This window comes from Candidatus Hydrogenedentota bacterium, from assembly GCA_035450225.1.
Lineage (GTDB): Bacteria > Hydrogenedentota > Hydrogenedentia > Hydrogenedentales > SLHB01 > DSVR01.
The window spans coordinates 57,672-115,342 of the sequence record DAOTMJ010000007.1 but is presented as its reverse complement, the minus strand read 5'-3'; the positions used below and the strand labels follow the sequence as shown (position 1 = coordinate 115,342).

Here is a 57,671-nt window from a genome sequence, read left to right as displayed (position 1 = left end):
GGACAGCCGCGCCGCCGCCGGGCGGTACGGCGACCGAACCGGCCGTCAACGCCGGATTGGTCAGTTGAACGACGACCAAACAACCCACGGCCACCAACGCGTTCAATGTCGCCAACGTGCATCCTCCCTTGCCTGTTTTGATTCGACTTTACCACACAAGGGCCGTTTTTCGCGAACCTTGCGCGTTCAACGGTGTCGAATGAAGCGAAAAGACGATAAAACCCGCCCGGCGGGAACACGAAAGGAAACGCCCATGAACACGATTCAACAAACCACGATAGGCGCCGCCGCCCTGTTGTTGCTGGCGGCGTGCGCGGTATTTGCCGAAGCGCCCACGGAAGGCGGCCTGTATGCCATGGACCGCGACAACCGCCCGCTCGGCGCGTGCCCGTTGCAGCACACGAATGTCGCGGCGGACATTGCCGGATTCATCGCCCGCGTGACCGTCACGCAACAATTCGGGAACACGTTCACGACGCCCATCGAAGCCGTCTACACGTTTCCGCTTCCGGAAAACGCGGCAGTGGATCGCATGACGATGCATATCGGCGATCGGGTCATCAAGGGCATTGTAAAACCACGGGGGGAAGCGCGGCGCATGTACGACGCGGCACGCCAGGCGGGCAAGACGGCAAGCCTGCTCGATCAGGATCGCCCGAACATTTTCACACAGTCCGTGGCGAACATTCTCCCGGGCGACCGGATCGAAATCGAGATATCCTATGTCGAAAGGCTGCCGTTCCGCGACGGACAATACACGTTCGCCTATCCGATGGTCGTCGGGCCGCGCTACATCCCCGGCTCGTCGGCCCCGAATTCCCTCAAAGGCCGCGTCGCCGGAACAACCCAGGTTCCCGATGCGTCGAGGATTACGCCACCCGTTACGCCGGAAGGGACGCGCGCCGGACACGACATTTCCGTGAAGGTCAACATTGACGCGGGTCTGCCCATCCAGGACGTCCAGTCCGAACTACATGAAGTGGACATCGAACGTCCCGCGCCGCAACAGGCCGTCGTGCAATTGCGTGCCCGCAAAGACATCCCCAACCGCGATTTCATTCTTCGATACGCAGTGTCCGCGCCGGACGTCCGCGACGCGGTCCTCGCGCACAGCAGCGTGCGCGGCGGATTCTTCATGCTTTTCCTTCAGCCGCCGGAACGCGTCGCGCCGGAACAGGCCACGCCGAAGGAAATGATCTTCGTCATTGATTGCAGCGGTTCGATGAGCGGCTTTCCCATCGAAAAGGCCAAGGAAACGATGAAACGCTGCATCGAACAGATGAATCCGCACGACACGTTCAACCTGATTTCGTTCGCGGGCGGCACGGGCTACTGTTTTCCGAACGTCGTGCCAAACACGGATGGGAACCGCGCAGCGGCGTTACGCTACCTTGAACGACTCCAGGGCGGCGGCGGCACCGAGATGATGCCCGCGATCCTCGCCGCGCTCGGCGGACCGCGCGATCCCGAACGCCTCCGCACCGTTTGTTTCATGACCGATGGCTTTATCGGAAACGACATGGAAATCCTCGGCGCGATAAAGGACAACGCGAATCAGGCGCGCGTGTTCGCGTTCGGCATCGGCAACGGCGTCAACCGCTTCCTCATCGAAGGCATGGCCCGCACGGGACGCGGCGCCGCCGAGATCGTAACGCTCGAATCGAAATCCGACGAGGCCGTCCGGCGTTTCCATGAGCGCATTCACAGCCCCGTCCTGACCGACATCACCGTCAATCTGAACGGTGCGCCCCTGTACGATATCCATCCGTCGCCGGACGCGATCCCCGACCTGTTCGCCGCCGAACCCCTCGTGCTGTGCGGGCGGTACGACGGACCGGCGCACGGAACCGTCGTACTGCGCGGCCGGACGTCCGCCGGTCCCTTCGAACGCGCGATATCCCTTGAATTGCCCCGCGAGGCGCCGGAACACGACATGCTCGCGCCGCTGTGGGCGCGGGCGCACGTGGATGCGCTCATGAACGACGACTGGCGCGGCATGCAGCAGGGCCGCCCCCGTCCGGACATCGAGCAGGCGATTACGGATCTCGGCGTCACGTTTTGCATTATGACGCCATTCACGAGTTTCGTCGCCGTCGAGGAAAAAATCGTCAACCAGGGCGGACAAACGCAGCGCGTGGACGTGCCCGTCGAAATGACTGACGGCGTCAGTTACGAAGGCGTGTTCGGGGAACGGGACGCGCGCGCATGCGGCAAGGGTTTAGGATATGCGCCACGCGCCGCGTATGCGCCCGCCAAAAGCGGGATTGACTCGGATGCCGTCTGCGAAGCGCTGCCCGGCTCGGTTCCGGCAATGACGAGCGGCAGTCGTGCAAACCGGCAAGCGGCCAGACAGGAAACGGCGGCTGCCGGAACGGCATCGTACACCCATCCGAAACTCGACTCGGCGCTGACTTCCCTCGAAAGCAAAGTCGTCAACGGCTCGTATCGGCAAGGCGCCGTCAAGGTGGAATACGGCTATGTGAACGTCGTGATTCGCGTAAGCGATCTCACGCCGGAAAACGTCGCGAGACTCGAACAACTCGGCGTCCGCGTTGTTTCGCAAACAGTTTCAGGCAAACGCATCCTGGCCCGCGTGCGCATTCAGGACCTCCTGGCGGTCTGCAACCTCGATTTTGTCACGCGCGTCGAACCGCCCGCGACGTGACGCCAACGCAATCCGCCGCGCCGGTTCCGCTTGCCTGCAAACGGAACCGGCGCGGTTTTTGTTCCGGCGGCGCGCGATGATTATAATGGCCGCCGGAACGAGAAACGGCACGGGCCGGAGGTGAAAACATGCAGAAGTACATTTGCGATATCTGCCTTTGGGTTTACGATCCGGAGGAGGGCCATCCGGATTCAGGCATCGAGCCGGGCACCAAGTGGGAAGACATCCCGGACGACTGGGTCTGCCCGATTTGCGGCGTGGGAAAAGAAAAATTCTCGCCCTTCAACGGATAGATTCGCCTCACTTTTGGCTTGGGATGGCGCGGCGGTAGAGGTCGAAGAAGGTATACGGGTCGCAGAACAGCCAGCGGTGTTCGGGGTATTTTGTTTCCAGGCGATCGCGAACGGCGGCGAGCGTTGAGGGCTTTTGCAGAATCATGCGATAGATCAGGAATTGCGGTTTCCCGGACCGTGCGAAATGCGCCATTTGCGCGGCGGTCTTGTCGAGGTCGTTCAGGTCCGGATAGATGTCGGAAACATGCCGCACGAAAGGCGTTTTTCCCACAACGGATTTCTTGAATCCCAACTGCATGCCGACGCCGTCGGGCGAAAAACGCGTGTACGCTTCCTGGATGCGAAGCGGCATGTTGCCGTGGAACCCGTTGATCACGAAACCGGTAATCGAATAATCAAACCGTTTGAAATAGGCCTTGTTGTGCCGTGTCCAGAGTTCCAGCGCATCGGGCAACCCGCTGCCGAGCCGGTCGCCGGCGAGTAGATTCGGGTTCAGATAACCCGCGCCGGAATCGCCCGCGATAAACCAGTCGTTCGGCGATTTTGTGCGGTAAACATAGTCGAACACGTACGGCGCGCGGTCGGCGAGGTTGGGATTGAAGGCCCATGCGATCGGCATCGAACCCCGGGCGGGATCGTCCCACACGTTCGGAATGCTGCTCGAAAGCCATGCCGCCGAATCGTAATCGCCCATATAGACGAGCACATAGGTCTTGGGTTCGAGCGGTTGCGGCGCAGGGCGCGGATTCTGTTTGTACCGCTTTTTCAAGGGGAAATGGCCGTAGGCCGAGGCATTCGCCATGCCCACAAGCCCCAGCGCGTCGGCGTCCATGATGGCATTGTACGACGACAGGATCGCGGCATAGGTCCATTCGGCGGGGACGGGTTCGTGCTGGCTGCCCGCCGGGCCGAAGTTCGTGTATTTCAGGTTCCATGGGACGAATCCGCCCACGGTGGCCATCTTTTTTCCGCCGTTCAATCGGTGGAGCGAGGCGAGTAGGCCGCGCAACGTGGCGCAGTCCGTGCCCGGTTTCTGCCCAGGATCGTCAACGGGCGCCTCGTCGTCCCACGGACTCAGATCGAAGAAGAACGCCCTGCGCGCAATATAGTAATCCGCATTTACGAGGCCGGCGTTGGCGAGGTCGGGATAATGAAAGCCCGGCTTGCCGGGTTCCTGGGAATATCCGTCAATATAGTACGCCATCAGGGCGTCGTTGCAGAGGCCCTTGTCGAGAAACTCGCGCTGCGCCCAGCGGTACGCGTCGCATTTTTTGCTGCCCGTCTCCGATCCGTCAAACAGGCCTACAAGCGACATTTTGACCGGCAGTTTTGGGCCGGCGTCTACAAGACGTTTGTACAGTTCACCATCCGCGCGGACCGGCAGCCAGCCTTTGACGCCGCAAACCGTCGAGGCGACATTGGCCGTCGCGGGCACTTCCTGATCCCACAATACGACGCCGCCCGACGCTTCCGGAAAACGGTCGAACAACGCATCGAGGGTTTCGATACGTTCCACGGGACGATCCGACAGCCACGATTCCCGCATGCGCGACAGCCAGTAGTCGTCCACATTGATGGGGCCGTTGGGTCCCATCCCGCCAAGAAAACGGAGGAGCAGGCGCGGTTCTTCGCGGTTGACGAGACCCTGTAGCGCACCCGCGAACTTCAGCGCATCGTACTTGAGAACCGTGTCGCCGCCCATGCCGGCCAGGCACTTTTCCATATCGAGAACGATCAACGGCTGCGCGGCCACGAAACCCATGGCGATACATACGGACAACAACATGGTTTCAGGTTCCTCTCTCGTTTTTTTTCGTTTACCAGTCCGCGACGCTGCCGTCCGAATGGAACAGGCGCGGCGTTTCCCACTCGGTCCAGGGCATGGCGCGCACGGCGTCTTCGTCCACCTCGATGCCGAGGCCGGGGGCGTCGGGCACGGACAGGTAGCCGCCCTTGTCGGAAAACGGATTCCGGATATAACCTTCGCCGAGATGGCCGTGCTCCTGGATGAGAAAGTTCGGCGTGCACATCGCGAACTGGATGCAGGCCGCGAGTGCTATCGGGCCCAATGGACAATGTGGCGCGACGGCCATGTAGTGGGTTTCGGCCATTGCGGCGATTTTGCGCGCCTCGGTAATCCCGCCCGCATGGCACAGATCCGGCTGCAGGATGGCCGCGGCCTCTTTTTCGATGACTTCCCGGAATCCATGGCGGCCGTACAGCCGCTCGCCGGTCGCGATGGGAATCGGGGTCGCCCGCGCCACGCGGACGAGCGCGTCCACATTCTCGCACTGGACCGGTTCCTCGATGAAATACGGACGGTAGGGCTTCAGCGCATCCGCCAGCGCAATCGCCATGGCGGGCGACACGCGCCCGTGGAAATCCAGCGCAATGTCGGCATCGCCCGCGCCCTCGCGAGCCGCCGCCATGCGCGCCTCGACCTTTTTGATCGTATCGAGACCGTCCACGATTTCCATCTCGTCGCAGGGACAGAATTTCATCGCCGAGAATCCCGACTCGACGCATGCCCGCGCGCTGTCGCGAACGGCTTCCGGCGTGTCGCCGCCGCATCCGCCGTACACGCGCACCTTGTCGCGGCACGCCCCGCCGAGCAACTGGTAAACGGGCAGGCCCGCCGACTTTCCGAAAATGTCCCACAGGGCTTGGTCAATGCCGCTGATTGCGCTCATCATGACCGGTCCGCCCCGATAGAATCCCGCGCGGTACATGCCCTGCCACAGGTATTCGATGCGCCGGGGATCCTCGCCGATTAGAATCGGGCGCTGTTGATGCACCGCGGCCACCTGGGTCGCGGCGTGGCCTTCAAGGCTGGCCTCGCCCCAGCCGGTAATACCCTCGTCCGTTTGAATCTTGCAAAAAACCCACCGCGGCGGCGCGGGAAACGCCTCGACGGACACGATTTTCACGGCTTCTCCCCCTTTGTTTCGTCCAGTCCGGCGCAAAGCGCCTTGTACACGCTCGTGCGCGCCGTGATGTAAAGCGTTCCGCCGCCGGGATCGCCGAACGCGCAATTGGACGGTTGTTCCGGCACGGCCACGGTCGCGGCCAATTGACCATCCGGATTGTACACGCGAACGCCGTCTTTCGCGGTTACCCACAACCGCCCACGGCCATCCACTTTCATGCCGTCGGGCGTGGGTACGTTGGCGAAGAACCGGCCGTTGATCAGGCGGCCGTCCTCCGAGACGTCGAAGGCCTCGATGAAATCGTCCGCGGAATCGCCGATGTACAGCGTTTTCTCATCCGGTGAAAACGCGAGGCCGTTGGGCGACCGGAAATAAACGGAAAGCAGCGTCAGGGTTCCGTCCGGCGCAATCGAGTACACTCCGCAGAACGGCAGTTCGCGGTCTTCCGGCTTGACGCCATAGGGCGGGTCGGTGAAGAAGAGGCGTCCATCGGAGCGAATGGCGAGATCGTTCGGACTGTTCAGGCGCCGTCCCAGGTAGCGATCGGCCAGCGTTACGACGTTTCCGTCCTTTTCGGTGCGCGAGACGCGGCGGTTGCCATGTTCGCAGGCAATCAGCCGGCCCTCGCGATCGGCGCCGAGACCGTTGGAATTTCCGCTGGGTTTGCGAAACACCGATTGGTCTGCGCGGAAAATCGTGTCGGCAGGAATGTCGCTGAATATCAGGCCTGTCTCCGCGGTCCACAGCGGCCCTTCGGTAAACTGGAATCCCGTGGCGATTTTTTCAACGCTTCCGGAAACGATGGCATCGCCGGATGCCGCCAGCACGGCGGTCAGCCAAAGCGCGTGAAACATGGCATTCTCCTTGGGGTTGCCAAGCGGCTATAATGATCCGCGTCGCCATTATACGCATACCGGAGTGTCGAATGAACAGTTGCCATGCCGAAAAACGCCTCAACGGCACGACGGCTCGCCCCGCATCAGCCATGTTAACGATTCTTTGCCTTTGGATTCTTTTCACGGGAACGGCGTTCGCCTTCGACGTGACCGGCGCGGTCGTTGGCCCGGAAGGAAAACCCGTGCCGGGCGCGCGGGTATGGCTGTGGCAGGATTACACGGCGCGTCATGTGGATACGGATGCGGGCGGTGCATTCGCATTCGGCGGCGTGGCGCCGCGCCCCGCCGTCCTTGTGGCCTACCAGGAGGGCTTCTCGCTCGGCGGCCACACGGCGGCCGTCATCGGCTCCGGTTCGGTAACTCTCGCGCTAGGCGAAGCGGCCTCGCTGGCAATACGTGTCAAGAACGAATCGTTCGAACCGGTGGCGGGCGCCTTTATCCGCCATCTCCGTGTGTCCGACGCCTTCGACGTGCCGGTGTCCGGCTTGGGCACGGACGGATTTCCCCCGATGCGCAGCGACGCCGAGGGTCGCTTGGCGATTCCGGCGCTTCTCAAGGGCGGCCACGTCCAATTCGTGGTGGGGCATCGCGACTACGCCGATTCGCATGTGGCGTATCTGCCCGTTTCGGACAAGGAACAGACGATTATCCTCAATTCGGGCGTGAAACTGCGGGGACGCGTCACGGCGGACAACGGCGCCGGCGTGGCGCGTGCATGCGTGACCGTTCTGCGCACGGGCGCCGGCGCGCAGCGTGTCGCCGCGGAAGCACTGACCGATCCCGACGGTTATTACCATGTCACGGTCCTCCCCGGCGATTACTTTGTCGCGGTGGCGCATCACGCCTATGCCCCGCCGCGATCGGCGGGCATTTCGGCCGGCGCGGACGAAAAACAAAACGTCGTGAATATCGTACTTGAAGCGCCGCGCCTGTTGTCCGGGGTAATCCAGTATCCCGATGGAAAACCGTGTCCGGGAACGCCGGTTTCGTATTGGATCGAAAACGAACTGTGCGCCGAAACCTTGACGAGGCAGGACGGGCGTTTCGAAGTGGGCGCGCCGCCCGTCGAAGGCCGCCTGCGCATCATGCCGCCGGACGGCTATGAAACCGAGCACCGGGGCGATATTCGGATTGCGGCCGAGAATCCATTGAAACTCGAACTGGCGCCGGTCCGGTTGAAGGCATTGCCGATCATCGAAGGCGCGATCACGGGGCCCGAAGGACAACCCGAATCGCGCGTGCTCATCGCCACGCGGGGAATGGATCCGCCGCTTTGGGCCTTGCCGGACACCGAAGGACGGTTCCGCATTGTCCTGCGGCAGGCGCCGCCCGACCGCACCGTCCCGTTTCGCGCCGAGCACGCCGATCGTTTCTGGCGCGTGGATTTCAACGCAACCTTGGATGACCCCAAACCGTTGCAGGCAACACTCAAACCCTTCGACGCCGATCCCCGGCGCGCCGAAACCTTGCCGGGAGACAACCCCTTCACGGACATGCTGGATCGTCCGGCGCCGCCCATCGCATGCGATACCTGGTTCAATTCGGAACCCCTGACGCTCGAATCGCTCAAGGGCCGCGTGATCGTCCTGTTGTTTTGGGGCGGATTCGACGAACGATCCGCGGGACGCAACACCATCGAGGAACTGCGTGCAATCCACGTGTTGCTCAAGGACGATGCGGAGGTGGCCCTTGTCGGCATCCATGACGGCGGCAAGGAACCCGCCGAAGTGCGGCGATATGTCGAGGAATACCGGATCGAATTCCCCGTGGGCCGCGACGCCGAACCGTTCCGGACCTTCGGCGCCTACGATATCCATTACATCCCCCAAATCGTGCTGATTGACAAGCACGGCATTCTCCGCCATGTAAACGTCGGAGACCGACTGCTCGAACTCATCAAGTCATTGCGCCGGGAAGGATAAACAAGGCCCGCCGATCTTCCGCGGGATTACATCGTGAGCGCTTTGATATAGTCCGCGGCCTTGCGGCGGCGATCGAAATGTTCGACGACGTAGGCGCGGCCGTTCGCGCCGAGCGAACCGGCCAGCGCGGGATCCGCGCGAAGGCGGCGGACGGCTTCGGCGAACGCTTCCGGATCTTCGGGAGCGACGGGAATGCCGCCCCCCGCTTGCTGGAGAATGTCGAGGGCCTGTCCTTCGGCGCCGAGGATGACGGGGCGCGCGCACGCCATGATCTCGAAGATTTTGGACGGAATGTTGATGCGAAAGTAATCGCCTTTGCGCAAGGGCACGAAACACGCGTCGGCGGCGGCGTAGAACGCAGGCATGAGATCCTTGTCCTGCAGGGGGAGGAATTCGACATTGCGCAGTCCGCGGGTTTTCGCCCACTCCACCATGCGGGGCTTGTCGGCCCCATCGCCCACGAACACGAAGCGCACATCCTCGAGATCCGCGAGGCGCTCGGCGGCTTCAAGCAGCGTGAACAATCCCTGCGACACGCCGTGCGCGCCGATATACATCGCGATGAAGCGATCCTGCCAGCCATACTGCGCGCGGATGTCATTCTCGCGCGGGGCGGGCACGAAGAAATCGGATCGGATGCCGTTTTCGATGGTGACGATTGTGTTCGCGTCGAATCCGCGGTCCGCCAGCGCCTTCGCCGAGGCGGGCGCGACGGCGACGATCCGTTTCGCGCGCCGGTAGAGGAACGCCTCGATGCTTTTCAGGAGCGCAATGGCGAGGGGATTTCGGATCATGCCGACATCAATCGCCTGCTGCGGCAGCAGGTCGCGCACTTCAAAGACAAACGCGGCGCGCTTGATCACGCTGAGCAGCCAGCCCAAAGGCCCCACGAAGAACGGTCCCGACGAGGCAATGACGACATCCGGGCGCCGGCATTTGCACACGCCGCAGATCAGGCCCGAAACAAGGAAAGTGAGCGAAGCCAGCGCCCGCCGCCATACCGCGCGGTTCGGCGTCGCGTAGATCCACGCGCGGTGAACAACGTAGCCGTCCTTTTCCTCGCGCACGTACCATTTCCCGCGATAGGCCTCGTGGACGACGCCGGCGGGATAGTTCGGCATGCCGGTGCATACTTCGACCGCATGACCGGCCTCGGCCCAGAAGCGGGCATGTTCCGAGTTGCGCGTGGCCGCCGCGCCGAATTCCGGCGGAAAATATTGGGTTAGAATCAGGATCTTCACGTCGTTTCAAAACGCTTTCACGATGACATGCCTGCCTCGCCGCAGGCACGGCCGTGCCTTGAATCATAATGGAAACGACGCAAAAAACGAAACGATCAAAGCACTAAGGCGGTGGAAATAAATAAAGGTAGCAACTCGCTTCATGCAGAACGCGAATTCATTGCATGTTTCAATCGCGATTGTAATTTGCCCATACCATAAGCTGCGACCTTTATTCCTTTCCGGCTACTAAGACTAATCGGACGAGTTCAGGTCTTTTTCCCTGTCTCCAGTCTTTTGAAACCCTTATGCAACGCATGATTTATGCGCCATGCGACACGTCCCGCATGAACTAACTGGTGTTCCCAGATTCGCAGCACAACCCATCTTCCCCTTTTGAGAACGTTCAAAACCTCACGATCCCTTGCCACATTGCGTGCCATTTTCGAATTCCAAAAGGCCTGGTTTGTTGAAGGGGCACGATAGCACTTCGGGCAGCGATGCCAGAAGCATCCGTCCACAAATACCGCTACCCGTTCTTTCCAAAAAACAAAATCCGGTTTCCCGAAAACATTTTGGCTTCTTTTCCATCCTGTAATTTTGTACTGTCGAAGTATTTCAATCAAACGAAGTTCGGTTCTTTTGTTTCCGCGGGAGCGAATGCGGGACATGATATCCGAACGTTTTTCTTTTGCCCAAATATCCACGAATAACGATTCTTGCAAGCGGCACGGGAATGCCGGTTGTTTCTATTTCCACGAAATCCTATTCCCACTGCCTGACACGATGTTCGAGGTGCCACTCCAAAGCATCTTTGTGAACGTGAAAATCCTGTGTCGTTGCCTCGGAAATGGATTTGCCATGAAACTGCCGGAGAAAGTCGTTTTCCGGCATTTCCAGAATCCGGTTGGGAATGTAGACTTGGCGACGGGAAGAAATCCCAAACAAACCCCGGTCAAAAGCCCAATGCAAGGTTTGAATCAGGGCAATACCGTTGCGTATGTCATCGGTGCCGCCTTCGCTTATTGGAACCACATGCGCCGATTCAACCTCGTGCATCTGCGTTGGGGTCATAAGATTGATCCCTGTCACACAGCATTTATACCCGTATTCCATCCTGATCCGGTCCCTAAATGCGGCGCTCCGGGCTATGCGCGTGTGACGGGCTTCAACGCGTTGGATTCTTGGGGCAAGCAATGTAAACTCGGAACGCGAAAGCGTCTCGATGTTTGAATGGGCAACTTGTAAATCCTCTTGTGAAACAGGAAGATCTTGGGAATAAAGAGGCCCCCAACGTCGCGATGCCACCAGATTGCCGACAAGATCGTATGCGTTTGTCCCCTGTTTAAGAAGCAACAGACGAAAACGATCCGTAGAATCGGCCCGTCTTTGGAAAATGAGCAAATCGCCAGCATTTGCATGGCCTCTTAGTTCGGCAAGATTTTCGGTAATACGCGATTCCGGCTGGCGAGTCCCACCCCATGTCTGGATCTGGTATCTTGTTCGCACAATGCCGACATATGTTGTTCCAACATATAACTCTGCCTGCAAATGGCGATCGCATGTGGGGGAAAACATGGACACGCCGGACTCATCCAGCCTTGGAAAATACTTTCTTAACTCCTTTGGTATAACAATCCCCCCTTGGTGCCCGCGCGCTCTTCCGGTGTCATTATGTGCAAGTCGCTTGAAAAAGGGCATATCCCACTCGTTGCTTCTGAGAAAACGATCAATGGACGGCCCCCTCATTTTGAGTTTTCCTTTTTCCTGTTTTTTCCATTCCTGTTGCGAATGCCACCGAATGCGTATGCAGTTTTTTTGTCGGCGCAGAGCACCATCTCTGGCTGATAGTCGCTGCCTCTCGTCAGCGCGTTTACAACATTGGCCGCAATTTTTTCAACGACAGGGACAACCACGGAATTTCCAAATTGTTTGTATGCCTGCGTGTCGGAAACAGGAATTTTGAAATGATCGGGAAATCCCATAAGCCTTGCGCACTCGCGGGGCGTCAATCGCCGTGGAACCTTGTCTTGGCCTTGGGAGATTAGAATTTCCGACCCATCCTTATAATAACGTGCGCTCAGCGTTCTGGCAACATCTTGGCCCGAGCACAGTCCATACCCAAAACCATTTCCGGCCGCCTGATGCTTCTTCGCATAATCCTGCAGATATTGCCAAAGGTGTTCCGTTAGCGTGTAATTGGAAGAAACTTCTGTTTCAAGGATTGAGGCAAGCACCGGACCATTTTCGGGAAATTCAGGAAAATCGAACCAACACCAAGGACGAAAACCCACCAAAAAGACTCGTTCACGATGTTGTGGAACCACGTTCTTGGCATCAATGACCTTGTAGTAAACAGTATAACCAAGCGCCTGGGTAAGTGTACGATGGATAACATCAAAAGTACGCCCTCCATCGTGACTCTTGAGGTTTTTTACATTTTCCAAAACAAACGCCGCCGGTTTGTGATAATCAATAATCTCCGCTATGGAGAAAAACAAATTTCCTTGATATTCATCTTCAAAACCATGCCTTCGCCCCAAACTGTTTTTTTTGGACACTCCGGCAATGCTAAAAGGCTGGCAAGGAAAACCGGCACATAGTATGTCATGGTTTGGAATATCGGCAACGGCAATGGAATGAATATCCCCTGCGGGTTTTTCACCGAAATTAGCCTCATATGTGATTTGTGCATGTTTGTCCCAGTCACAGGACCACAAACACTTGCACCCGGCTTTCTCAAAAGCAATTCGGAAGCCGCCTATCCCGCAAAATAGATCTATGAAACGAAATGTTTTTTGGGAAGTAGGAGCCTTGGCTGTGTACTGAAGACCGTTTTCCCGCGCTTCAGTGGGTTTGCGTTTGCCTACTTTTTTCACTTGATCGCAAACTTTCTGGTTTTTTTTGCAATAACGCTCGCCAACATCAACCAAAAAGGGGCAAGGTATGCAAAAGGCACATAACTACCCCTGTCTTGGATGAGGTGATCCACGCCTCTTGGGCACATCTTGAACGGCTCTGGATGGTGATGTCCGGCCGCATCGCCCATACATCACTCTATTCAACACAGAAAGGAACGGCCAGACCCCCAAGGGCCGTCCGCTCCCTTTCGTTCTATTTTCCACAAATCCAGACTACCATACCGGGTTATTCCTGTCAACAGGCGGTTGCATGCAAACAAAAGGCCGTTTCGCCTTTTGGGAGTATAATGGCCGCATGGCGTCGAATGCAGCGATACGCGTGGGACCGGCGGGCTGGTCGTATGAGGACTGGAAGGGGATTGTGTACCCGGCGGGAACGGGGCGCGGGCAGCATCCGGCGGCCTATCTGGCGCAATGGTTCGACACCATCGAAATCAACGCGACGTTCTACCGGCCGCCCGATGCGCGGCATGCCGCGTCGTGGGTCCGGCACGTGTCGGACCATCCACGGTTCAAGTTTACGGCGAAACTGTGGGAACGCTTTACCCATACCCGCGACCCGGAGCCTTCGGAAGACGACGTTAGGGCCGTCCGGGAGGGTCTGGCGCCGCTTGTCGAGGCAGGCCGGTTTGGGGCGCTGCTGATCCAGTTTCCATGGCGTTTCAAGCGGACCCCGGACAACCGCGCATGGCTGGCGCGGCTTCTCGAATGGTTCGACGGGTTTCCCCTAGCCGTCGAACTCCGGCACGACTCATGGGATCGTGGGGAGGTCCACACCGGCCTACGCAATCGCCGGGCCGCCTTCTGCAACATCGATCAGCCACAAATCGCCGGTTCGATTGGACCGTCCGCGCATGTGACGGCGCCGCTGGCGTATGTGCGGTTTCACGGCCGCAACGAGGCCAACTGGTTCCGCGAGGACGCGGGCCGCAATGCCCGGTACGACTACCTCTATTCGCCGGGTGAACTGGCGCCCTGGATCGCGCGGATCGCCTCCATGCGCGGCCAGGCGGATGAAATCTATGTCATCACGAATAATCATTATCGCGGCCAAGCCGTGGTGAACGCGCTTGAAATCCAACACGATCTCGGCGTCAAAGAGGTCGTCGTTCCGCGCCATCTGATTGACGAATACCCGCGGCTGAAACGCCTGTTCAGGGACGCCGGCCCGGAGGCCGGAACCGGGGAAAGCCCGGCGCCGCAATCTACGGGAACCAAAAACGCCGCCGGGGGATAAATCATCCAGGGTCGAAATACGCCATGACACATGTGGAACGAGAATACGAATGGAATGCGATGCGGAAGCTATGGCATTTTGCCGGCTGCCTACTGATGATCGCCATTTTCTATCTATGGAAAGACCTGAATGGCGTAATTCCCGGCGCGGATATCATGGTGATCTTCGCATGGGCCGAAACCGCCATCGCGTTGGGCATTGACCTCATCCGTTTCTATTCACCGCGATCGAACGAGGCGGTGGCCCGGCTGCCGTTTTACGGAAAACTGATGCGCCGCGTCGAGAAAAATCATTTCAACGCGACGACGTATTACCTCTTGGCGGCGGCCATCCTGGTGACGCTCTACCGGTTTGGACTCTGCCGCGAATCCACCCTGGTCGCCTCGATAATGGTCCTTGGCGTGGCGGATCCGGCGGCGGCATGGACCCGCCATCGCCTGGCGCGGCGGGGCATCGAATACGCGCGGGTCTACGGGGCGTTTTCCTTTGTGATTGCGAGTTTTTTAGCCTTGTGGATCGTCAGTTGGGCCTTGCATGGGCCTTTCGCGCCGGAACATCTGCTCGTCATCGGTCTGGTCGTCGCCGTCGTCGAAAGCTACACGAAATACTGGGTGCTGCTTCTGCATCCCGTGACCCGCCGCGTGCAGCGCCTCATCGCCCACAAGACCACCGTCTGGCTTTTCCGGTTCTATCCCGACGACAATCTCCTGATTCCGCTGACGGTGGCCCTACTCATGGGGCTGCTTCCGTGGTTTCTGCGATAACCCGGCAGGACCGGAGAAGTCAACGACCACCGGCAAACCGGTGGCTTGAGAAAAGCCCCCATAAGGGGCCCGTAGGTTCGTGCTCGTGCTCGTAATCGAATCCTCAAAAACTTTACACGGGGCTATATAATTATGTTACACTACTATCATCATACTTTATTGTTTGTTGAAACGCATGCAACCGGCGCGAACAAGTTTCTCCGATCAACTGCTATTACGAGCACGAGCACGAGCGCGAGGTGGGGGTTGTAAACCCGGCTGACTTCGCGTGGAGGAAATTTTGCGTGTCCGCGTCCCTGTGCCTATGATGATGCCTTGCCGTTGCACGGACGGATTATGTCCCTTGCAGGAAGGCATCGGGAGAAAACAAGTGTTCATGAAATCAATCGGGTGGCAACGCGTTGTTGTGGCCGGCATAGCCGTCGGGATGTTTGCATCGTGGGCCGCGGGACTGGATTCGACCCCGGTGGATCTGGGTTCGATTTCTGTTCCGGGACTGCGCGGTATGTTCTGTCAATTCGAGCCGGGCGCGAGAGAAATAGACGGCATTTCCTTCCTGACGGCGGATGCGCGCGTGTCCGTGCGCGCGGGGGAGAAAAAGCGCGTCGAAATTGCCCCGACGGTCTGCGCGGGCATTCATTTCCTGCATTTCACGGAAAACGCGGGGGATCGGATCGGTTCCTACACGCTGATTTACACGGATGGGGAACGGGCCGCGATTCCCATCCGCGGCGGCCTCACGATCAGCGACTGGTGGAAACCGGGGCCCCTGGCGTTTGCCGCGCAGGCCCACGCCGACACCCTCATGCACGGCGATCGCAAGCAGCCCATCGCGTTCTGGCGCTTTTCAGCCCGGAATCCGCGCCCGGACATCCCGGTGTCGGCAATTGAAATCGAGAATGCCGATGCGGCCGTGACAATCAACCTGATCGCCGCAACGCTGACCGCCCAATGCGGTGAAAAAATCGGCGGGACGCCCGTCTGGGTAAACGGAATGGACGAGGAACAGTTTTTCCTTGCCGTCCTTGCCCAGCCCGGCGCCATCGCGGGCAAGGAAAAGGCCTGCGAAGAGCTGAAACGCGTGGGCACGGCTAAAAGCGTTCCGCTGCTGGCCGCCTGCCTGACGGACGAAAAATTGTCCCATCCGGCGCGGCTGGCCCTTGCCGCCATGCCCTATCCGGAAGCCCGGGATGCCCTCCGCAAGGCGCTGGGCGTATCTTCGGGCGTCGTCAAGGCGGGGATAATCGAATCGCTCGGCACGTTTCGCAACGCGGGGGACGTTCCGGCGCTGGCGCGTTCCCTGAAGGACGACGATCCCGTCATTGCGATGTCCGCGGCGCTGGCGCTGGGACGCATCGGCGGTCACAAGGCCGTGTCGGCGCTGAAAAAGGCCGCACGGAACGGTGAAGGACGCTTCAAAATGGCCGCCTTGGACGCCCTGATGAGCTGCGCGGAGCGCCTGGGCGACAAGCATCCCCGATCCGCGCGCGCCATCTACAAAGAGGTCTTCAAACAATGCGGCCACGGATATGCCGGCACAGCGGCGTATCTCGGCCTGATACGCACCAGCCCGCGCGAGGCGGATAAACTCGTTGAAAAGGCGCTGTTGGGCAATGTGCCGGCGTTGTGGGACGCCGCCTTGCCCGCGGTCCGCGAACATGGAAACCCAAAAGACACCCAAGCCTTCGCCGCCCTGCTGGATCGTGTGCCGGAAGCGGTTCTGCCCGGACTGATCGAAGCCTTGGCGCAACGTGGCGACAAGGCCGCCGCGCCGGCGCTGGCGCCCATGGCCGCCCATGCCGATCCGGCGATTGCGGCGGCGGCCATCCAAGCGCTGGCAATCGTCGGCGACGGTTCAGCGGTTCCCGCGCTGGTCAAGGCGGCGGCGCATGCCGGCGAGCCGAATCGAAGCGCCGCCCAGCAAGCCTTAGCGCAACTCAACGCGCCGGACGTGTCGGCGGCGCTTCTTGCGGCAATAGAAGGCGCCGGCGCGGCCGAAACCAGCGTGTTGGCAAAGGCCATGGGGCAGCGGCGGGATGAAGCCGTGGCGCCGGCCCTGCGGAGGCTCGTCCAAAGCCCGGAGGCCGCCGTGCGCACCGCAGCCGCCCAAGCGCTGGCCGAAACCGGTGCGGCCCAAGATGCGGAACTAATCTGCCAAGCCATGGAGCGAGCCGAAAATGACCGGGAACGGGCGGCCATAAAACGCACCTTGACGGCGCTGGGGATACGTCTTGGCGTGCCGGCCGAGTTTGCCGACGCCCTGCTGAATGGCTTGAAAAAAGAAAATCCGGCGTTTCGTTGCGCGCTATTGGATGTTTGCGGGAAAGTGCCCCATGGATCGCTCTTGAAAGCGCTCGAAAACGCCGCGACCGGCGGGGATGCCGCGCCAAAAGACGCCGCCATCCGCGCCTTGTCCGAAACGGAAAATCCTGAAGCGATGCCGGTTCTCCTGGGGCTTTTGGACAAGACAACCGACCTGACCCACCGCGTTTTGATCTTCCGCGGCATCGCCCGGCTGGGATCCAGCGGCAAGGACATTGAGCAACCGATACGCGAAGACGCCTTGACTCGCGCGCTGGCGGTTGCTGAACGGCCGGAGGAAAAACGGCTTTTCCTCGGCGCGTTGGGAGGATGTCCCACCCTTACGGCGCTGAAAACCGTCGAGCGCTACCTGCCCCAGGACGATGTCGTCGCGGAAGCGGTTTCGGCGTGGGGCCAAATCGCCAAGTCGTTGCTGACATCCCATGCCGACGAGGTCCGCGGATCCGCGTCCGGCGTGCTGGTCCGCGCGCGGAAAGCCGGTGTTTCCCCGGCCGCGCTGACGCCGTTGATGGATGTTATGCGGGCGTTGACGGCCGTCGCCGTTCCGGGGGACAAGGTGCGTTTCAAGCATATCGTCGTGGATCCCCTGTTCCGTTCCGAGGGCGTGGCTGTGGCGGATATTGATCGAGACGGATTCAACGACATTCTGGCCGGCGACCTGTGGTACAAGTCGCCGGACTGGACGCCTCGCGAGATCCGGCCGCCGCAAACATACGATCCGAACACCGGTTACAGCCGGTGCTTCGCCAACTTTGCGGCGGATGTGGACGAAGACGGCTGGACCGATTCAATCGTTATCGGCATGCCGGGCGGTCCCGCCTACTGGTACCGCAATCCGGGCGAAGGCGCGGGGCATTGGCCGGAATATCTGCTGGCCACGTCGGCGTGCGGCGAAACGCCCATCTTCGGCGATCTTCTCGACGACGGAAAACCCGTCCCCGTGTTCGCGATGAACAACCGGGTCACATGGTTCCGCACCGGACAGGACAAACGGGCGCCCTGGCTGGCGTTTCCGATGTCGCATCAGATGGGATCGTTCGCCCAATTCGGCCACGGCCTCGGCATGGGCGATCTCAACGGCGACGGGCGCATGGACATCCTCTCGACCGAAGGCTGGTGGGAAGGGCCGCCGGATCGGACCCGGCCCGATTGGGGATTTCATCCGGCCCGATTGGGTCCGGCGTGCGCCAACATGGTCGTTTACGATGTGGACGGCGACGGCGACAACGATGTGATCACGAGTTCCGCCCATGAATACGGTATATGGTGGTTCGAACAGCGCAACGAAAACAGCGCGGCCACGTTCGAGCAGCACGAAATTCACAAAGGCATTTCGCAAACGCACGCCCTGATTCTAGCCGACATCAACAACGACGGGTTGCAGGACTTGGTTACCGGCAAACGGTATTACGCCCATTGCGGCCACGATCCCGGTTGCCACGAACCGGCCGTCCTGTGCTGGCTGGAACTGAAACGGACGGAACCGGGGAAATTCGAGTACCGTCTGCACGAAATTGACAACGATTCCGGCGTGGGCACCCAGTTTGAAGTGTGCGATTTCGACGGCGACGGCCTACTGGATGTGGTGACCTCGAATAAAAAAGGCGTTCACGTCTTCCTGCAGAGGAGAGGCAAATGATGAAAAGCAAGGTGCTTTCGCGGCGCGGTTTCCTGGCGGGCGCGCTGGCGGCAACCACAGGCCCCATGATCGTTCCGGCGCGGGTGTTGGGCCGGGGCGGTTCCGTGGCGCCCGGCGATCGCATCGCAATGGGATTCATCGGTCTTGGCGGCCAGGGGTCCGGCCACCTGTTCGGCGGATCGTGGACCTATGTGGCCGGCGGCTATCTTGGCCGCCCGGACGTTCAGGTGATCGGCGTATGCGACGTGTGGAAACCCAAGCGGGAAAGCGCCAAGGATCGCGTGAACCAGCATTACGCCCAACTGGCGGGGAGCGGCTCGCATACGTCGTGCGAAGCGTACCGCGATTTCCGCGACCTCCTCGCCCGCGACGACCTGGACGCCGTGCTGATGGCGCTGCCGTTTCACTGGCATGCGCCGATGGCCATCATGACGGCCAAACACGGCAAGGACGTGTACAGTGAAAAACCCGTCGCCATGACCATCGAGGAAGGACGCCTCCTCGCGAAAACGATGAAACGTTACGCCCGTGTGTACCAGGCCGGCACGCAGCAGCGATCCGAATACGACGGCAAATTCAGGCGCGCCTACGAACTCGTCCGGAACGGTTACATCGGACAATTGAAAGAAATCTATGCGTACAGCCCGGGCGGCGGTTTCAGCGCGAACCTGCAAAACGTGTACGATCCGGGCATCCCTGTGCCTGAAGATCTCGACTGGGACATTTACGTCGGGCCGGGACCCTGGCAGCCTTACACGGGCGGCAACGCCCACTGCGGCCTCTTTGCGTACGGCGACCCCAATTGGGGACCGCACCATTACGACGTGGTTCAATGGGTGCTTGAGGAAGACTGCCCCGGGCCCGTCGAAATCGCGTACGAAAACGATCACGCTGTCCTGCGCTACGGCAACGGCGTCGTGGTGCATGCGTGCCGTCATCCGTCCGAAGGCGTCGGCGGCGTCGGCGGCGCCTGTTACGTCGGCACGGAAGGCTACATCGCCGTGGATCGCGAGAACATCACATCGAAACCCGCTTCCATCCTCGGCGCGGCGCTCAAGCCGTCCGACCGCCGTGCCTATCCCAGCAAAAGCCATGCGGGCAATTTCCTCGAATGCATCCGGACCCGCAAACGGACCACCTGCGACGCCGAAACGGCGCATCGCTCGATGAGTCTTGTGCTGCTTGCCGGCATCGCCACCCAGCTCAAACGCACGATGATTTGGGACCCCGTGGCGGAACGTTTCCCCAAGGACGAACAGGCCAACCGCATGCTATCCTATGCGCGCCGCCCCGGCTGGGAAGTGTAGTCACGGACGGGCGTAGCGCTTGAACAGGTCCGCGATTCCGGCGGCCTCGGCGTTGCCGGAATGAACGACCACGCGATATCGCAATTCGAGTTTTTCGCCTTTCGGAAGTTCGAGGACGTCGTTTTCGATCCAGAACATGGGAGTCGGCGAAAAGAACCCGTAATCCCGCGTGAACCACGGGGCCGGATACCAGCGGTTGCCCGGATGCTGGAAGATGGCGAGGCCTTCCGTCACGCCATCGCGCATGCCCGAATAATCGCACCAGGGCGATTTCACGCCAAAAGTGCCCTTCTCCCCGGACGCGCCTTCCGCATTGACCAGCGTGCCGCCGGAGGCCACACTGAGTTCCGGCGCCATCCGCGCCGAAAACAGGGAGTGGTTTGTTTTCTCGATCCGGACATCCACCAGCGGTTCGAGCACGATGGCAAAATCAATGATCCGGTGCGTTTCATCCGGTACGGCCACCGTCACCCGGCGCGTGTCGCGCATAATCGGCTCTTGGCCGGGCCGGCTCCACAGGCACTCGTCGGTGAACACAACTTGTTCGCCATGGGCTTCGACGACCTTCGGCCCCTGCGACACAATCTGCCCGCGATCATTGCCTTCCTGCCAGTAATTGCCGCCGTTGACGCGGTCGCAGCCGAAAAACAGCGAATGATGGTGCGGATAGGGTTCGGAGGTCTCCGTCGTTACCGGCCTGTTCGACGCGGGTCCGTTCACGGGCCAGAAATAAGGGTATTTTTGCGCCCCGTCGAACTTGTATGCCGTGAACAACCGGCCGTCCACATGGATGTCTATCCGGCCGGCCGCCGTGGTTGCGGCGACGGGCAGCGCATACAACGGCAGCGGCAACAAGGCCGCCGTTGCCAAGAAAAAAAGACGCTTCATGTTCTCATCCCTCCGTACCGATTCCATGCCCATAATATCAAGATGGAAACCGCCGACGCCACGAATTCTTGCACGGTTTCCGCTTTTCCATGAGAATAGGCGCAACGGCCCTTGACTGAACCCTGGCGGCCGGGACGCATGAGGACATCATGGCGGAATTCCGCGTCGAAGATATCGTGGTGCGATTGGATCATGGCGGCGACCGGTATTTCAACCGGGCCGGCTTGCCGGACTGGGTTGGCTTGCCCGTTCAGATCGTGTCGGGCGCCTATACGTTCCATTTCGATTTGGAGGGAAGAATCCATCGGATTGACGGGTTCGCCTCGCCGCACAGTTGGGACTGGATTCAGCGCACGATGGCCAACGACTGGATCTACTATGATCGCGCATGGGCGCCGGGACGGCTCCCGCAACCGGCGGAAATTGTCGGGGATGTCGTGTGGGCCATCAACGGCCGCTGTGATCCGCCCATGCTGCAACACCACGAGGGCGTGCGGGGATCGCATGTTCGCGCCGCGCTCGATGCGTTCGACGGGCTGATTGTTTCGATCCGGCGCATCCTGGAAAACCGGCCCGAAGCGCTTCCCGAACCGGGATGCGAACCGGGCGAGACCGGCACGCGCCGGTTGTGGGCTTTCCTCGAAAAAGCCGCCATTCACGACCGGGAACAATTGCAGGCGGTCGCGGACCGGCTCCACGAAATACACGGGCGCATGGACGTTCTGCCGCCGGAAACGATTGGCGTTGATTATCAGGTTTTACTTGTCAAACTGATGGACGGCTGTTCGAATACGTGCGAGTTCTGTTCGGTGCGGGGCGATTCGGAGTTCGCCGTCCGGAGCCGGGAAGATATTGACAGGCAGATCGGCGCCCTTGCGCATCTGTATGGCGACGACTTGTACAATTACAACACGGTCGTATTCGGCGAATGCGACGCGATGGCGTCACCGTGGATTGAATACGCCGCGCGCCGGGCGTTCGACGTTTTTCGTTGCGATGCGTCGTATCATGCCGGATCCAACCTGTTCATGTTCGCAACGAACCGGAATTTTCTGGAACAGCCGGACGGCTTTTTCGACAGGCTCGAATCGCTGCCCTTCGAATGCATAGGCGTCAACGTGGGCTGGGAAGCCGCAACGGACGACGCCCTGGCCCGCCTCGGCAAACGGCAAACGGCGGCGGACGTGCTGCGGGGCATGGAAAAAGCCGGAACCATCAACCGGAAACGGGGCAAAGTGCGCGTTTCGGGAAATTTTATCGCCGCCGATGGATACGACTGCCGCGGGATTGTCGAGGCGATCGGCGAAACCGGCTTCGAGGGGCAGTTGTACCTGTCCCCGTTGCATGGCCGGTGCGGCAGCGCCAAAGCGCTGGGCGATCTGCATGCGATTCGAAAGGCCGGCCCCGGCGTGCGCGCGCATCTCTACACGATGCAGCGTCTGTAATCGCGTGTTTCATGCCCAATAACGTCCATTTCATCCACCGTCTCGCGGCGGGCAAGGTGCAATCGGTACGGCGCAATGCTCTACAATGCGTAAAAGGCCCATGACGGAAAGACAGGCGATGCACAACCCCGGCAGATTCTTGCGCACGGTGCGATGGCTCAAGCCGAAACAGGCGGCATGGCGGGCGTGGTATCTTGCGCGACGCCGGGCAGGCATCCGTCCGCGCGTGGCGCAAACCTCGCCGGTCGCATCGTTCGACGCGGGCGCCCTGGATCGGCTGCGGGATTTTCTGCGCACGGCGGAAGAAAAAGCGCCTGCGGGCGAGACGATCCTGGCGGCGTTGCGCGCGGGCCATCTCAAGGCCCTGAACGCCGAGGCAACCGGCGCGTGGGATTGGGATCGGCTGGCGCAGTCCCCTCGACCGGGACGAAGCGCGGTTCACTGGTTCGAGTACGTGCGCCCGCTTGCGCAGGTCGGCGCGTGCGGACGAAACGAAGCCGACGACGCCCGGCGCGTCATGACTTGGATACACGATTGGATCGCCCGGCATCCCCCCGGCGCGCGCGATGCGTGGGACGCCTATCCGATCGCCACGCGGCTCATGAATTGGGCGCTGGCCTTCGCCGCGTTCGGGCCGCCGGACCCTGCGGTCCTGGACAGTTGGGCGGCGCAGGCGCGCTGGCTGAGCCGAAGCATCGAATACGACGTCGAGGCGAACCACCTTGTGCGCGACGCGCAGGGCCTGATTGTGGCCGGCGCGCTGATGGCCGCGTCGCCGGAAGGACAACGCTGGATTGATAAGGGTCTCCGCCTGCTTGCCCGCACGCTCGCGGAACAGATACTGGACGACGGCGGGCACTACGAACGCAGCGCGATGTATCATGCGCACGTCCTTGAAGGCAACCTGATCGCCCATGCCGCGATCCAAATGAAACCGCCGTTTCTGCGCGATGCGATTTCGCGCATGGCGGATTTCCTTCCCCGCGTGACACACCCCGACGGCGAAATCCCGCTGTTCGGCGACGCGGCGCTCGGCACGTGCATGCCCCCCCTTGCGCTCCATTCGACGGCATCCGCGATATGCGGGCACGGCGCGCCGCCGATCGCCGACGGCGCCGACGCGCTCGAACCGTCGGGTTTCTACGTAATGCGCACGGCGCACGGCGCGGCATGGATGATTGCCAAGGCCGCGCCGGTGGAACCGTCCTACCAGCCCGGCCACGCGCATGCCGACCCGTTCAGTTACGAATTGAGCGTTGCGGGCCGGCGGATTGTCGTGGACTCCGGAAACCCGGTATACGAGGCGAATCCCATGCGCGCCTACTGCCGGAGCGTTCGCGCGCATAACACGGTTGCCGTCGATCGGCGCGAACCCATGGAATGCTGGGATGTGTTTCGCATCGGGCGGCGTTACCGCCTTCTTTCGCGGGAATGGAGCGCGGCCGCTTATGGATGGCGACTGGTTGCGTCGCACGACGGCTTTGCGCCGTTCCGGCACACGCGCGAAATCCATTTCATTTTCGGCGGCGCGTGGCTGATAGGCGACCGCGTGGACGGTCCCCGGCCCTGCGAGGCGGAGAGTTTTATCCATTTTCATCCCGACGTGTGGCTTGAACCGCGCGGCGACGGATACGTGGCCGCGGCCGGTTCCGGCGAAACCCTGATCCGGCCTTTCGGCGTCTCATCCGTCGAACACGTGCATGGCGTGGAAAACCCGCTGCAGGGATGGCATTGTCCACGGTTCGGCGAGGCCCATCCCGCGGATTGTCTTGTCCTGTATGCCCGGGGACGGAATGTGCGGTTCGGTTATACCATCGCGCCGCCGTGCGCCGGCGAGGAAACGAGACGCATTCTGGCGGAATGCCGCGAACGTTTTCTGGACAAAGGGCGTTGGTAATACAGCGGATTGGGCGCTGCTTTCAGACGAGACCGGTGTTTCATTCGCCCCGGGCCAGATGCGCCAGTTTGAGCGCCCCGCGTTTGCCGTGGCGGCCCACTTCGAGCGCCGTGCCCACGCAACTCGGACAGCCTTCCTTGCAGGAGCATTCCGCGAGCAGGGATATCGCCGCATCGAGCAGGCGGTCGTGATGGGTGAATAATTTGTCGCTGATGCCGACGCCGCCGGGATATCCCTCGTAGAGGTAAACAGCCGGGCGTCCGGAAAAGGGCGCGCGGACCATCGCATGGGCGCGGATATCGGTTAGGTCGCACAGCACCTGCACCGGCGCGACCTGCCGCAACGTGTTGGCCAAAGCGTGCAACGATTCGCCGAGCGCCTTTTCTCCAAGCCCGGCCTCTTCCCCGGCATTTTCGGGAAATTCAATCCAATAGCCGGTCGTGTGCATTGTCGTTTCGGGAAGATGGATTTCGCCCCAGCCGACATTTTCATGCGTGCCGAAGCGGATTTTTTTGTACATGGTCGGCAACCATGTCACGCTCAGTTCGCCCGAAACCTTGTCCGCCCTCGACAGTCGCTCGTGTTTGAACGTGTCGAGCACCTTGAGGTCCACCTTGATCTGCGCGTCGGTGTAGTAGTCCACTTCGATGGGCCGCGCATAAGCCTTGCGATCGTCGAGATCGAGCCGTTCGATCGTGTATTGGGCGGTCTGGTGAAGGTACACCGCGTTTTCATAAACCTCCACGGGCGCGTTGAACAGGTCTATTTCACCGATGACCCGGCCATTGTCGGACTGGTCGAGGATCACGACATTGCCGGGCGCGGCGGTGCGCAGGCTGATATCCTCGGCGGGATAGGTGTCGGCGCACCAGTGCCACTTGTCCCTGACGTGGCGCAGGATGCGGTTTTCGGCGAGATATTCGAGAATTCCGGTCGTTGACGCCGGATCGAGGCCGAAGGATTCCCCGTCCACGAAGGGCAACTCGAAGGCCGCGCACTTGATGTGGCTCGTCACGATGATGAGGTTGTTCGGATCCACCGTCGCGCTTTCCGGGGGCTGGCCGAAAAAATAATCGGGATGGCTCACGATGTACTGGTCGAGCGGCGCGCTCGACGCCACCATGACCACCAGCGAGACCGTCGAGCGGCGCCCCGCGCGTCCGGCCTGCTGCCACGTGCTCGCGACGTTGCCGGGATACCCCGTCATGATGCAGACGTCGAGCGATCCGATGTCAATACCGAGTTCGAGCGCATTCGTGCTCACGACCGTCATAATCTTGCCCTCGCGCAAACCCTTTTCGATAGCCCGACGCTCCGTCGGCAAATAGCCGCCGCGGTAGCCGCTGACCAGATCGGCGCTTTTGCCGAGGCGCTGGACGGCTTCCTTGAGATAGGTGGTGAGGACCTCGACGTTCAGCCGGCTGCGCGCGAACACGATGGACTGGATGTCTTTCATGAGCAATTGCGCGGCGATGCGGGTGGCCTCCTTGACGGACGACCTGCGAATGCCCAGTTCCGCGTTGACGACCGGCGGATTGAAAAACAGGAAATGGCGCTCGCCGCAGGGCGCGCCGTTGTCGTCCACAAGATGGATGGGCCGTTCCACGATACGCTCGGCAATCTCCTTTGGGTTGTTGATGGTCGCGCTGCAGCAGATGAACCGCGGATTCGACCGGTAGAACGCGCAGATGCGCTTGAGCCGGCGCAGCACGTTCGCGAGATGGCTGCCGAACACGCCGCGGTAATGGTGTATTTCGTCAATGACGATGAATTCGAGGTTCTCGAAAAGTTTGATCCAGATGGTATGGTGGGGAAGAATCCCCGTGTGGAGCATGTCGGGATTCGTCACGACGATATGCCCCGCGCTGCGAATGGCCTTGCGGGCCGACGCCGGCGTGTCGCCGTCGAACGTGTACGCGCCGATTTGGACCTCGAGATCCCCGATGGTGTGCTTCAGTTCGTGAACCTGGTCCTGCGACAGCGCCTTGGTCGGAAACAGATACAGCGCGCGCGCCTCGGGATTTTCCAGCAAGCGGTTCAGGACCGGCACGTTGTAGCAAAGGGTCTTTCCGGATGCCGTCGGCGTGACAATGCAGACATCTTCGCCCCCCAGCGTCGCTTCGATGGCCTCCCGCTGATGCGTGTACAGGTCATGGATGCCGCGCCGCTGAAGCGCTTCGATCAGTTTCGGGTTCAGGGCTTCCGGGAATCCGGCGTACCGCGCCGGGCGCGCCGGTTCCGTGCGCCATTCGGTCAGGTTGTTGACGAAATCCGGATCCCGTTTCAGACGGTCAAGGACTTGCGCGACGTTCATGCTCGGAACACCTTTGCTTGCGGTTGGCCTGTCCCGCAATATATCATGATCGTTCCATTCCCGAAAAAGGACGCAACGCCGCCTCCGGAAAAGGTCGGGAGGGTGTCGCGGCGTGTCCGATGAGTCCTGCCCGCCTGTCTGTTGCCTCGGAACGCCAATGTCGCTACAATCGGGCCGTGTGGGCAAGGAGCAACGATAATGCGTGTTCTGATTACGGGTTCAAGCGGACAGATAGGGACGAATCTCGGACTCCGGCTGCTCGATGAAGGGCATTTCGTGTTTGGCGTGGACATCCGTCCCAACACATGGACGGATCGCATTCCGACGCTGCTGCAAGACTTGAGCACGGCATACCGGAATTTCAACGGCGGCATCGGGCAGGCAAACTATCCGGAGGACCTCGACGTCGTGGTGCATCTGGCCGCGCATGCTAAGGTGCATGAACTGGTTCAACAGCCCGATCGCGCCCTCGAAAACATCACCATGACATTCAACGTGCTTGAATTCTGCCGGCAGAACGGGAATATCCCGTTCATTTTCAGCAGTTCGCGGGAAGTGTACGGCGATATCCACAGGTACATCACCGAGGAGTCGCACGCGGATTTCGCGTTCACGGAAAGCCCGTACTCGGCCAGCAAGATTGCCGGCGAGGCGCTGGTCTATTCGTATGCGCAATGCTACGGGCTGCGTTATCTCGTGTTCCGGTTCAGCAACGTCTACGGCCGTTACGACAACGATATCGAACGCATGGAACGCGTGATTCCGCTGTTTATCCGGCGCATAGCCGAGGGCCAGCCGGTCACGGTGTTCGGTGAAAAAAAGACGCTCGATTTCACCTATGTGGACGACTGCGTGGATGGCATTCACCGGGGCATCGAACTGCTCATGTCCAAGCGCGACGCGAACCACACCATCAATCTCGCCTACGGCCAAGGTTCGACGCTGATTACCCTGGCCAACTATGTTGGCGAGGCATTGGGCGTGAAACCCGATTTGCGCATCGAAGATTCGCGCGTCGGCGAAGTCACGCATTACGTGGCCAATATCGGCAAGGCCCGCGCCCTGCTCGGCTACAACCCACGAACCCCGCTGCGCGAGGGTATCGAAAAAGCCGTCGCATGGTCGAGGGAATGGAGCGCCGCGCACGACAAGCAGGCGTAGGCGGGCGCCGTCCGGCCGCCGTCCGTTTCAGGTCGCGCGGACATTACGGTTTGGGGGCGGACGCGGGGCTTTGGCCCAAATCCTTGATCCGCAGATTTCGGAATTCGACCACGCTGCCGTGGCCAAGGAATCCGATACGGCCCGTTTTGTTCTTGAGACCGGGGTGTTCCTTCTGATCCAGCGTGCCGTTTTCGGTGGCCTTGTCGAGATCGGCGTCCACGATGACCGTCCCGTTCAGCGTTACCTTCACACGGCGGCCCTGCACAAAGATTTCCTCCTCGTTCCATTCGCCGCACGGCTTCAAATGGTCGCGCTTGGCCGCGACGATACCGTAGACGGATCCATGCGCCTGCCAGGGCTGAATGTCCTTATAGTCGGGATGACGATCATCGAGGATCTGTATTTCCATGCCGGTATACGAGGGATTGCCATCGCCCAGGGGTACGCGAATCCCGACGCCGTTGTTCGCGGCCGGCGTAAGTTTGAACTCGAAACGAAACACAAAATCCGCATAGTCCTTCTCCGTAAACAAATTGCCGCCGGGCTTGCAGACAATGCAGCCATTCTCGACGACATATCCCCGGGTGTCGCCGACCCAGCCCGCCAAGTCTTTTCCATTGAACAAAGAGACGTATCCCGCGTCCTCATCGGCGGCCATGGCGGCCGCGCACAAACCAACCAGCATCCCAACCCTCAGCGCGTTTTTCATGTTCATGGTTTCCTTCAAGGCCGGGTCATTCCGGCCGCGGTTGCTTCTTCACGACCCGATCAAGTGTTTTCCGAAACGTGTCCGGCTGTTTTTCAGGGCAAGTATAGGCTTGGCCGGCGGACTTGTGCAAAAGGATTGCATTGGGGTCCCCGGAAGCGGCTTGTATGGCCATGCGCCGTTGTGTATTGTGTCGTTCGTCGAAAGAAACCGTTTTTACCGGGAGGAACAGGTCATGTCCGATTCGTTGTTGTTTAGCCTCGAGGGCAGTATTGCCCGCATCGTTTTCAACCGCCCCGACGTGTTCAACGCACTCGACGGTTCCCTACTGCGCCTTCTGGCGGATCGCCTGATGGACGTGGCAATCGATCCGAAAGTCCGCGCCGTCATCCTGACCGGCACGGGAAAGGCCTTCTGCAGCGGCGCGGACCTGCGGATGCTCATCTCGGAACCGGATAAAACCGAATCGCAACTCTACGTGCTGGCGCCGGTCCTGCACCAGAGCGTGATCGAACTTCGCCGCATGAACAAACCGGCGATCGCGGCCATCAACGGCGTCGCGGCGGGCGCGGGACTCTCGCTGGCGCTCGCGTGCGATTTCCGCGTGATGGCCAAATCGGCCGTGCTCAAACAGGCGTACACCTCGTGGGGCCTCTGCATGGACGGCGGCAGCACCTATACCCTGCCGCGCCTTATTGGCCTTGCGCGCACGCTCGAGATCGCCGGCATGGACGCGCCAATCACATCTGAACAGGCGCTCGCGTGGGGACTGGCGACCAAGGTGACGGACGACGATCGCGTGCTGGACGAGGCGATGGCCATGGCCTCCGCGCTCGCCGAACGATCGCTGCACGCGTTCGGCATCGTCAAACAATGCCTGAACGATTCGTTCCACACACCGCTCGAAATGCAACTCGAACGTGAACGCGAAGCCATCGCGCTATGCGGCAAGCATCCCGACGGACAGGAAGGCATGACCGCCTTCGCCTCGAAACGCAAACCCGTCTTCCGGCGCGAGTAGGCCGCCTTGTCGTGCGGAACCAACCGCGCTATTTCGCAAACCTGTAGACATGAACGTCGAAGCGCCGCCACGTGTCGGTGATCGCGCCGTTTTCGACGGGAAGCGTCCGGTCTTCGTTAAGCACCGTGCACGAGGTCCATCCGTCCAGTCCGGACAGCGTGGCCTTGCAGAAGTTCTTGTCGGCGTTGCAGGTGAAGAGGTAGAGAAGGCCCTCGTGTTCCTTCGCGAGCGTCTGAACGCCGTCGTCCACGGAATGGCCCATTTCATGGTAGTCAATCCCGGGCCTTAGCGACGCCGTCCGCGTGGACAACGGTCCGGCCAGATCCGCGATCTCACGCGCGACGCGCTTGATATCGGTCCACGCCTGCGACGGCTGCGGCATGGAATGGCTGCCCCAGTAAACGATGCCGTTGGCGCTTTTGATCAAGGACTGGAACGCCATGAACCGGCTTTGCGCATAAGAAGGATACTGGATTTTTTCCTCGCGGCGCTCCTTGATGCCCGGTTCGTCCTCAAGCGCCTCCCATGCGAACGCCTGCAGCACCATGAGCAGGGGGCGATTCGGCCCCGTCACCTGCCGCATCTTGTCCACGTATTCGCCGACCTGGCTGATGTGTTCGTTGTTCAAATCGCCCTGATGGCCGTCGGGAAACAGCGCGAAACCGGGTTTCGATCCGGGGTTGACAGGGTAGATGTCGCACGCGACCACGTCCGTGCCGGCATTGTATTGCCGCAGGGTTTTCACGAGATTGGTGGGGGCCTGGTTTGTGTAGACGAGATGGCGCGCATCCCGCGCCTTGATGATCCGGTACGTCTCTTCGAGCACCTGCCACGGCACCCGCTGATCGGCCTTCATGAAGGTCCACGCCGGCTCGTCAACGGTTTCGATGAGCGCGAGCGCCGGATGCTCCTTGATTCGATCCACGGCGGCGGCTATCGCCTGTGAACTCTCGTCGCGCTTGTCGGGATCGATGGCGCCCACGGTGGCCCACGCCATCAAGCCGGCCGCGTGGGCCGTGTCCAGCGCGTCCGGGTCCGCCGCCACATGAATCAGGTTGAACCCCGCCTCGGCCATTTCGTCAAAGGGACGATCCGATTTCGCCGCATAATACGAACCGACGATCAACGTCCGTTTGCCGTTGATCGTAATCATCCCGTCGTCGTCGAACGCGACCGTGAGCGGCTCCGCCGCCGACATCGTCAAACACGCCACAATTCCCGTCAGCGCCATCATTCGTTGTCCTCCTCATTCTTGTCCGGGGGAAAAATCCGATAAGGGAAAAACCGGCCCGTCCGGTTCATGGCCCCCGCGCGTCCGAACCTTCAGCCTGTAATCTGCTTGATCAACGGCAACGTTTTCTTGAACTCCGGCGTGCCCGCGGCGCGCAGAATCTCGAAAATGGCCATTTCCGTGGTCACCACCGTCGCACCTTCGACCTGCATGCGTTCGAGCGCCACCTCGGCGTCGCCGGGGTTGCGCGAACCGACCGCGTCGCGCGGGATGAAAATGTCGTAGTCCATCTCGAGACCCTCGAGCACCGTCTGCATCACGCACACATGCGTTTCAATGCCCGCCACGAGGATTTGGTCGCGTTCCGCGGCTTCGACGGCCTCGACAAATTCCGCCGCGCCGAAACAGCCGAACGCCACCTTTTCGATGGGCTCGTACTCGCTGAGTTCAGCCGCCACCCGCGCGGTGGTGCGTCCCAATCCCTTCGGGTACTGTTCCGTCCAGAGAATCGGGATTTCGAGCAACCGCGCAAACCGGATCAACCGGATGGCCTGTCCCACCACGCGTTCGGCGTCTGCGATTTTCGGCAGCAGGCCGTCCTGAAGATCAATGACGCACAGCAGCATGTTCCCGCGTTCCAGCATCATGAGCAACCCTTTCCTGTTGAAGTCCGGCCGATTATAGCACGCGCCGCATGAGGGATGATTCAGACGCATGACGTTCGTGGGACGACAAAGAAAATGACGTGGGCGTTGGCCACAACCCAGTTTCTCTTCTTGCTCGTAATCGCTCTCAAAACCCACCGCTTTTCGCACTTGCTTAATTATGGAACTTCAATTGGTCGCGCAAATTGCCCAAAACTTTCTTGTTGTTTTTATGGAAGCCCGATTTTAAGGTGTTAAATTTTGCGGCTACGTTGGCGCCGTGCTATAAAACACGTCAGCCATCAACGCTGGGAAAGGCGCAATGCAGGGCAGATTTCTGACGCGGACGGAACAGGCGCTGCTGCTGGTCGTGGCGGTATCCGCGGCCATCGGCGGCATAGCGCTCTACCATTACAATCATTCCGTCAAAACGGAAACGCCGAGGGTGGAGACCGTTTCCAAACCCGAACCCAAGCCGGTTGAAACAGAATCCGCCGCCGACACGCCGCCCGTATCCGGTTTCATGCCCGAACCAAAACCACCCGCCGATGAATCGCCCGATCCCGTCGTGGAAATCGCCGTATCCGTTATGGGAGCCGTCAACATGCCCGGCGTGTACCGGCTGCGGCGCGATGCACGCGTCCAGGACGCCATCGCCGCCGCGGGCGGCGCAACCGGCGAGGCAGACGCCGGCGATTTGAACCTTGCCGCGTTGTTGATAGACGGTTCGACGCTGATCGTGCCCGCGCGGGCCTCTTCCCAACTGGAAGGAGGCCGCCTGACCGCCCGTGGCGGCGCGACGGCTGCCGAACTCAATCCGCCGCAATATACCGTTTCGGGCTGGGCCACCGCACCATCCGCCCCAACGTTATCCGGCGCGGATCCGGAACCCCGTCCCGCCGTAAAACGCGAACCGGCTCCAACGAATCCGGAAACGGCAAAAAGCGGGCCCATCGATCTGAATACAGCCGGCGCGAATGAACTCGAATCCCTGCCGGGGATCGGACCCAAACTCGCCGCCGAAATCATCGCCTACCGCACGCGAACCCCCTTCGCATCGGTCGAGGAACTGACCAATGTGCCGGGAATCGGCGATGGAAAACTCAACGCCGTGCGCGGTCGTGTAAGCGTTCGCGGCACGGGAACGGCGCCCGCTTCCCGTTCTGACGGTGAAACCGTCAAGAACAAGGATCGCGCGCCGTCGAAATCCGCTCCTTCCCCTTGACGGAAACATTGCGGACGGGCCGTCTTGGGATTCAATGGTTGTAAAAATTTTTCCCGATGTTGCCGGGGCGCGCGCGTATCACGTATCCTTTTCACGCCGACAGTGGCCGCGGGATATGGGCAACAGTCCTTATGGATACGGCGGACGGGACAGGCTGCCCGGCCTGCCGTTTCCGAAACCGAAAAAACGAAGGGAAAAGATTGAAATGGCGATGATTGCGTTTTGCGCGGGAGCGATTGCATTGGTTGTTGCGATGGCATGGCCCCGAAAGGTTTGGGGCGATGCGATGCCGAACGACTGGGAAAATCCGCGGATTCTGCAGCGCAATCGCGAGCCGTCGCATGCGTCGCTGATCCCATTCCCGGACGCGGAAGCCGCCTTGAATGCCCCGGACGCCTCGCCGTGGCGTCTGCCGCTGGGCGGCGACTGGAAATTCAACTGCGTGATGAAGCCGGAAGAAGCCCCGACGGATTTTCATCTTCCCGAAACGGATCTGACGGGCTGGGATACAATCGAAGTTCCCGGCAACTGGCAGATGCAGGGTTACGATCAAACCTTCTACATGAACATCGCGAACATGTGCGAACCCGCCGAACCTCCCTTCACGAATCACGAGTACAACCCCGTCGGATCGTACCGCCGCACATTCACGCTTCCCGAAACGTGGAAGGGCATGCAGGTGTTTCTGCATTTCGCGGGCGTCCAGTCGGCTTTCTATGTATGGCTGAACGGCCGTGAAGTGGGCTACAGCCAAGGCAGCATGATGCCGTCGGAATTCAATGTCACGTCGTATCTCGTTGAAGGCGAAAACGTGCTCGCGGTGCGCGTCTACCGGTGGTGCGACGGCAGTTACATCGAGGATCAGGACATGTGGCGCATGAGCGGCATCCACCGCGAGCCGTTCCTGTTCGCCGTGCCGCCGGTCCATATCCGCGATGTGCGCGTGCGCACGACGGTTGACATTTCGCGCCGGAACGCCACGCTCGAAATCGCCGCGGATCTTCGCAACTATACCGAGGAAACCGCACAAGGCCTGCGCCTCGCGTGGGAATTGCGCGACGCATCGGGGTTGGTCGCCGCCGCCAAGACCATGACGGACGGCGTCGCCTTGGGCGGCAAGGCCTCTTTGATGCTTTCCGACATTGCGATGGTAAGCGGCGCGCGGTGCTGGTCGGCGGAAGATCCGTATCTATACACGCTCGTCGTCACGCTGGCGGATGCAAGCGGCGCCGTCCGCGAGGCGCAGCGCTGCCGGGTCGGGTTCCGGCAGGTCGAGTTGAAGGACGATCGTCTGTGCGTCAACGGGCAACCCATTTGGATCAAAGGCGTCAACCGCCACGAGTTCGACCCGGATCGCGGCAAGGCCGTCACGCGCGAAAGCATGATCCAGGACATCCTGTTGATGAAACGGTTCAATCTCAACGCGGTGCGCACATCGCATTACACGAACGATCCGATGTGGCTCGATTTGTGCGACGAGTACGGCCTTTACGTGCTCGACGAGGCCGATCTCGAATCGCACCATTACTGGGACCGTTTCACGAAAGACCCCGAATGGCATGACGCCTTCGTCGAACGGGCCGAACGCATGGTCGAACGCGACAAGAACCATCCGTGCGTCATTGCATGGTCGCTCGGCAATGAGTCGGGCTATGGCCCGAACCACGACGCCATGACGGACTGGATCCGCGCGCACGATCCGACGCGGCCCGTCCACTACAATCCGACGCGCGAGCCGCGCTGCACGGATATCGTCTCGCCGATGTATCCAAGCATCGAGGACCTGATTGGCGCGGGCGCGGACCCGGACGATCACCGCCCCGTCATCATGTGCGAATACGCGCATTCGATGGGCAACAGCACCGGCAATCTGCGCGAATACTGGGTCGCCATCGAAACCCACAAGCGGCTCCAGGGCGGCTTCATCTGGGACTGGGTGGACCAGAGCATCCGCGTTCGTTCGATCGCAACCACGCCCGATTCCATCAGGCCGGAACGCACAGTCGCCGTCGTCGCCAGGCAGGTTGAGGGACGATCAGGCAAGGCCATCGCGGACGGTTACGCGGCGGTCGCGCCCGATCCGGCCCTCGACATCACCGGCGACAAACTGACGCTCGAAGCGTGGGTCCGCCCCGAAAAAAGCAACTACACAAATCCCTTCATCACGAAGAGCAGCCTTCAATACTTCCTCCGACAAAAGAACAACGACACCATCGAATTCGGTATTTCCGACAACGCGCTGATCGTGGCCGCAGCCAAGACGCCCGCCGATTGGTTCGGCGAATGGCATCATGTAGCGGGCGTGTACAACGGCAAGGAATTGCGTTTGTACGTAGACGGCAAGCGTCTTGCGCGCACCCGGCATCAAGGCACGATAGACCACGCGTCGTGCGCGGTATTCATCGGACGCGATCCGCGCCAACGGCATTCATTGCGCGGCGCGATAGACCGCGCGCGGATTTACAACCGCGCCCTCGGCCCGAAAGAACTCGGCGCGGAAACACCCGCGAAAGGCGCGGTCCTGTCGCTCGACTTCAACGCTTTTGAGGAAAAACCGACCGAGTGGTTCGCGTACGGCGGCGATTTCGGCGAAATGCCGACCGACGGCATCTTCTGCTGCGATGGGTTGATTGCATCAAACCGCACGCCGCACCCGGCCCTTTGGGAGTACAAGAAGATCCTCGAACCCGTCCGGGTCGCGCTGGTGGACGCCGCAAAACGCGAAGTCGAGATTGAAAACCGAAACCATTTCGTTTCGCTGGCGTATCTCGACGCGGCGTGGGAATTGCGCGCGGACGACCGCGTCATCCAGACGGGTGTTCTGCCGCGTCTCGACACCGCGCCGTGCGCGAAAACACGCGTAACCGTGCCGTGCCATGGATTCATGCCGGAACCGGGCGTCACGTATTGGCTCGTGCTTCGGTTCACGCTTGCGGAGGATCAGGCATGGGCCGTGAAAGGGCATGAAGTCGCATGGGCGCAATTCGAACTGCCCGACAAGGCGCCGGCCGTGCAATTCGGCCTCGACGAACTGCCGGCGTTGATATCCGTAGGCACGCGAAAAGAGATCGCGATTACGGGGCAGGGCTTCAAACTGAGATTCGACGCCAAACTCGGCACACTCGCATCGTGGCATCATCGCGGTGTGGAGTTGCTGGAAGCCGGACCGCGATTCGAGCCATGGCGTGCCCCGACGGATAACGACGAGTTGTCCGACATGGGCCGCATCTGGCGCAAGGCGGGACTCCATGCGCTTGTACATGAAGTCGAGGGGATTGAATTGCAAAAGGCCGATCCAGGCAAAGCCGTCGTGACGGCCCGCGTCGTCTCGCGCGCAGTCAAGGGCGAAGCCGTGTTCAGGCAGGTGTACACCTATACGATCCTCGGATCCGGCGACGTTCTTTTCGATTGTTCCGTAACGCCGGAAGGCGACATTCCGCACGTGCCGAAACTAGGATTCGCATGGCGGCTGCCCGCCGCGTTCGACACGTTCACATGGTACGGCCGCGGTCCGCACGAAACCTATCCCGACCGTGAACTCGGCGCGATGATCGGCATCTATCGCGAAAAGGTCCGCGTTGAAAACATGCCCTACGTCATGCCGCAGGATTACGGCAACAAGACCGGTGTCCGATGGGCCGCATTGACCAACGGACAAGGGATCGGGATCGCCGTGTTTGGACGCCCGGAGTTTCAGGCCGGCGCGCATCCTTTCGACACGCGAACCCTGGAGGAATCGCAGCAGACATTCACGCTCGAAGCGAAGCCGTACATCGTGCTGCACACCGATTTCGCGGTTTGCGGACTCGGCAACGGCAGTTGCGGACCCGGCACGCTCCCGAAATATCTCGTCCATCCGCGACCCGCCGCCTACCGCCTGCGGATCCGCCCCTTCGGACCCGGGGAATCGCCGGACCATTGGGCCCGCACGACGCCCTTCGCATAGTCCGTGACGTTTTCCCCCCTGTGTTTTCGGAAACACGGAAAGGGCCGGGAAAACGGCGGGAAAACGGCGGGAGCGGCAATGTCCAATTTGAAAGATCCCGGCCCGGTGTGCTATACAGATGACGCGGTTGGCGCTTCGGACATGTCCTTTCCCGCGCACAAAAAAGATGGCCAAACCCCTGATACTTGTCACCAACGACGATGGCATTCGAGCACCTTCGCTCGAAGCGCTTGCGTACGCCTTGGAAGCGGTGGGGGAAGTTCATGTGTATGCGCCGGACCGCCAGCAGAGCGCGGTGGGACATGGCGTGTCGCTTCATCGGCCGTTGCGGGTGTCGCCCTTGGAAGGCCGCGATCGGTGGTTCATGGTGGATGGCACGCCGACGGATTGCGTCATGCTGGCCGTGCGGGATTTGTTGGGACGGCGCCCGGACTTGGTCGTTTCGGGCATCAATCCCGGCGCAAACCTCGGCGACGACGTGACCTATTCGGGCACGGTGGCCGGCGCGTACGAGGGCATGTTGCTCGGCGTGCCGTCGTTCGCGATATCAAACGTGAGTTACAGGCCGAAATGTTTCGAGCCGGCGGGACGTTTCGCGGCGAAATTGGCGCGGCACGTGCTTGAACACGGCTTGCCGCCGGACACGATGTTGAATGTGAACGTGCCGGACGTGAACTACGAAGAATTTGCGGGCGTCTCCTTCACACGGATGGGCCGCCGGCACTACAACGACGAAATCGTGCGGCGAACGGATCCCCGCGGCGGCAAATATTACTGGATTGGCGGCGCGGAACCAAGCCATGTCGCGGAACCGGGCACGGATTTCGAGGCCATTGAGAACCGGCGAATCAGCGTGACCCCGCTGCACCGGGATTTGACGAATCACGCGGCGTTGTCGCGTTTGGCGGAACAAACAATCGCCCTGTAGCGACGACCGGAAAAGTTTCCGGCGCAAGGACGGGCAAGGGTCGCGCGATCGCGCGATTAAGGAGTAGGAATACGATGTGTGGAATAGTCGGCTATATCGGAAACAAGAACGCGGTTGAAATCATCATGAGCGGGCTGCACCGCCTTGAATACCGGGGGTACGACTCCGCGGGCGTCGTGGTGGTCAAGGACGGCAAACTCGATTGCGTCAAGAGCGTCGGCAAACTCGTGGCCATGGACAAAAAACTCGAACAAGTGGGCCTTTCGGGCGTGCTGGGCATCGGCCACACGCGCTGGGCGACGCACGGCGTGCCGAGCGAGGTCAATTCCCACCCGCACTTCGACATGCAGCAGGAAATCGCCGTCGTCCACAACGGCATCATCGAAAACTACCAGGAACTCCGCGCACAATTGACCTCCGAGGGCGTCACGTTCCGCAGCCAGACCGACACCGAGACGATCGCGCATCTCGTCCGGAAATATTACAAGGGCAACCTGTTTGAGGCGGTCAAGCGCGCGCTGCACGACGTCGAGGGCGCGTATGCCATCGGCGTGGTTTGCAAAGACAACCCGGACGTGCTGGTCGCCGCGCGGCACGGAAGCCCCCTGATCGTCGGCCTTGGCGACAACGAGGCGTACATCGCATCCGACGTGCCCGCCATCATGAAGTACACGCGCAAGGTCCTCTACATTGACAACGGGCAGGTCTGCGAAATCCGCCGCGACGGATACAAAATCGAGGATATCCACGGCGCGCCCGTCAATCTCGAAGTCAAGACCGTTGATTGGGACGACGCGGCGGCGGAGAAGGAAGGCTATCCGCACTTCATGCTCAAGGAAATCTTTCAGCAACCGGATGTCATCCGCAACACCCTGCGCGGACGCGTCCACGAAGGTTCGGACGAGGTCCAACTGGCCGATATGAAACTCGACTTGCAGGAACTCAAGGACTGCAAGAAGATCGTCATCGTGTCGTGCGGAACGGCATGGCACGCGGGCCTTGTCGGCAAGTATCTCATCGAAAAGTTCGCGCAGGTGCCGGTCGAAGTGGATATCGCCTCCGAGTACCGCTACCGCGATCCCATCGTCTACCCGAACACCATCGTGATCCCCGTGACACAGTCCGGCGAAACCGCCGACACGCTCGAAGCCATTCGCATCGCGAAACGCAAGGGCGCGAAGGTCGTGTCGATCGTCAACGTCGTCGGTTCGAGCATCGCGCGCGAATCGCACGGCGTCATCTACACCCAAGCCGGACCCGAAATCGGCGTCGCCTCGACCAAGGCGTACACGTCGCAGATCACCGCGTTTTCGCTGTTCACCATCTACCTCGCCGAAATCCGCGGAACGCTGAGCAAGGCCGAAGCCCGCGAGATGATCGCGCATCTCCGCGCGATTCCCGACAAAATCCAGTGGGTGCTCGACAACCATGAGACCGTCAAAAAGTGCTCGCAGGATCCAAAATACCGCGACGCGCAGAGCGCGCTGTTCCTCGGACGCAACTACAATTTCCCGAGCGCGCTCGAGGGCGCTTTGAAACTGAAGGAAATCAGCTACATCCACGCCGAAGGCTACGGCGCCGGCGAAATGAAGCACGGCCCCATTGCGCTCGTTACGGATCAACTCCCGGTTGTCTGCATCGCCCCGCAAAGCGCAACCTACGACAAGATGGTCTCGAACATCCAGGAAATCCGCGCCCGCAGCGGCATCGTGCTGTCCGTGGCGACCGTCGGCGACGAAGGCATCAAGAAACACAGCGCCGACGTCATCTACGTTCCCGACTGCTACGAGCCATTCAGCCCGATCGTCGTCGCCGTCCCGCTGCAACTGCTGGCCTACTACATCGCCACCAACCGCGGCTGCGACGTGGATCAGCCCCGCAACCTCGCCAAGAGCGTGACCGTCGAATAAACCCCGGAAACCCGTATCTCCCAGCCCGCGCCGGAAAAGACAAAACACCCCGGCGCGGGCATTTCATTGCGCGGTGAAGTATGCGCATCTTTTGAGAGAACATATACACCCTGAGTCCGTTCATGATTCACTCGGGGCATATCTCATGCTTGCCGACGCACAGATAGAAGCCATTGCCTCATGCGCACGAGAGTTTGGGGCCAAGACCGTTTGGTTGTTTGGTTCCGCCTTGGGCGACGCGCAAGACGCGAGAGATATTGACTTGGCTGTCGAAGGCGTTGCGCCCGAAAGGTTCTTCCCCTTTTACTTCCGTCTTATTTTGGCCTTGCAGAAACCGGTGGATCTCAGCAATCTTTCGCCAGATCCGCCTTTATCGCCGATTATCCGTGAAAAAGGCGTGCGCATTTATCAACGCTGAAGAAGGATTCGCGCGGCGCGGGCAGGAGAATATTCTCAAAGTCGTTGCGATGATTGAGGAATCACTCTCAACGCCGGATCTTTCCCGATTCGAGACCATACCACCGGAAACGCTTCTTCAGAACGCATAGACCGGCATCGAAAGAATCTTGCGCTTTGATCTCGAACAAAAGGGGAAAGGCATCGAAAAGACAGACTCATGGCATCAAGAACTCCTGGAGAGATCGCATGAAGAACACCTGATCGACGCCCCTCAATTCGATGCGCTTGGAACTTTGCCGACCTCCCGGTATGTTCAAATTCACGATTCCGTCCACATGCTGGACGAGGCGCGGCTCCGAAATCTCGCCGCAAACGCGCCCCCCCTGATTCGCGCTTGTCTGGAAAAACGAAAATTCTGATGCTCCGGCCGGCAATCAACGCGGCGGCGCTTCCGCCTCGGCATCCGCCGCGGTCGTATCCACGTTTTCAACCGGCATTTGGGACGGTTGTTCAGGGGGCGATTTTCGTGTGTCGGGCTTGGTTTCGGGAACCGGGGCGATGTCGGGCGGCTGGTCCGGGTCTTGGACGGTGAACAGAAAGGCCCGGGATTCGGTACTCGTGCGTCCGTCCAGCGCGCCCCAATGCAGGGCATAAGTTCCGGGGGTTAGCGCATCCACCAGGCGTATTTCCACAAGGACCCGCTCCGGTTCGTCAATGGGAAGCGCCTCGACAGGGTTGTTGGATTCCGCCGTCCACACCTCGAATCCGCCTTCCGGACCGGTTGCTTTCACACGGCGCAAACGCGCCAGCCGAAGGTCGTAGGCGGGCATTTTGTGGCAGACGATCAGCGGTTTTGGCTGGTCCGTCGTTGCGATCGCCGCCACGACGCGCATCGCATACACAGGGCCTGTTTCGGTGGCAAAAGGTTTCGGTTCTCCGGGGGGCATGGCGCGAAAATGGTAGTCCTCAACCAGGTACGCGCCCGCGCCCCGCGGAAGCGGCCACAGGGCGACCGTTTGCGCCGTCACGCTCAGGCCCGTGCTGCTTTCCAAAGCGAGATAGCCGGACGTGTACCCGTCTTTCACGAGCCGGATGCCGGCGATTCCCCGCGGCGCCGACAATTCATACCGGCCCAGCGCATTGGTAATCGTCTGGGCGGCCGCGGCATCCGCGATGACGGCTACGCCGGGCAGTGGATGGCCCTGGACATCGGTCACCATGCCGGAAATCACGGATCGATCGCAGCCCACGCAAAAGAACGCAAGCATGAAGCAGGCGGCGCCCCAAAAACCCCTCGTGCGAATGGCATCGCGGCGCATAGCGCATGCCGGGCATCGATCGCCAAACAATGAACGCGGATCTTTCATCTCTGTGCGTTAGAACCTTGCCATGAACTGGGCGCTGATCGCGGCGCTGGCCATCGAATCCCGCGGGCACACGTCCTGTTCGACGATATACCACTTCGTGCCGGCGGTGGCTGCTGCCGCGAATATTTCACGCCAATCGAGAATCCCGTTGCCCATTTCCGTAAACGCCCGCGATTTGATATCGAGCATGTCTTTCACGTGCAGCAACGGGCAGCGTCCGGCATACCGCGCAATAAGGCCCGCCGGATTCAGTCCCGCGTAGCGGACCCAGAAGGTGTCTATCTGCGCCGCAAGATTTTCCGGGCTGGCCGATCCCATGAGAATGTCGAAGGGATACTCGCCGCCGATCCGGTCGAATTCATGGGCATGGTTGTGGTAGTTGAGGATAATTCCCGCTTCGCGCAGCCGCGCGCCGCCGGCGTCAAGCGCCCGGCCGCAGGCCTGCCAGCCCTCCTTGTCGGGCGTCAACGCCCGATCGATGCCGCCGATGGCTACATACTTGACGCCCAGCGTATTGGCGAGTTCGACCACGGCGGGCGTGTTGTTGACGACGTCCTCGTAGCCGGTGTGAACGCTCATCGGTTTCAAGTGCGCGGCATCGAGCCATTTTTTGAATTCGGCCGCCGTCAGCCCATGGGTGCCGGCCACCTCGACATGCGTATAACCGGACTCGCGGACTTTCTGGAGCGCGGCGGCCACGTCCTTTTCCAGATAATCGCGAACGGTATACAACTGCAACGCATAATGTAGATTGCCCATCGCCGCCGGCCTTTCCCGGTTGCCCGTTTGCGCGGCATGCATCGCACAACCAAAGCATGCCGCAGCGCTTTCACACTACCACCACGGCTAATCGAATTCCAGTTTCGGCAATCGCTCCGACATGCGCCGCAGGGCCTCGTCGAGACGATCCTCACGGACCGTCAACGAAAAACGCACGTACCCCTCGCCGTTCGCGCCGTAGGCCGCGCCGGGCGCGGAAACCACCGCGCAGCGTTCCAGCAGGAACTCGCAAAACGATGCGGATGTATGGCCCTTCGGCACGGGTACCCACAGGTAAAACGTGCCCTTCGGAGGCTCATAGCGCCAGCCCAGCGCGCGCAGCACGGCCAGCATCCGTGCGCGGCGCGCCTGATAAATGCCGACCATCTGTTCGGTGAATGCGTCGCAATGGTCCAAAGCCTCGATGCCCGCATATTGGATCGCGTTGAAAATACCGGAATCCGTGTTCGATTTCACCTTGGCAATCGCGCCCACAAGATCGGGGTTGCCGCTGGCCATCCCGATGCGCCATCCCGTCATGTTGAACGGTTTCGACAGCGAATTCAGTTCGACCCCCACGTCTTTCGCGCCGTCCACACTGAGAAAACTCAGCCGCTCCACGCCGAATACCACCTCGCTGTACGGATTGTCGTAACAGATGGCGATATCGTAACTCTTGGCAAAGGCGACCAATTCGTCAAGAAACGCGCGCGTCGCCACCGCCCCCGTCGGATTGTTCGGATAATTCAGGTAGAACGCCGACGCCTTTTTCGCCACCTCGGACGGGATGTCATCGAGTTTCGGCAGAAACCCGTTTTCCGTGCGCATTGCGACGGGATAGGGTTCCGCGCCGACGAACCAGATGCTCGGCTTGTAGCCCGGATACCCCGGATCCGTCACCAGCACCGTGTCGCCCTCGTTGACCACGCCCAACGCGAAATGATGGCAGCCTTCCTTCGACCCGATCAGGGCCACGATCTCTTTTCCGGGATCCAGCGTCACGCCGTAGCGCCGCCCGTACCACCGCGCCACCGCCTCGCGAAACGCCAGCATCCCCCATTCCTCGTCCGTGGGATACCGGTGGTTTTCCGGATCGCGCGCGGCCCGTGCAAGCGCTTCGACGACGCGATCCGGCGTCGGATCCACCGGATCGCCGATGGCCAGGCTGACGACATCTATACCCTGCGCCCGAGCCGCGTTGATCTTGTTGCGCAACGTCATGAACAGATAGGGCGGAACCTTCTCCAAACGCTTTGCCGTGTGCATGCCGGTTTCTTCTCCTTGATTTTCGCCAATCCCCCGTGCCGTCTGTTTCCGCCCTTGCCTTCCGGGCCGGGCGATCAAACGGCCACGGTCTTTCCTTCCTCGGCCGATCGGTAGAGCGCGTCGATCACCGCCATGTTGGCCACGGCATCCTCCGGAGTCCAGCGCGGCGGCTGATGCGTCTTGTAACTGCGAACGAAGTCTTCGACTTCGAGGTGGTAACAGTTGGCGCCGGGCGTTTCCACGACTTCCTCGTGTCCGCCGCGCCGAATGAAAAAACAGGCCTTGTCCTCGCCCGGAAACCATGGCGAGGGTATATGGATCATGCCTTCCGTCCCGACAATATCGGCATGGCTCCGGGCATAGTTTTCGATGCTGCACTCGAATTGGGCCAAAATGCCCCCGGGAAACACAAGCTGGCCCATGAGCGTGTCGTCCACACTGGTGCGGCGGCTTACCGCCTGCGCATGGACGGGTTCGCAACCCGCGACAAGCCGCGCGAGGTTCACGCAGTAGCAGCCGACGTCCATCAGGGCGCCGCCGGCCAACGATGCCGACGCGCGGATATTCGTCTCGCGGTCGCTCAGCCGGAAGGTAAAACAACTTCGCATGGAGACCAACTCGCCAATCGCGCCCGCGGCAATCCGCGCCAAAATTTCATCGTACATCGGATGAAACCGGTACATGAAGGCCTCCGCCAAGAGCACGCCTTTCCGCTTGGCGGCGGCCGCCATTTCCCGCGCCTGTTGCGCATTGATCGCAAACGGCTTCTCGCACAGGACCGGAATGCCCGCTTCAATCGACTTGAGAGTCCACTCGGCATGCATGCTGTTCGGCAGCGGATTGTAAAGGACGTCAATCTCGCGCGACCGGATCAAGTCGTCGTACGAACCGAACGCGCGCGGGATGCCGTGTTCCTTGGCCCATTCGGAAGCGCGCGTCCAGTTGCGGCTTGCCACCGCCTGGACACAACTCGACACGCCCATACCGATGCCCCGCATCACCGCCCGCCCGATTCGCGCCGTGCCCAGGATGCCCCATCGCACCGGAGTCGCCATGGTTCTCCCTCCCTCAACGCATCGGCCAATGGCGCGCGCCGATCCGCCCGCGCCGGGCCCAATGCCGCCATCAGGGAACGATCGTTGCCTTCTTGATATAATCCATGTTCGGGAACTGCGCCGTCAGATACGCGTTGCCCTGCGTTTCGATTGCGTACTGCTGCGGCATCTCGCCGTATTGCGACGTAATCGCCTTGACCACGTCCATGCCTTCGATGACTTTCCCGAAGGGGGCGAACCCCATGCCGTCCAAGCGCGCGTTGTCAACCAGATTGATGAACAACTGCGTCGTGCGCGTATTGGGGCCGGCGGTCGCGAACGTAATCGTGCCCACTGTATTGCTCTGCTTGACCGGATCGTCCTTCAGATTTTGCGAACGCCATTTCGCGCTGACCTGCGGATCCGCCGCAAGACCAAACTGCACCACGAAATTCGGCACCACCCGGAAAAAACGGGCCTCGTTGTAAAACCCTTCCTTCACCAGTTGTTCGAACCGCTCCGCGCCCAGCGGCGCCCAGTCCCGATGAACCTCCACCACAAAATTGCCGTTTGAACACTCGAACTTTACCTTGAACACATTCGGATCCGCCGCCTTCGCGCCTTCGGCCGGTTTGGCGGGGTCCGCCGGCTTGGGCGCTGGGGTTGGTTGGGCCTGGGCCGTTTCCACCGGCTGCGCCTTCGCGGGCGCCTTGCCGGCCATTTCCTGATCCAGGCGTTTCTGTACCTGTGCCGCCTTTTCCAGCGTGCTCGCGGTCAATCGCTCGGGCAGAATCAGTTGCCAGGCGGCCACGCCCGCCAGGATCAGAACCGCCACCGCTATCGCAACGACTTTGTGTTTCATGATTCGCGTCTCCTTGAATCCCGATTATTCATCCAACATCCAAATATTATGCCCGGCAAATGAAAACGATGCAAACGGCGGTGTGGACGACGAAAAAACACCGGCCCAAAAAGACGACAGGCGTCCGGATATTGAACATGGAAACCGGAAACGACGAATGGCGCTCGATCTCGATTGGGATGGTACCGGGGCAGGGACTTGAACCCTGGACCCCTGGATCCACAATCCAGTGCTCTAACCAACTGAGCTACCCCGGCCCGTGTCGGAATGGCCGTACCGGCTTTCCCGCGTGGGGAAACTTCGGAAGAAAAACCGTGGTCGAATATCCGGGTTCTTTCCCCGCGGCGTCCATGCCCGGCGCGTGGATGTCGCGAACAAAGAACGACTACTCTTGACGACGGCTTTACGGCTCACGGCCACTGTGGAAAGTATAGCGGAGCGTCCAGACGGAACGCAAACGGCGCGCATGCGGAACGGGCAATGCGCGGAGAGGGAGGATCGCGGTTATGCGGGCAATGCCGTTTTTTTGGAGCGTGTGTCTTGCCGCATTTTGTGTGCATGCTAGTGATTCGTGGAAATTGCCGCTGGAGGAGAAGGAGCGGATTCTCGAAAAGAACAATGTCGAGCGGCACAACATCCTTGGCCTGTATCCTTCCCAGGTTGAAGTGCCGCTGGACGGCGGGCCGGTGGATCAGTCCACGCGGGGCAACAGCAACATCGCGCACGCGGTGTGCTGGACGGCGAATTACCTGGGCGGCGCGTCGTACCGGTATGCGTTTCTCAAAAAGTCGGGCGCGCCTGCGGAGGACGTCGCGAAAGCGAAGGCGCGGGCCGATGAACTATTCGAATCCATCTACCGCTGTCAACTCGTGACGGGCGTCCGCGGATTGCAGGCGCGCGGCTATGCCATCGGCCATGGAGAATCCTATGAAGAGCGCGGCATCGAACGGCTGAACGACTCGTGGCAACAGGGCGCGGGCGAATACGCCCATCTGCGCTGGCGGGGCAGTCCAAGCCACCACAATTACAGCGCGTCGGCGCGCGGTCTCGGCAACTATTACGACTTGGCGGCGGAGGGCGCGCAGAAGGCTCGTTGTCGCGAGGCGATCGACGCGCTGGTCGGTTACTGGGTGAACAATGATTTCAAGATCTGGCACATTGACCGCGTCCACAACACGCCCATCCTCGGTTTCCACGACGGCAAAACGCTGAACACGCGAATTCTCATGGCCATCGGCGGCGCTAAAATCGCGCATCATGCCACGGGCGATCCGAAATACCAGGCCGTGTACGAACGTCTCATCGAAAAATTTCATGTGCGCGGTCTGACGAGTTTCAGGACGGAAAAGGATCACGACGACGCCGAGCATTGCCTGTGCCACCTTGAAAACCTTTTCCGCATCGAGACGGATCCGGAATTGCTGGCTGCGTATCGGGTCGTACTCGAAGGCATTTGGTCGAATCACAAGGACGATGCGCAATCGCTGTTTACGTACATCTATTACAGTCTCGCGCCGGATGCGCCCGGACGCGACAAGGCGCTCAAGGAGGCGTTGTATACGCTGCAAACATATCCGACGGAGACGATCTTCGAGCCGACGATGAACAGCCTGCGTCCCGATCTGAAACCGCCGTATCCGATGTATGCCGCGGTGTGGGACAACGAATACATCTGGAAGGGGCATCTGCTGAACAAAGACGGCTGGCTGAGCCGCATCGTGATGGGTGTGGCCGTTCCGGCGGAGGATCCGGTGGTCCTGTACGCCTTCGACACGAACGGCGACCTGTACCAGTCGCGTGACGGCGCCGCCACGGCGGCGGGCTGGCATCCCGTGGACGCGGGGATCGGCTCGCCGGTGCGCGCATTGGCGGCGGGACCGCGCATCCGGTGGATCTATGTGGCGTGCGACGACGGATTCCGCGTCTCGACAACGGGCGGATATTCGTGGCGGCGGCTCGACGTTCCCGAAGAGGGAGGCAAGGCCGTTGGCGTGCAAATCGAACCCGGCGAGCAGAACACGCTGTACGCGGTTCGCGAAAAAGCGGTCTACCGAACGGTCTTCACGAAGGAAAAAGACATCGGAAAGACGTGGGAAAAAGCAGCGAAAGCGCCGGAAATTCGCGAAGGGGAACGGCGTTTCAAGCCGGACGCCAACGGCGTGCTCAAGAGCGGGGACGGCGGCAAGACATGGCAACTCAAGGCGGACGGCCTGCGCATTCCCCGCGCGGTGACGGTCTTCACGCCCGAAAACACGGACTGGGTGTTCGCGGGCACGCCGGCCGGATTGTATCTATCGAAAGACGGCGGCGAGCACTGGGAAAACGGACACCTCGTGCTGCAGTTCATCAAGAACACCCGGCGCGATCTCGGCGGCGCGGCCTTCATAGACGCCTACTGGCGCGGACGCTATCACGGTTTCATTGACGACGCCACGGCACGCGCGCCCATGCCGTAGCCGCTGCCGCATTCATGATTGCCAGCCGTATTCATAACCGGTTTCGTATAGGGCGACGATATTTTCCGGCGGCGAGACGGATTGAATATTGTGGCACGGCGCGAGGATGTAGCCTCCGCCCGCACCGAGGATGCGGTAGTTGTCGAGCACTTCCCGCCTAACCTCCTCGACCGTTCCAAACGGCAGCGTGTATTGGTTGTCCACGCCGCCGTGAAAGACGAGTTGGGCGCCGAAATCCCGTTTGAGACCTTCGCGCTCCATGCCGCGGCACCGCCATTGAACCGGGTTCAGAACCTGCATGCCCATTTCAATCAATTCCGGGATGACCTCGCGGAACGAACCGTCCGAATGCGTGAACACAAACGATCCGTTCTGCCGCGTAAGATCCATCATGCGTTTCATGCCGGGAAACACGAATTCGCGCAGCGTCTCCGGCGCATACATAAGGCCGTCTTGTCCGCCGAGATCCTCCGCGACGTACGTAATGGATACCTGTCCGGGAATCGTCTCGAAAATCCGCAGCGTGTCCTGATAGGCAATCTCGAAAATTCTGTCAATGCAATAGTGCGCGATGTCCGGATGCTCCAGAAAATCCATGAAAGCCTGATGGTCGCCGCGCAGAAACTTGTACTGGTAAACCGGTTCCGATCCGCCGCCTCGGATGATCCGGTGTTCGTTGCCGCGGATCTGTTCCGGCAAATGGGAATAGTCCCAGTGATCCGGATTCGGCCACGTGTAGTTCGCCTCGATTTCCTCGACCGACTTGAACCGCGCCAGCGGCGCCGTCACGGCTTCTTGGTACGCGCCCGTGCCGTAATCCACCATCGCATGCTCGACGCCCCAAATGTCCTTGCCCTCTTCCGGCGGCGGTCCGATGTAACGCCCGCCGACGCCCATCGGCGGATCGATGTGCAGGCGCTCAATGACGGCATCCCAGTCGCATCCCATGTGCGCCTGCAACCGTTCCGCCGCCTCCGGCGTAATCCAAATGTCCATCGGCACGCGGTCCGGCGTCTGACGGTTCAACACGGCCAGCCAGCGTTCGCGCGGACTCATCGTTTCCTTCGGCATCGCGTTGTCTCCCGTGTTGGCTTCGTCTATTTGCCCATCAAGATGCCGTCCAGCCCGAGGAAATATCCTTTGGATTCGGCATTTTTACCGATGTTGCGGAGAGTCAGCGTGTGCGTGCCCGGCGCAAGTTCGATTGGACCAAAAATCTTGTCGCGCACGAAGACCGTCGCACTGTACAAATCCAATGGATGGCCGATCGGTTTGCCGTCCAACTCAATTTGAAAAATGCCGTAATCCCACGAATGGGTAAAGGTCAAGAGCATACTGCGCATGCCGGCCTCTTGCACGTCGAACGGTATGGCGAGCGTCTGGCCTTTTTCGGACGGAGTCCAGAAAAGCTGCCTGCCGCCGCTGTAACCGCCATCCTGTGGCTGCACCGGCCCCATGCTGGCTATCACATTGGAAATCAGCCCTTCCGCTTCAATCTCCGACGAAAAATCATAGTACAGACGCGCATAACCCACGGGCATTTCCGGAAACGGTTTATGCGGTTCGGTCTGATACCAGAACGCAACGGACGAAAAATCGTCGGGCCGTTCTTCAAATCCCGACCTCATGGAGCCGTCCGCATTGAAAGTCACACCCTTGTGTTCAATCTCGACGCGGAGCGATTTTTTGAAGATGACAGGGTCGGGAATATGCCAGCGATACGCCGTCGTGAGGGCATACGGTTCGTAGCCTTCCATCAGCGGGCAGCCGTAATAGGGGTTCGACATCTTTCGCAATCCCCAGCCGTCGCACAGGTAATCCTCGCTGCCCGTGCCGCGCAACTGCGGTTCTTTCGCGCCGTCAATAAAAAAGAAATCGTCGCCTTCGCCCCACCAGCTGGTCGTCAATTGCCGGACGTTGAGCACGGTGCCGACATAATGTCCGCAACCTTCCATTTCGGCCAGCAGATAATTGCAGCCCATGACCGCCGGGAACTCCTGCCGGTACATCGCGTGGAAATAGGCTTCCTTTTTGCCGATTTTCGGCGCCTTGTGCCAATCCACATAATAATAAAACGCATCGCAACGCTTGCGGCCCTCGTTCGTGACGGTGATCTTCGCCGATTTGCGGAAAGGCATGGGCCAGTAACAATTCCGACCGCGTCCTTCCGATGTCACGCAGACCGGCAACGACTGGACCGGCGCATCCACCCCATGGCCCATGCAGAAAAAGTCGCCAATGGGACACTCTACCGACGGTTGCTCCTCGCCGTCCCAATACATCCGTAGCACCAGCAACCGCGAATAGCCTCGCTCGCCGCTGGCTATCGTGTTCCAGATATGCGTGATCCGACCCGGCCCTTCGAGTTCGGCGATCGTCAGCGTACCACCCGGCGCGATGGATCGCGCATCACCGTTGCCATTGACCCAGTTGGCATCGCACGACGACACGCGTTCCGTGCTGCCCGCTTTTAGTTCCGCAAGGCCATCGAGCGGATGGCCCAATCCCGCCGCCCATGCGCCGTGCCACATCGCAAGAACCATTGAAAACATCAACGCCGCCCGCATGGTTATCCTCCTCTTGTTCTTGTAGGCCGCCCTTCGCGGCATCGTGCCCATTATACGAATCAAAGGGCCCGACGGGAAAAAGACGGAAAAATCTTTTCAATACATCCATTTGTTTCGTGGAGATAGGACACTCCGCGTTTAGGCGGCTTTGCGTTAAAACCATCGGGGGCGGCAATGCCCGCTTTCACGAATTCGCCGCACGGTTTGCCAAGCGCCCCCGCGGGGTGATAGCATGCTGCCGGCATTGGAGCGGTAGGCGTCCCGCATGGGTTTCATGCGGATTCATGGCTTGTTCGGGGATCGGCATGACGGAAAACGAAACAGAGGACTGGGGCCGGCCTTTTCGCAAGGCGATCGGCGTGTTCGTCGTTCTGCTGGTGCTGGCGATGTTTCCCTTCAGCGAAGATCCGACCGGCGACATCAAATATCTGATCGCAAGCTGGGGTTCCGCCCTGCTCTTGGCCGCATGGCTGTTCGGCGTGGCGCGTTACGGGTGGCCCGTGCGGCGGCCCGCGATCTTTTTGGAAGTCCTTTTGCTGTTTCTCGCCTTGCATGCGGCGGCCAGCCTCCTGTCGTCGTTCCCCATGAACAGCTTTGCGGAACTGGGCAAGCTTTGGTATTGGTTTGTCCTGTATCTGGTGGCAAGCCAAGTGTACACCGACGAACGCCAAATCCGGCGGTTGATGCTGGCCGTATGCGGCGCGGTGGCCGTGGCCTCGCTCTATGGCCTTGTTATTCAAAAGTTCGGCTACGACACGTTTCCGTGGAGCGATGTGACCAGCGACGTCTACACCAATTTGCCCGCCACCTTCGGCAACCCGAATTTCGCTGCGCACACCCTCATCCTTGCGGTCATCATGGCCGTGTACCTGGCCTCGGAACGGCGCATGGTTGCGTGCCTGGGATTTGCGGCGCTTTTCCTGGTTCATTTGCGGTTTACGGGCCAGCGGGCGGGCTGGCTCGCGCTTGCGGCGGCAGTCCTGCTTCTGGCCGTCCACATGCTGGTGCGCCGCCGCATTCGGCGGCCGGTCCGGGCAGCCGTGGCCGCGACGCTGATCGCCGGCCTGCTGGGCGTGCTCGGTTTCGCGGCGGCCATGGGCATCAGCCTGGCAAGAACGGGCAGCGCCTATCCGCTCGACTTGTCCCTGCTCATTCGCTACAAGTCCTATACCAGCGCGGCGGCGATGATCCTCCGCCATCCGGTGCTCGGGTGGGGCACGGGCAATTACCGGATTGAGTATCCGCCGTTTTGGACGCCATACGAGCAGCGCTGGTTTGGCGAGGAACTACGGCTCAACGCGCATGTCCACAACGATCTGCTCGAATTCGCCTCTGATGCGGGCTTGCCCGCGGCCGGCCTGTACTTGGCGTTCCTCGTGCTCGGAATCGGTTACGGCCTATATATGGCAGCGACGCTCCGGGAGCCGCTGAAACGGCGGCTGGGCATGGCGTTCGCCGCGATCTTTACGGCTTTTCTGGTGGACGGGCTATTCGGATTCAACGTCCAGGTGCCCGTATCCGCGGCCCTGTTGTTTTTGATGGCCGGCGCGATGGAAGGCTTTTGGAACGCCCAGGCGCCGGCTTCGGCGGCGGCGCCGCTCCGTCTGCCCAAAACGCTCCATGAACGATGGAAACTCGCCGCGCTGGCGGTGTCCATCCTGTACGTCGGCGTGCAAACCGGCGCGTTCACGGCCCAGGTCTTCTACCAGGATGCGCTCGGACTGACCGCGGCGGGCCAGTACGGCCGGGCGGACACGGCGCTCAAATGGGCCGAACGTTTGGCGCCGTGGCAGTCGCGCTACGCGCGGCAACGCGGGATTGTGGCCATGGCCCAACGGGACTGGAATGCGGCGATTGGCCATTTCAACCGCGCATTGCGGCGCAATCCCAATTACATCATGACGCTGGTGGTTTTGTCGCGGGCGCAAATGAGCCTCGCGTTGAGCGAGGCGGCAAGCAAGCCCGCGCCCGACGATGCCTGCCTGGCCGCATTGGACGCCGCGGAGAAAACCGCGCGGCAGGCGCTGAAACTCTGTCCCATGCTGCCGCACACCGAGGAAGTCCTCGGACGAATCGCGTCGAGCCGGGCCATGTTGATGGGCGCCATCCCGGGCGTCGGCGAGGATCGCATCAAAATGGAATGGCAGAACGCCGAGAACCACCTGCTCAGGGCCATTCAATACGGCGCGCGCAACAGCAGCGAAACGTACCGTCAACTCGCCCAGGTGCGCATGGCGCTCAAGGACGATGAAGGCGCAGAGCGGGCCATCGTGCGCGCCACGCAGGCGGACCCCGCCGACGACGCCAACTGGCCTGTCTTTTATGGGTTTGCGTGCAACGCCATGCGGTACGACCGTTTCAGCAAGGCGCTCGACTGGCGCATCGCCCGCCTCGCGGAAAAAGATCCGCCCGACAACGCCAACCTTGCCACCGCCTACCTGTGGAAAGCCAGCATCGCTTACGATGCCCGGAAGGATCCCGACGCCGCCGAACAGGCCTATCGAAATGCCATCACGACATTGCCCGGCCGCGCGGATTCATGGAGCGCGTATGCCCGGTTCGCCGAAACGGCGCAGCGGAGGGACTCTTTCAAACAGTTTCTGCTCGATACGGCGGCAAACATGGCGGCGAACAACGGCAAACCCCTGCCCCATATTGCCGCGCTGGCGAAAGTATGGCGCGAAGGATCCGGCGCGCTCGTGGATGCAAGCGTGATCCTGCTGAACATCGTGCAGGGCAAGATGACCGTGCCGGGATACGACGCCGCCGGCCTCGACATGCGCTGGGCCATTCTGCTGCTTCTCGAAGAGACCCGAACCCATCCGCCCCAATCGAACGAGGATGCCGGCATTGCCCTGCTGCACCTCGGAATGGTCTGCGCCGCCATTCAGGCCCCGGACCTCGCCGACCAGTTTTTCCCCGCCGCGATGCCCTGGCTGCCGGCGGATCTCCAGCCCGTCTGCGCGCAGCACTGGGCCGATGTATTGCTCGTCTTGGGGCGTCCCCTTGAAGCCGTGGCCCTTCTTCAGGACGCAAGCGGACGTTTCCCGCAGGATCAGGACGTCCGGCTGGCGTTTGCCCGCGCGCTCGTGAAGGTAAACCGGATCGAGGAGGCCCGTGTGCAATACGAGGCCATTGTCGGTTCGGATGCCGCCGACGAACGCGTGAGAAAAATCGCCGGCGACGAATTGGACAAGATCCGGTGACCCGCGGGATTATCCGGCGATTTTACCCGCAAGCCAGGCAAGGTTCTCCGCGAAATGGACCACGGTTTCGATCCCTTCCGCATCCTGTTCGACGTCGCCCTTCTTCGTGCCGAAGGCGATGTTCCAATACGTCGAACCGGCCACGATCATGCCGGCAATCGTAAACCAGTACATCAACTGGGCATAGGTGAAATTCTGGCCCGCACGCCGCGCCACCACGATCGGACCGCCCAGTTTGCGGTGGAACAAATTGCCGTTGAACCGGGAAATGTAGCCCGCGCGATCCAGCAAAGACATCAACTGCGGCGTCGCGGAACCAAAGTACACCGGCGAACCCAGCACAATGATGTCCGCTTCGAGCATCTTCCCAAAAACACCGTGAAAATCGTCCGTCTTGATGGCGCACGCCTTGTCCTTGTTGCGCGCGCATGTGCCGCAAGCCGTGCACGGCTGAATCGTTTTGTCCGCCAGGCGCACCAGTTCGCACCCGATGCCCCGCGCCTCGAGCGTCTCCTGGCATTTGCGCAACAGGATTTCCGTGTTGCCGTTCATGCGCGGACTGCCGCAGATCAAAATTGCCTTCATGCCGAATCCCTCCCTTGTGCAACGACAAACAAATCCCCCGGAAGGCCAAGCCTTCCGGAGGAAGAAAGGGTAACGTCCCGTTCGGTAATTTTACAACTCGTCCTGCATGACTTGGATTTCCTTGCTGATGCGCTCGGAATTCTCCCATTTCCGGTCCTGCCAGAAATTGAGGGCGTTGTGCGCATCCTCGGACATGTCGCGCAGGTTGACGATCGTGGGCGATACGAAGATCAGCAAATGGGAATTGCCGGCCTTCGAGGTGCGGCTGCGGAACGGAATGCCGATGATGGGCAACGCCCCGACAATCGGCACGCGCGTTTCCGATCGCGTCACCGTCCGGCTGGAAAGACCGCCGATGACCAGCGTCTGCCCGTCAGGAACGAGCACGACGCCCGTTTGCGAACGCGTCGCAAACACGGGCATGTCCACCCCCCGCACATCCTGGGTTAGAATGCGGTCGCTCACGGCCAGCTGCGTAATCGTCAACTGTATCGTGTTGCCCACGATCAGCGGCTGCAATTTCAGGTTCACCCCCACATCCTGCCAGGTCACGGCCAACTGGCTCGCGCCCAGAACGTTGTAGGCGACATTTTGAAACGGAACCTGCTCGCCGGCATGAATCTCGGCGATGCCGTTGTTGACGACCAGCAGTTCCGGCTTGGAAATGAGATCCCCGTCCGCCTTTTGCTCGATGCCGCGAAACACGCCGTCAATCGTCCCGTAATTGGATTTTACGATGCTGAACACCAGTCCGCCGCCCGCTTGGGTCTGTATATTGTTGGCGGGATTGTTGTCCTGATCGGGACGCAGCATCCGGGGTTTCTGATCCGGAGAAAACCCGGACAGATCCGGCGACGGCAGGGTGACGGTATAGGCCGAGTTGAGCGGGTTTATCGTTTGCGTGCGGATTTGCTGCACGGACCCGCTCTGGGCCTCGCCCTGAATGACACGGGAATATTGGAGATTGCCGCCCAGATCGCGCAAACCGCTTTCGTTCGTTTCGCTGATCCAAACCTGAATTTGCACCTGATCGATCGGCGGCAACGGAGCCGGCGGTGGAGGCTGCCCCTCGACCGGCGGGGGCGGCGCGGGAGGCGGCACGGGCGACGGCGCGGGCGCCGCCGGCAAGGCCGGAGCCGCGGGCGCGGCGGGAGCAGTCGGCGCCGCCGGCGAAGGATACACCGGAGCCGGCACGTAGACCGCCTGGCCCATCGCCAAAACCGGCATGAACATCATGACCAAGAGGACGGCTGGATAAAAGGGTTTCATCACTGGCCTCCTCCCAAGTTGGACTGAACATCCGTCTTTTCCGAACCGTCCCGCTTGCCTTCGATCAAGCCCTTGGGAATGTCGGAAATTTCCTGTATCACGCCGGACAGCGTCCCCTTCTTTTTGGCAGGCTCGTCGCCGCCGGTTCCGACGGGCGTCAACTCCTTGACCACCGTGTAGGCCGGACGCCATAACTCCGCCTTGATAAGAAAGACCAATTCACGGCGGCTGAATTGCGACGTGCTGTTCCCCAGCGTCGAAGAAAGCGGCGTGCCCAAAAACTTTGTCGGAAGGACTTTGTCAACAACGCCCAGCACGGAATTTTCGCCTTGGGTGAGCCATGGCAGCGTGGCCAGATTCTTGTTCTTGGTGTTGCGGTACAGGCCGCCCAGCAGCAGAACCTGACCGTGTCGAACCCATACCGACGTCGCCACGCTGCGCGACACAAATTCCGGCACCTTGATGGCATTCGTGGCCGCGCCGAAAATGCCGCCCGTAGCGACCCGGTCGTCCAGCGCGACCGTAATCTGCTGACCCTGTTCATTGACCGCCGCCGATACCAACAACTGAATATAGGTGTCGTCCGTCGTGGCCGGATTCCCATCATCGTCCTGGATGGCCGGCGCCTGAACCGTCAGCGAAACACCCGTGTCGCGGAACGCCGTCGTCTGGACCGCCGTCGCGCCCACCACGACCGTGTTCTGGTACGGAATCCGGTTTGTGGTTTGAATCGTCGTCGGAATCGGGGATCCCACCGTCACCATCGCCTTGGGCTGCGACAAAATAAAGGCGCGATCCTGATGAACCAGCGCCTGAAGCACCATTTCCATGTCGTCTTCCGGAAGCCGGATCTGATCCAGAAAAACAGTGATGGCGCTGGTTGTGTTCGTCGGAAAGGTCACGTCGGCCGCACGCACATAACCCAGATTGGTCAACACCTGCCCCAGCGCATTCGTCCGCTGCCGTTGCTTGAAATAGGCGCTCAACCCGGTTTCAGAACCTTTCGAGGTCTGAAATTCGACAATCTTGACCGAGACATTGACCTGTTTGACGTCATCCGGATTGGCCGGCGGCGGCGGCGCGGGCAGCGGCGCCGGCGAGGCGGCCGGCGCTTGTGCAAACGCCCACCCTCCTCCAATCAGCAGAAGGAAAATCATGATGGAAATCCGTCGTGCCATAACACTCCTCATCGCTGGAACGTGCCGATACACTCGAAACGGTTCACGTTCTCGATGTTGTCGAAATTGCTGAATTTCACACTAAACGGCCGGCTTTCACCCGGCCGCAACTGCCCGATGTTCACCGTCGTCGTGTCGAGCACCGCCGTGCCGAACGCATAGAGGGTGATAATGACTTGTACCCCATTGAGCGGACGCGCGCTGCGGTTCAAGATTTGACCCGACACCGAGTAAAAACGCTGTTCGCGCGTAAACAAATCGCGTCCGCTTTTAAACCCGCTCGTATTGATCACGACCAGCGGATCCGCCTCCGCTTGACGCCGTTGGATTTCGACGGGCGTCAATACCGTGTATTTGCCATTTGCGTCGAATTCAATGCGTCCCTTGAGGGTTGCGTCGTTTAGACACTCCGGATGCCGGGCCACGAGGTTCGCATAAACGGCCCCCGCTTTCGCATATTCGCCCCGCCGCCACAACAGATCCGCCAAAGCCAGCTGCGCCGGAGGATCGTCCGGCTTGGCGGCCGCCTCTTCGGAAGCCTTTTTGATCTGATTGTCCAACTCCTCCACGGTGGGATATTTCGCATTGGACTCCTCGGTCAGCCGCGCAATCCGTTCTGCGCATTCCGCCGCATAAACTCCTTGGGGACGTTGCCGCAAATAATCATTGAACATGCCGGCGGCATCGCGGTAACTTCCTATTTTGTAATACGCCATGCCAAGCCAATAGCGGGCATCAATCGCGGCATCCGTCCCCGGATGCTTCTGAATGGTATTCAACAATCGGGGAATGGCCGCGGACGGATCCGACGTTTCTATCAAAATTCGCGCTTCTTCTATTTCTTGGCCCGCCGCATGGTTGTTGTACACCCGGTTGGTCTCTTGCGACGGCATCACGGGCGACGGTTTCGTCGCATGAATGGTGGAACATCCCGCCAACGCGGCCAGCACGCAAACGACGGAAAAACAACACCCCCCCACAACCAAAAATCTTTCAATCCCTTTTTTTCTGTAATTCAATCGTACCATTGTCACGGAATCACCCTTGCGCCGATTCATGCCCCTTTGCGGCACAAACCCGCAGTCTTGTGTCCTCGGCATTTACTGTGCCCACGCGCCATGGACTCCTCTGGCGCCAAGATATCATAGACTGCTCTCTGGCGCAACGAGCCTTTTCGGTCCCGGCCCCGCCCTCTTTTCAGGACGCGGAAAAACTACGGCTTTTTTTTCGCGGACCGGGATTCGTCCTTGTCGCCGCTTTTATCCATCAGATCGTGATCTTTGGGGGACTTCGA

43 protein-coding genes and 1 tRNA gene (2 of these 44 cut by a window edge) are annotated in these 57,671 nt (G+C 60.6%); 18 read left to right on the top strand and 26 right to left on the bottom strand.

What is annotated here, in order from left to right:
- Window positions 1-115, bottom strand: partial view of a cohesin domain-containing protein gene (locus P5540_06520; GenBank protein HRT64466.1) — the start only. It extends 512 nt beyond the left edge of the window; 115 of the gene's 627 nt are visible here — the first part of the coding sequence; it begins with the start codon at window positions 113-115; the stop codon falls past the left edge of the window.
- A 138-nt stretch (window positions 116-253) separates the two neighbouring features.
- Here P5540_06520 and P5540_06515 point away from each other — a divergent pair, with 138 nt between their 5' ends.
- Together P5540_06515 and P5540_06510 are read left to right on the top strand one after the other, a co-directional pair.
- A complete protein-coding gene (locus P5540_06515) occupies window positions 254-2,665 on the top strand; it encodes a VIT and VWA domain-containing protein (GenBank protein ID HRT64465.1) in 2,412 nt (803 codons plus the stop codon).
- A gap of 128 nt (window positions 2,666-2,793) precedes the next feature.
- Complete coding sequence (locus P5540_06510; protein HRT64464.1) at window positions 2,794-2,958, top strand: rubredoxin; 165 nt, start codon at window positions 2,794-2,796, stop codon at window positions 2,956-2,958.
- A 7-nt stretch (window positions 2,959-2,965) separates the two neighbouring features.
- Here the strand turns inward: P5540_06510 and P5540_06505 are convergent, their stop codons facing one another.
- The 3 genes from P5540_06505 to P5540_06495 are packed head-to-tail and all read right to left on the bottom strand — an operon-like array spanning window position 2,966 to window position 6,739.
- Window positions 2,966-4,744 carry a GxGYxYP family putative glycoside hydrolase gene (locus P5540_06505; GenBank protein HRT64463.1) on the bottom strand — a complete coding sequence of 593 codons (1,779 nt, stop codon included), beginning with the start codon at window positions 4,742-4,744 and terminating at the stop codon, window positions 2,966-2,968.
- Window positions 4,745-4,775: 31 nt separating this feature from the next.
- Entirely contained in the window at window positions 4,776-5,885 is a 1,110-nt protein-coding gene (gene dgoD / locus P5540_06500; GenBank protein ID HRT64462.1) for a galactonate dehydratase, read from the bottom strand.
- Window positions 5,882-6,739: an SMP-30/gluconolactonase/LRE family protein gene (locus P5540_06495; GenBank protein HRT64461.1), complete on the bottom strand. Its 858-nt coding sequence runs from the start codon at window positions 6,737-6,739 to the stop codon at window positions 5,882-5,884. Before P5540_06495 ends, dgoD begins: the two co-directional genes overlap by 4 nt.
- 71 nt (window positions 6,740-6,810) lie before the next feature.
- On the opposite strand from P5540_06495, the gene P5540_06490 reads away from it, so the two are divergent.
- Window positions 6,811-8,703, top strand: coding sequence for a carboxypeptidase regulatory-like domain-containing protein (locus P5540_06490; GenBank protein ID HRT64460.1), 1,893 nt, complete (start codon window positions 6,811-6,813; stop codon window positions 8,701-8,703).
- 26 nt (window positions 8,704-8,729) lie between these two features.
- Here the strand turns inward: P5540_06490 and P5540_06485 are convergent, their stop codons facing one another.
- The 4 genes from P5540_06485 to dcm form a co-directional block, all read right to left on the bottom strand.
- Complete coding sequence (locus P5540_06485) at window positions 8,730-9,944, bottom strand: glycosyltransferase family 4 protein (protein HRT64459.1); 1,215 nt, start codon at window positions 9,942-9,944, stop codon at window positions 8,730-8,732.
- 248 nt (window positions 9,945-10,192) lie between these two features.
- Entirely contained in the window at window positions 10,193-10,630 is a 438-nt protein-coding gene (locus P5540_06480) for a very short patch repair endonuclease (protein ID HRT64458.1), read from the bottom strand.
- 58 nt (window positions 10,631-10,688) lie between these two features.
- Entirely contained in the window at window positions 10,689-11,672 is a 984-nt protein-coding gene (locus tag P5540_06475; GenBank protein HRT64457.1) for an HNH endonuclease, read from the bottom strand.
- Complete coding sequence (gene dcm, locus P5540_06470; protein ID HRT64456.1) at window positions 11,669-12,706, bottom strand: DNA (cytosine-5-)-methyltransferase; 1,038 nt, start codon at window positions 12,704-12,706, stop codon at window positions 11,669-11,671. Before dcm ends, P5540_06475 begins: the two co-directional genes overlap by 4 nt.
- A 433-nt stretch (window positions 12,707-13,139) precedes the next feature.
- Between dcm and P5540_06465 the strand changes: the two genes are divergently transcribed.
- The 4 genes from P5540_06465 (at window position 13,140) to P5540_06450 (ending at window position 20,113) form a co-directional block, all read left to right on the top strand.
- Entirely contained in the window at window positions 13,140-14,081 is a 942-nt protein-coding gene (locus P5540_06465; GenBank protein HRT64455.1) for a DUF72 domain-containing protein, read from the top strand.
- Between the two features lie 59 nt (window positions 14,082-14,140).
- Window positions 14,141-14,845 carry a hypothetical protein gene (locus P5540_06460; GenBank protein HRT64454.1) on the top strand — a complete coding sequence of 235 codons (705 nt, stop codon included), beginning with the start codon at window positions 14,141-14,143 and terminating at the stop codon, window positions 14,843-14,845.
- Window positions 14,846-15,221: 376 nt separating this feature from the next.
- Window positions 15,222-18,806 carry a HEAT repeat domain-containing protein gene (locus tag P5540_06455; protein ID HRT64453.1) on the top strand — a complete coding sequence of 1,195 codons (3,585 nt, stop codon included), beginning with the start codon at window positions 15,222-15,224 and terminating at the stop codon, window positions 18,804-18,806.
- Window positions 18,803-20,113 (top strand): Gfo/Idh/MocA family oxidoreductase, encoded by a 1,311-nt coding sequence (locus P5540_06450; GenBank protein ID HRT64452.1) that lies wholly within the window; start codon window positions 18,803-18,805, stop codon window positions 20,111-20,113. Before P5540_06455 ends, P5540_06450 begins: the two co-directional genes overlap by 4 nt.
- On the opposite strand, the gene P5540_06445 is transcribed toward P5540_06450, so the two are convergent.
- Window positions 20,114-21,001 carry a PmoA family protein gene (locus tag P5540_06445; protein HRT64451.1) on the bottom strand — a complete coding sequence of 296 codons (888 nt, stop codon included), beginning with the start codon at window positions 20,999-21,001 and terminating at the stop codon, window positions 20,114-20,116. It abuts the gene before it with no gap.
- 149 nt (window positions 21,002-21,150) lie between these two features.
- Between P5540_06445 and P5540_06440 the strand changes: the two genes are divergently transcribed.
- Together P5540_06440 and P5540_06435 are read left to right on the top strand one after the other, a co-directional pair.
- Window positions 21,151-22,446 (top strand): radical SAM protein, encoded by a 1,296-nt coding sequence (locus P5540_06440; protein HRT64450.1) that lies wholly within the window; start codon window positions 21,151-21,153, stop codon window positions 22,444-22,446.
- Window positions 22,447-22,546: 100 nt separating this feature from the next.
- Window positions 22,547-24,343, top strand: a complete 1,797-nt coding sequence (locus P5540_06435) for an alginate lyase family protein (protein HRT64449.1) — start codon at window positions 22,547-22,549, stop codon at window positions 24,341-24,343.
- Between the two features lie 40 nt (window positions 24,344-24,383).
- On the opposite strand, the gene P5540_06430 is transcribed toward P5540_06435, so the two are convergent.
- Window positions 24,384-26,657 carry a DEAD/DEAH box helicase gene (locus tag P5540_06430; GenBank protein HRT64448.1) on the bottom strand — a complete coding sequence of 758 codons (2,274 nt, stop codon included), beginning with the start codon at window positions 26,655-26,657 and terminating at the stop codon, window positions 24,384-24,386.
- Between the two features lie 198 nt (window positions 26,658-26,855).
- On the opposite strand from P5540_06430, the gene P5540_06425 reads away from it, so the two are divergent.
- Window positions 26,856-27,818 carry an NAD-dependent epimerase/dehydratase family protein gene (locus P5540_06425; protein HRT64447.1) on the top strand — a complete coding sequence of 321 codons (963 nt, stop codon included), beginning with the start codon at window positions 26,856-26,858 and terminating at the stop codon, window positions 27,816-27,818.
- A gap of 43 nt (window positions 27,819-27,861) precedes the next feature.
- On the opposite strand, the gene P5540_06420 is transcribed toward P5540_06425, so the two are convergent.
- Entirely contained in the window at window positions 27,862-28,527 is a 666-nt protein-coding gene (locus tag P5540_06420) for a DUF1080 domain-containing protein (GenBank protein ID HRT64446.1), read from the bottom strand.
- Between the two features lie 232 nt (window positions 28,528-28,759).
- Between P5540_06420 and P5540_06415 the strand changes: the two genes are divergently transcribed.
- Window positions 28,760-29,545, top strand: a complete 786-nt coding sequence (locus P5540_06415; GenBank protein ID HRT64445.1) for an enoyl-CoA hydratase-related protein — start codon at window positions 28,760-28,762, stop codon at window positions 29,543-29,545.
- Between the two features lie 28 nt (window positions 29,546-29,573).
- On the opposite strand, the gene P5540_06410 is transcribed toward P5540_06415, so the two are convergent.
- Together P5540_06410 and P5540_06405 are read right to left on the bottom strand one after the other, a co-directional pair.
- A complete protein-coding gene (locus P5540_06410) occupies window positions 29,574-30,779 on the bottom strand; it encodes a hypothetical protein (protein ID HRT64444.1) in 1,206 nt (401 codons plus the stop codon).
- 89 nt (window positions 30,780-30,868) lie between these two features.
- Window positions 30,869-31,423, bottom strand: coding sequence for an isochorismatase family protein (locus P5540_06405; GenBank protein HRT64443.1), 555 nt, complete (start codon window positions 31,421-31,423; stop codon window positions 30,869-30,871).
- Window positions 31,424-31,742: 319 nt separating this feature from the next.
- Between P5540_06405 and P5540_06400 the strand changes: the two genes are divergently transcribed.
- The 5 genes from P5540_06400 to P5540_06380 all read left to right on the top strand — a co-directional run bounded on the left by P5540_06400 (window position 31,743) and on the right by P5540_06380 (window position 39,847).
- Window positions 31,743-32,645 (top strand): helix-hairpin-helix domain-containing protein, encoded by a 903-nt coding sequence (locus P5540_06400; GenBank protein HRT64442.1) that lies wholly within the window; start codon window positions 31,743-31,745, stop codon window positions 32,643-32,645.
- A gap of 205 nt (window positions 32,646-32,850) precedes the next feature.
- Window positions 32,851-36,591 carry a glycoside hydrolase family 2 TIM barrel-domain containing protein gene (locus tag P5540_06395; protein ID HRT64441.1) on the top strand — a complete coding sequence of 1,247 codons (3,741 nt, stop codon included), beginning with the start codon at window positions 32,851-32,853 and terminating at the stop codon, window positions 36,589-36,591.
- Between the two features lie 118 nt (window positions 36,592-36,709).
- Window positions 36,710-37,519: a 5'/3'-nucleotidase SurE gene (gene surE / locus P5540_06390; GenBank protein HRT64440.1), complete on the top strand. Its 810-nt coding sequence runs from the start codon at window positions 36,710-36,712 to the stop codon at window positions 37,517-37,519.
- Window positions 37,520-37,593: 74 nt separating this feature from the next.
- Window positions 37,594-39,429, top strand: coding sequence for a glutamine--fructose-6-phosphate transaminase (isomerizing) (gene glmS / locus P5540_06385; protein ID HRT64439.1), 1,836 nt, complete (start codon window positions 37,594-37,596; stop codon window positions 39,427-39,429).
- 145 nt (window positions 39,430-39,574) lie between these two features.
- Window positions 39,575-39,847 carry a nucleotidyltransferase domain-containing protein gene (locus P5540_06380; protein ID HRT64438.1) on the top strand — a complete coding sequence of 91 codons (273 nt, stop codon included), beginning with the start codon at window positions 39,575-39,577 and terminating at the stop codon, window positions 39,845-39,847.
- A 415-nt stretch (window positions 39,848-40,262) separates the two neighbouring features.
- Here the strand turns inward: P5540_06380 and P5540_06375 are convergent, their stop codons facing one another.
- The 6 genes from P5540_06375 to P5540_06350 all read right to left on the bottom strand — a co-directional run bounded on the left by P5540_06375 (window position 40,263) and on the right by P5540_06350 (window position 45,373).
- Entirely contained in the window at window positions 40,263-41,096 is an 834-nt protein-coding gene (locus tag P5540_06375; GenBank protein HRT64437.1) for a hypothetical protein, read from the bottom strand.
- Window positions 41,097-41,204: 108 nt separating this feature from the next.
- The gene (locus P5540_06370) at window positions 41,205-41,954 is read right to left on the bottom strand and encodes a sugar phosphate isomerase/epimerase (GenBank protein ID HRT64436.1); all 750 of its coding nucleotides are present in this window, start codon (window positions 41,952-41,954) and stop codon (window positions 41,205-41,207) included.
- A gap of 87 nt (window positions 41,955-42,041) precedes the next feature.
- Entirely contained in the window at window positions 42,042-43,220 is a 1,179-nt protein-coding gene (locus tag P5540_06365) for an LL-diaminopimelate aminotransferase (protein ID HRT64435.1), read from the bottom strand.
- A 74-nt stretch (window positions 43,221-43,294) separates the two neighbouring features.
- Window positions 43,295-44,275 (bottom strand): Gfo/Idh/MocA family oxidoreductase, encoded by a 981-nt coding sequence (locus P5540_06360; protein ID HRT64434.1) that lies wholly within the window; start codon window positions 44,273-44,275, stop codon window positions 43,295-43,297.
- Between the two features lie 70 nt (window positions 44,276-44,345).
- The gene (locus P5540_06355; protein HRT64433.1) at window positions 44,346-45,116 is read right to left on the bottom strand and encodes a peptidylprolyl isomerase; all 771 of its coding nucleotides are present in this window, start codon (window positions 45,114-45,116) and stop codon (window positions 44,346-44,348) included.
- 180 nt (window positions 45,117-45,296) lie between these two features.
- Window positions 45,297-45,373 (bottom strand) — tRNA-His (locus P5540_06350).
- A gap of 249 nt (window positions 45,374-45,622) precedes the next feature.
- On the opposite strand from P5540_06350, the gene P5540_06345 reads away from it, so the two are divergent.
- Window positions 45,623-47,572, top strand: a complete 1,950-nt coding sequence (locus P5540_06345) for a hypothetical protein (GenBank protein ID HRT64432.1) — start codon at window positions 45,623-45,625, stop codon at window positions 47,570-47,572.
- Window positions 47,573-47,584: 12 nt separating this feature from the next.
- Here P5540_06345 and P5540_06340 read toward each other — a convergent pair whose 3' ends face one another.
- Window positions 47,585-48,643, bottom strand: coding sequence for a uroporphyrinogen decarboxylase family protein (locus P5540_06340; protein ID HRT64431.1), 1,059 nt, complete (start codon window positions 48,641-48,643; stop codon window positions 47,585-47,587).
- A 26-nt stretch (window positions 48,644-48,669) separates the two neighbouring features.
- Window positions 48,670-50,139, bottom strand: coding sequence for a DUF2961 domain-containing protein (locus P5540_06335; protein ID HRT64430.1), 1,470 nt, complete (start codon window positions 50,137-50,139; stop codon window positions 48,670-48,672).
- A 305-nt stretch (window positions 50,140-50,444) separates the two neighbouring features.
- On the opposite strand from P5540_06335, the gene P5540_06330 reads away from it, so the two are divergent.
- Window positions 50,445-53,345 (top strand): tetratricopeptide repeat protein, encoded by a 2,901-nt coding sequence (locus tag P5540_06330; protein ID HRT64429.1) that lies wholly within the window; start codon window positions 50,445-50,447, stop codon window positions 53,343-53,345.
- Window positions 53,346-53,354: 9 nt separating this feature from the next.
- On the opposite strand, the gene P5540_06325 is transcribed toward P5540_06330, so the two are convergent.
- The 5 genes from P5540_06325 to P5540_06305 form a co-directional block, all read right to left on the bottom strand.
- The gene (locus P5540_06325; protein ID HRT64428.1) at window positions 53,355-53,930 is read right to left on the bottom strand and encodes a flavodoxin family protein; all 576 of its coding nucleotides are present in this window, start codon (window positions 53,928-53,930) and stop codon (window positions 53,355-53,357) included.
- A 90-nt stretch (window positions 53,931-54,020) separates the two neighbouring features.
- Entirely contained in the window at window positions 54,021-55,199 is a 1,179-nt protein-coding gene (locus tag P5540_06320) for a type II and III secretion system protein (protein ID HRT64427.1), read from the bottom strand.
- On the bottom strand, window positions 55,199-56,377 hold the full coding sequence (locus tag P5540_06315; GenBank protein HRT64426.1) for a hypothetical protein: 1,179 nt from the start codon (window positions 56,375-56,377) through the stop codon (window positions 55,199-55,201). The genes P5540_06320 and P5540_06315 overlap by 1 nt, the downstream gene beginning before the upstream one ends.
- Before the next feature lie 8 nt (window positions 56,378-56,385).
- Window positions 56,386-57,357 (bottom strand): tetratricopeptide repeat protein, encoded by a 972-nt coding sequence (locus P5540_06310; GenBank protein ID HRT64425.1) that lies wholly within the window; start codon window positions 57,355-57,357, stop codon window positions 56,386-56,388.
- A 233-nt stretch (window positions 57,358-57,590) separates the two neighbouring features.
- On the bottom strand, window positions 57,591-57,671 hold the final stretch of the coding sequence (locus P5540_06305) for a hypothetical protein (protein HRT64424.1). 405 nt of this gene lie beyond the right edge of the window; the window shows 81 of its 486 coding nt (coding positions 406-486); its start codon lies off the right edge, out of view — the gene reads right to left on this strand; its stop codon occupies window positions 57,591-57,593.

Bases quoted from the DNA above. Each gene is read 5' to 3' on its own strand.
- P5540_06320 (HRT64427.1), bottom strand. From the start codon at position 55,199: ATGAAACCCTTTTATCCAGCCGTCCTCTTGGTCATGATGTTCATGCCG.
- surE (HRT64440.1), top strand. From the start codon at position 36,710: ATGACGCGGTTGGCGCTTCGGACATGTCCTTTCCCGCGCACAAAAAAG.
- P5540_06375 (HRT64437.1), bottom strand. From the start codon at position 41,096: ATGCTTGCGTTCTTTTGCGTGGGCTGCGATCGATCCGTGATTTCCGGC.
- P5540_06345 (HRT64432.1), top strand. From the start codon at position 45,623: ATGCGGGCAATGCCGTTTTTTTGGAGCGTGTGTCTTGCCGCATTTTGT.
- P5540_06465 (HRT64455.1), top strand. From the start codon at position 13,140: ATGGCGTCGAATGCAGCGATACGCGTGGGACCGGCGGGCTGGTCGTAT.
- P5540_06340 (HRT64431.1), bottom strand. From the start codon at position 48,643: ATGCCGAAGGAAACGATGAGTCCGCGCGAACGCTGGCTGGCCGTGTTG.
- P5540_06440 (HRT64450.1), top strand. From the start codon at position 21,151: ATGGCGGAATTCCGCGTCGAAGATATCGTGGTGCGATTGGATCATGGC.
- P5540_06515 (HRT64465.1), top strand. From the start codon at position 254: ATGAACACGATTCAACAAACCACGATAGGCGCCGCCGCCCTGTTGTTG.
- P5540_06505 (HRT64463.1), bottom strand. From the start codon at position 4,744: ATGTTGTTGTCCGTATGTATCGCCATGGGTTTCGTGGCCGCGCAGCCG.
- P5540_06430 (HRT64448.1), bottom strand. From the start codon at position 26,657: ATGAACGTCGCGCAAGTCCTTGACCGTCTGAAACGGGATCCGGATTTC.
- P5540_06365 (HRT64435.1), bottom strand. From the start codon at position 43,220: ATGCACACGGCAAAGCGTTTGGAGAAGGTTCCGCCCTATCTGTTCATG.
- P5540_06460 (HRT64454.1), top strand. From the start codon at position 14,141: ATGCGGAAGCTATGGCATTTTGCCGGCTGCCTACTGATGATCGCCATT.
- P5540_06395 (HRT64441.1), top strand. From the start codon at position 32,851: ATGGCGATGATTGCGTTTTGCGCGGGAGCGATTGCATTGGTTGTTGCG.
- P5540_06420 (HRT64446.1), bottom strand. From the start codon at position 28,527: ATGAAAAACGCGCTGAGGGTTGGGATGCTGGTTGGTTTGTGCGCGGCC.
- P5540_06445 (HRT64451.1), bottom strand. From the start codon at position 21,001: ATGAAGCGTCTTTTTTTCTTGGCAACGGCGGCCTTGTTGCCGCTGCCG.
- P5540_06380 (HRT64438.1), top strand. From the start codon at position 39,575: ATGCTTGCCGACGCACAGATAGAAGCCATTGCCTCATGCGCACGAGAG.
- P5540_06510 (HRT64464.1), top strand. From the start codon at position 2,794: ATGCAGAAGTACATTTGCGATATCTGCCTTTGGGTTTACGATCCGGAG.
- P5540_06450 (HRT64452.1), top strand. From the start codon at position 18,803: ATGATGAAAAGCAAGGTGCTTTCGCGGCGCGGTTTCCTGGCGGGCGCG.
- P5540_06360 (HRT64434.1), bottom strand. From the start codon at position 44,275: ATGGCGACTCCGGTGCGATGGGGCATCCTGGGCACGGCGCGAATCGGG.
- P5540_06330 (HRT64429.1), top strand. From the start codon at position 50,445: ATGACGGAAAACGAAACAGAGGACTGGGGCCGGCCTTTTCGCAAGGCG.
- P5540_06490 (HRT64460.1), top strand. From the start codon at position 6,811: ATGAACAGTTGCCATGCCGAAAAACGCCTCAACGGCACGACGGCTCGC.
- P5540_06495 (HRT64461.1), bottom strand. From the start codon at position 6,739: ATGTTTCACGCGCTTTGGCTGACCGCCGTGCTGGCGGCATCCGGCGAT.
- P5540_06325 (HRT64428.1), bottom strand. From the start codon at position 53,930: ATGAAGGCAATTTTGATCTGCGGCAGTCCGCGCATGAACGGCAACACG.
- P5540_06425 (HRT64447.1), top strand. From the start codon at position 26,856: ATGCGTGTTCTGATTACGGGTTCAAGCGGACAGATAGGGACGAATCTC.
- P5540_06315 (HRT64426.1), bottom strand. From the start codon at position 56,377: ATGGCACGACGGATTTCCATCATGATTTTCCTTCTGCTGATTGGAGGA.
- P5540_06335 (HRT64430.1), bottom strand. From the start codon at position 50,139: ATGCGGGCGGCGTTGATGTTTTCAATGGTTCTTGCGATGTGGCACGGC.
- glmS (HRT64439.1), top strand. From the start codon at position 37,594: ATGTGTGGAATAGTCGGCTATATCGGAAACAAGAACGCGGTTGAAATC.
- P5540_06355 (HRT64433.1), bottom strand. From the start codon at position 45,116: ATGAAACACAAAGTCGTTGCGATAGCGGTGGCGGTTCTGATCCTGGCG.
- P5540_06410 (HRT64444.1), bottom strand. From the start codon at position 30,779: ATGATGGCGCTGACGGGAATTGTGGCGTGTTTGACGATGTCGGCGGCG.
- P5540_06415 (HRT64445.1), top strand. From the start codon at position 28,760: ATGTCCGATTCGTTGTTGTTTAGCCTCGAGGGCAGTATTGCCCGCATC.
- P5540_06400 (HRT64442.1), top strand. From the start codon at position 31,743: ATGCAGGGCAGATTTCTGACGCGGACGGAACAGGCGCTGCTGCTGGTC.
- P5540_06475 (HRT64457.1), bottom strand. From the start codon at position 11,672: ATGAGGGGGCCGTCCATTGATCGTTTTCTCAGAAGCAACGAGTGGGAT.
- P5540_06455 (HRT64453.1), top strand. From the start codon at position 15,222: ATGAAATCAATCGGGTGGCAACGCGTTGTTGTGGCCGGCATAGCCGTC.
- P5540_06370 (HRT64436.1), bottom strand. From the start codon at position 41,954: ATGGGCAATCTACATTATGCGTTGCAGTTGTATACCGTTCGCGATTAT.
- P5540_06405 (HRT64443.1), bottom strand. From the start codon at position 31,423: ATGATGCTGGAACGCGGGAACATGCTGCTGTGCGTCATTGATCTTCAG.
- P5540_06435 (HRT64449.1), top strand. From the start codon at position 22,547: ATGACGGAAAGACAGGCGATGCACAACCCCGGCAGATTCTTGCGCACG.